59 protein-coding genes and 1 tRNA gene (1 of these 60 cut by a window edge) are annotated in these 54,553 nt (G+C 66.1%); 27 read left to right on the top strand and 33 right to left on the bottom strand.

From position 1 onward, the window contains the following. The 12 genes from C4S70_RS07610 to C4S70_RS07565 form a co-directional block, all read right to left on the bottom strand. On the bottom strand, positions 1-302 hold the 5' portion of the coding sequence (locus C4S70_RS07610; RefSeq protein ID WP_104007517.1) for a molybdenum cofactor biosynthesis protein MoaE. The gene continues 142 nt to the left of window position 1, outside the view; 302 of the gene's 444 nt are visible here — the first part of the coding sequence; it begins with the start codon at positions 300-302; its stop codon lies off the left edge, out of view. A gap of 4 nt (positions 303-306) precedes the next feature. Continuing rightward, positions 307-552 carry a molybdopterin converting factor subunit 1 gene (moaD, locus tag C4S70_RS07605; protein ID WP_104007516.1) on the bottom strand — a complete coding sequence of 82 codons (246 nt, stop codon included), beginning with the start codon at positions 550-552 and terminating at the stop codon, positions 307-309. Next, positions 552-1,223 carry a CDP-diacylglycerol--glycerol-3-phosphate 3-phosphatidyltransferase gene (gene pgsA, locus C4S70_RS07600; protein WP_104007515.1) on the bottom strand — a complete coding sequence of 224 codons (672 nt, stop codon included), beginning with the start codon at positions 1,221-1,223 and terminating at the stop codon, positions 552-554. The genes moaD and pgsA overlap by 1 nt, the downstream gene beginning before the upstream one ends. 171 nt (positions 1,224-1,394) lie before the next feature. After that, on the bottom strand, positions 1,395-3,272 hold the full coding sequence (uvrC, locus tag C4S70_RS07595; RefSeq protein WP_104007514.1) for an excinuclease ABC subunit UvrC: 1,878 nt from the start codon (positions 3,270-3,272) through the stop codon (positions 1,395-1,397). After that, positions 3,269-3,562, bottom strand: a complete 294-nt coding sequence (locus tag C4S70_RS18480) for a hypothetical protein (protein ID WP_146064188.1) — start codon at positions 3,560-3,562, stop codon at positions 3,269-3,271. The genes uvrC and C4S70_RS18480 overlap by 4 nt, the downstream gene beginning before the upstream one ends. Further along, positions 3,563-4,345, bottom strand: a complete 783-nt coding sequence (locus C4S70_RS07590) for an SDR family oxidoreductase (RefSeq protein ID WP_104007513.1) — start codon at positions 4,343-4,345, stop codon at positions 3,563-3,565. It abuts the gene before it with no gap. A 27-nt stretch (positions 4,346-4,372) separates the two neighbouring features. Then, entirely contained in the window at positions 4,373-5,320 is a 948-nt protein-coding gene (locus C4S70_RS07585) for a calcium/sodium antiporter (protein ID WP_104007512.1), read from the bottom strand. Continuing rightward, on the bottom strand, positions 5,317-5,490 hold the full coding sequence (locus C4S70_RS18810) for a hypothetical protein (RefSeq protein ID WP_200822740.1): 174 nt from the start codon (positions 5,488-5,490) through the stop codon (positions 5,317-5,319). The genes C4S70_RS07585 and C4S70_RS18810 overlap by 4 nt, the downstream gene beginning before the upstream one ends. Position 5,491: 1 nt before the next feature. Beyond that, positions 5,492-6,289 (bottom strand): S49 family peptidase, encoded by a 798-nt coding sequence (locus C4S70_RS07580; protein WP_104007511.1) that lies wholly within the window; start codon positions 6,287-6,289, stop codon positions 5,492-5,494. 135 nt (positions 6,290-6,424) lie between these two features. Then, positions 6,425-7,795: a glutamate--cysteine ligase gene (locus tag C4S70_RS07575; protein WP_104007510.1), complete on the bottom strand. Its 1,371-nt coding sequence runs from the start codon at positions 7,793-7,795 to the stop codon at positions 6,425-6,427. 57 nt (positions 7,796-7,852) lie between these two features. Continuing rightward, complete coding sequence (locus tag C4S70_RS07570; protein WP_104007509.1) at positions 7,853-8,380, bottom strand: hypothetical protein; 528 nt, start codon at positions 8,378-8,380, stop codon at positions 7,853-7,855. Beyond that, the gene (locus C4S70_RS07565; protein WP_104007508.1) at positions 8,377-9,099 is read right to left on the bottom strand and encodes a 16S rRNA (uracil(1498)-N(3))-methyltransferase; all 723 of its coding nucleotides are present in this window, start codon (positions 9,097-9,099) and stop codon (positions 8,377-8,379) included. The genes C4S70_RS07570 and C4S70_RS07565 overlap by 4 nt, the downstream gene beginning before the upstream one ends. Positions 9,100-9,111: 12 nt before the next feature. On the opposite strand from C4S70_RS07565, the gene ubiA reads away from it, so the two are divergent. From ubiA to C4S70_RS07550, 3 genes are all read left to right on the top strand, one after another. Next, positions 9,112-10,074 (top strand): 4-hydroxybenzoate octaprenyltransferase, encoded by a 963-nt coding sequence (ubiA, locus tag C4S70_RS07560; protein ID WP_104007507.1) that lies wholly within the window; start codon positions 9,112-9,114, stop codon positions 10,072-10,074. 65 nt (positions 10,075-10,139) lie between these two features. After that, positions 10,140-12,113: an OmpA family protein gene (locus C4S70_RS07555; protein WP_104007506.1), complete on the top strand. Its 1,974-nt coding sequence runs from the start codon at positions 10,140-10,142 to the stop codon at positions 12,111-12,113. Beyond that, complete coding sequence (locus C4S70_RS07550; protein ID WP_104007505.1) at positions 12,114-12,446, top strand: hypothetical protein; 333 nt, start codon at positions 12,114-12,116, stop codon at positions 12,444-12,446. Positions 12,447-12,452: 6 nt separating this feature from the next. Here C4S70_RS07550 and truB read toward each other — a convergent pair whose 3' ends face one another. The 3 genes from truB to rbfA form a co-directional block, all read right to left on the bottom strand. After that, a complete protein-coding gene (gene truB / locus C4S70_RS07545; RefSeq protein ID WP_104007504.1) occupies positions 12,453-13,358 on the bottom strand; it encodes a tRNA pseudouridine(55) synthase TruB in 906 nt (301 codons plus the stop codon). Positions 13,359-13,427: 69 nt separating this feature from the next. Next, a complete protein-coding gene (locus C4S70_RS07540) occupies positions 13,428-14,165 on the bottom strand; it encodes a phosphodiester glycosidase family protein (protein ID WP_104007503.1) in 738 nt (245 codons plus the stop codon). Next, complete coding sequence (gene rbfA, locus C4S70_RS07535; protein WP_104007692.1) at positions 14,162-14,557, bottom strand: 30S ribosome-binding factor RbfA; 396 nt, start codon at positions 14,555-14,557, stop codon at positions 14,162-14,164. The genes C4S70_RS07540 and rbfA overlap by 4 nt, the downstream gene beginning before the upstream one ends. 88 nt (positions 14,558-14,645) lie before the next feature. Between rbfA and dapB the strand changes: the two genes are divergently transcribed. Then, complete coding sequence (dapB, locus tag C4S70_RS07530; RefSeq protein WP_104007691.1) at positions 14,646-15,455, top strand: 4-hydroxy-tetrahydrodipicolinate reductase; 810 nt, start codon at positions 14,646-14,648, stop codon at positions 15,453-15,455. A 70-nt stretch (positions 15,456-15,525) separates the two neighbouring features. Here the strand turns inward: dapB and C4S70_RS07525 are convergent, their stop codons facing one another. The 5 genes from C4S70_RS07525 to C4S70_RS07505 all read right to left on the bottom strand — a co-directional run bounded on the left by C4S70_RS07525 (position 15,526) and on the right by C4S70_RS07505 (position 19,121). Next, positions 15,526-15,723, bottom strand: a complete 198-nt coding sequence (locus C4S70_RS07525) for a Trm112 family protein (protein WP_104007502.1) — start codon at positions 15,721-15,723, stop codon at positions 15,526-15,528. Beyond that, positions 15,720-16,364, bottom strand: a complete 645-nt coding sequence (locus C4S70_RS07520) for an LON peptidase substrate-binding domain-containing protein (RefSeq protein WP_104007501.1) — start codon at positions 16,362-16,364, stop codon at positions 15,720-15,722. The genes C4S70_RS07525 and C4S70_RS07520 overlap by 4 nt, the downstream gene beginning before the upstream one ends. Before the next feature lie 27 nt (positions 16,365-16,391). Further along, on the bottom strand, positions 16,392-17,312 hold the full coding sequence (trxA, locus tag C4S70_RS07515) for a thioredoxin (protein WP_104007500.1): 921 nt from the start codon (positions 17,310-17,312) through the stop codon (positions 16,392-16,394). A gap of 81 nt (positions 17,313-17,393) precedes the next feature. Continuing rightward, positions 17,394-18,182: an exodeoxyribonuclease III gene (locus tag C4S70_RS07510; protein ID WP_104007499.1), complete on the bottom strand. Its 789-nt coding sequence runs from the start codon at positions 18,180-18,182 to the stop codon at positions 17,394-17,396. A gap of 252 nt (positions 18,183-18,434) precedes the next feature. Next, positions 18,435-19,121: a response regulator transcription factor gene (locus tag C4S70_RS07505; protein WP_104007498.1), complete on the bottom strand. Its 687-nt coding sequence runs from the start codon at positions 19,119-19,121 to the stop codon at positions 18,435-18,437. A gap of 160 nt (positions 19,122-19,281) precedes the next feature. Here C4S70_RS07505 and ribA point away from each other — a divergent pair, with 160 nt between their 5' ends. Continuing rightward, positions 19,282-20,373 (top strand): GTP cyclohydrolase II, encoded by a 1,092-nt coding sequence (ribA, locus tag C4S70_RS07500; protein ID WP_104007497.1) that lies wholly within the window; start codon positions 19,282-19,284, stop codon positions 20,371-20,373. Beyond that, entirely contained in the window at positions 20,370-20,936 is a 567-nt protein-coding gene (locus C4S70_RS07495) for a L,D-transpeptidase family protein (RefSeq protein ID WP_104007496.1), read from the top strand. The genes ribA and C4S70_RS07495 overlap by 4 nt, the downstream gene beginning before the upstream one ends. On the opposite strand, the gene C4S70_RS07490 is transcribed toward C4S70_RS07495, so the two are convergent. Together C4S70_RS07490 and C4S70_RS07485 are read right to left on the bottom strand one after the other, a co-directional pair. Beyond that, entirely contained in the window at positions 20,927-21,580 is a 654-nt protein-coding gene (locus tag C4S70_RS07490; protein ID WP_104007495.1) for a YggS family pyridoxal phosphate-dependent enzyme, read from the bottom strand. The two genes, C4S70_RS07495 and C4S70_RS07490, sit on opposite strands and share 10 nt — an antisense overlap. Before the next feature lie 110 nt (positions 21,581-21,690). Next, positions 21,691-22,683 carry a porin gene (locus C4S70_RS07485; RefSeq protein WP_104007690.1) on the bottom strand — a complete coding sequence of 331 codons (993 nt, stop codon included), beginning with the start codon at positions 22,681-22,683 and terminating at the stop codon, positions 21,691-21,693. Between the two features lie 325 nt (positions 22,684-23,008). Between C4S70_RS07485 and C4S70_RS07480 the strand changes: the two genes are divergently transcribed. The 5 genes from C4S70_RS07480 to C4S70_RS07460 all read left to right on the top strand — a co-directional run bounded on the left by C4S70_RS07480 (position 23,009) and on the right by C4S70_RS07460 (position 28,319). After that, complete coding sequence (locus C4S70_RS07480; RefSeq protein WP_104007494.1) at positions 23,009-23,509, top strand: DUF3576 domain-containing protein; 501 nt, start codon at positions 23,009-23,011, stop codon at positions 23,507-23,509. Positions 23,510-23,582: 73 nt separating this feature from the next. After that, positions 23,583-26,129 (top strand): leucine--tRNA ligase, encoded by a 2,547-nt coding sequence (gene leuS, locus C4S70_RS07475; RefSeq protein ID WP_104007493.1) that lies wholly within the window; start codon positions 23,583-23,585, stop codon positions 26,127-26,129. Continuing rightward, positions 26,116-26,604 carry an LPS assembly lipoprotein LptE gene (gene lptE, locus C4S70_RS07470; RefSeq protein ID WP_104007492.1) on the top strand — a complete coding sequence of 163 codons (489 nt, stop codon included), beginning with the start codon at positions 26,116-26,118 and terminating at the stop codon, positions 26,602-26,604. Before leuS ends, lptE begins: the two co-directional genes overlap by 14 nt. After that, complete coding sequence (gene holA / locus C4S70_RS07465; RefSeq protein WP_104007491.1) at positions 26,601-27,629, top strand: DNA polymerase III subunit delta; 1,029 nt, start codon at positions 26,601-26,603, stop codon at positions 27,627-27,629. The genes lptE and holA overlap by 4 nt, the downstream gene beginning before the upstream one ends. A 96-nt stretch (positions 27,630-27,725) precedes the next feature. Further along, positions 27,726-28,319, top strand: a complete 594-nt coding sequence (locus C4S70_RS07460; RefSeq protein WP_104007490.1) for a glutathione S-transferase family protein — start codon at positions 27,726-27,728, stop codon at positions 28,317-28,319. Between the two features lie 75 nt (positions 28,320-28,394). Here C4S70_RS07460 and C4S70_RS07455 read toward each other — a convergent pair whose 3' ends face one another. Further along, the gene (locus C4S70_RS07455; RefSeq protein ID WP_268807776.1) at positions 28,395-29,609 is read right to left on the bottom strand and encodes a TIGR03862 family flavoprotein; all 1,215 of its coding nucleotides are present in this window, start codon (positions 29,607-29,609) and stop codon (positions 28,395-28,397) included. A 33-nt stretch (positions 29,610-29,642) separates the two neighbouring features. Here C4S70_RS07455 and C4S70_RS07450 point away from each other — a divergent pair, with 33 nt between their 5' ends. After that, on the top strand, positions 29,643-29,936 hold the full coding sequence (locus C4S70_RS07450) for an HNH endonuclease family protein (protein ID WP_104007489.1): 294 nt from the start codon (positions 29,643-29,645) through the stop codon (positions 29,934-29,936). Between the two features lie 119 nt (positions 29,937-30,055). On the opposite strand, the gene C4S70_RS07445 is transcribed toward C4S70_RS07450, so the two are convergent. Together C4S70_RS07445 and C4S70_RS07440 are read right to left on the bottom strand one after the other, a co-directional pair. Next, complete coding sequence (locus C4S70_RS07445; RefSeq protein ID WP_104007488.1) at positions 30,056-30,664, bottom strand: enoyl-CoA hydratase/isomerase family protein; 609 nt, start codon at positions 30,662-30,664, stop codon at positions 30,056-30,058. Beyond that, complete coding sequence (locus tag C4S70_RS07440) at positions 30,661-31,422, bottom strand: SDR family oxidoreductase (protein ID WP_235003756.1); 762 nt, start codon at positions 31,420-31,422, stop codon at positions 30,661-30,663. The genes C4S70_RS07445 and C4S70_RS07440 overlap by 4 nt, the downstream gene beginning before the upstream one ends. A 134-nt stretch (positions 31,423-31,556) precedes the next feature. Here C4S70_RS07440 and C4S70_RS07435 point away from each other — a divergent pair, with 134 nt between their 5' ends. The 5 genes from C4S70_RS07435 to lpxK all read left to right on the top strand — a co-directional run bounded on the left by C4S70_RS07435 (position 31,557) and on the right by lpxK (position 37,742). Further along, a complete protein-coding gene (locus tag C4S70_RS07435; protein ID WP_104007487.1) occupies positions 31,557-33,083 on the top strand; it encodes a DUF2125 domain-containing protein in 1,527 nt (508 codons plus the stop codon). A 114-nt stretch (positions 33,084-33,197) separates the two neighbouring features. Next, the gene (locus tag C4S70_RS07430) at positions 33,198-34,544 is read left to right on the top strand and encodes a TldD/PmbA family protein (protein WP_104007486.1); all 1,347 of its coding nucleotides are present in this window, start codon (positions 33,198-33,200) and stop codon (positions 34,542-34,544) included. Next, complete coding sequence (locus C4S70_RS07425) at positions 34,531-35,340, top strand: inositol monophosphatase family protein (RefSeq protein WP_104007485.1); 810 nt, start codon at positions 34,531-34,533, stop codon at positions 35,338-35,340. The genes C4S70_RS07430 and C4S70_RS07425 overlap by 14 nt, the downstream gene beginning before the upstream one ends. 160 nt (positions 35,341-35,500) lie before the next feature. After that, entirely contained in the window at positions 35,501-36,730 is a 1,230-nt protein-coding gene (locus C4S70_RS07420; protein ID WP_104007484.1) for a 3-deoxy-D-manno-octulosonic acid transferase, read from the top strand. Further along, a complete protein-coding gene (lpxK, locus tag C4S70_RS07415; RefSeq protein WP_104007483.1) occupies positions 36,717-37,742 on the top strand; it encodes a tetraacyldisaccharide 4'-kinase in 1,026 nt (341 codons plus the stop codon). The genes C4S70_RS07420 and lpxK overlap by 14 nt, the downstream gene beginning before the upstream one ends. Here lpxK and C4S70_RS07410 read toward each other — a convergent pair. Both C4S70_RS07410 and C4S70_RS07405 read right to left on the bottom strand, forming a co-directional pair. Then, positions 37,717-38,388: a DsbA family protein gene (locus tag C4S70_RS07410; RefSeq protein ID WP_104007482.1), complete on the bottom strand. Its 672-nt coding sequence runs from the start codon at positions 38,386-38,388 to the stop codon at positions 37,717-37,719. The genes lpxK and C4S70_RS07410 overlap by 26 nt on opposite strands. 13 nt (positions 38,389-38,401) lie before the next feature. Next, complete coding sequence (locus C4S70_RS07405; RefSeq protein WP_104007481.1) at positions 38,402-38,908, bottom strand: DUF721 domain-containing protein; 507 nt, start codon at positions 38,906-38,908, stop codon at positions 38,402-38,404. An 83-nt stretch (positions 38,909-38,991) separates the two neighbouring features. On the opposite strand from C4S70_RS07405, the gene mutY reads away from it, so the two are divergent. Beyond that, positions 38,992-40,050, top strand: coding sequence for an A/G-specific adenine glycosylase (gene mutY, locus C4S70_RS07400; protein ID WP_235003755.1), 1,059 nt, complete (start codon positions 38,992-38,994; stop codon positions 40,048-40,050). A 67-nt stretch (positions 40,051-40,117) separates the two neighbouring features. Beyond that, positions 40,118-41,257 (top strand): alkane 1-monooxygenase, encoded by a 1,140-nt coding sequence (locus C4S70_RS07395; RefSeq protein WP_104007479.1) that lies wholly within the window; start codon positions 40,118-40,120, stop codon positions 41,255-41,257. Between the two features lie 102 nt (positions 41,258-41,359). Here the strand turns inward: C4S70_RS07395 and C4S70_RS07390 are convergent, their stop codons facing one another. From C4S70_RS07390 to C4S70_RS07375, 4 genes are all read right to left on the bottom strand, one after another. After that, a complete protein-coding gene (locus C4S70_RS07390; protein ID WP_104007478.1) occupies positions 41,360-42,745 on the bottom strand; it encodes an adenylate/guanylate cyclase domain-containing protein in 1,386 nt (461 codons plus the stop codon). Positions 42,746-42,936: 191 nt separating this feature from the next. After that, the gene (locus C4S70_RS07385) at positions 42,937-44,040 is read right to left on the bottom strand and encodes a site-specific DNA-methyltransferase (protein WP_104007477.1); all 1,104 of its coding nucleotides are present in this window, start codon (positions 44,038-44,040) and stop codon (positions 42,937-42,939) included. A gap of 93 nt (positions 44,041-44,133) precedes the next feature. Continuing rightward, a complete protein-coding gene (locus C4S70_RS07380) occupies positions 44,134-44,766 on the bottom strand; it encodes a ribonuclease HII (protein ID WP_104007476.1) in 633 nt (210 codons plus the stop codon). Between the two features lie 116 nt (positions 44,767-44,882). Next, positions 44,883-45,350 (bottom strand): hypothetical protein, encoded by a 468-nt coding sequence (locus C4S70_RS07375; protein ID WP_104007475.1) that lies wholly within the window; start codon positions 45,348-45,350, stop codon positions 44,883-44,885. Positions 45,351-45,521: 171 nt separating this feature from the next. Here C4S70_RS07375 and C4S70_RS07370 point away from each other — a divergent pair, with 171 nt between their 5' ends. Beyond that, positions 45,522-45,812: a hypothetical protein gene (locus C4S70_RS07370; protein ID WP_104007474.1), complete on the top strand. Its 291-nt coding sequence runs from the start codon at positions 45,522-45,524 to the stop codon at positions 45,810-45,812. Beyond that, positions 45,784-46,485: a winged helix-turn-helix domain-containing protein gene (locus C4S70_RS07365; RefSeq protein WP_104007473.1), complete on the top strand. Its 702-nt coding sequence runs from the start codon at positions 45,784-45,786 to the stop codon at positions 46,483-46,485. The genes C4S70_RS07370 and C4S70_RS07365 overlap by 29 nt, the downstream gene beginning before the upstream one ends. A 3-nt stretch (positions 46,486-46,488) precedes the next feature. On the opposite strand, the gene C4S70_RS07360 is transcribed toward C4S70_RS07365, so the two are convergent. Beyond that, complete coding sequence (locus tag C4S70_RS07360; RefSeq protein WP_235003754.1) at positions 46,489-46,779, bottom strand: hypothetical protein; 291 nt, start codon at positions 46,777-46,779, stop codon at positions 46,489-46,491. A 147-nt stretch (positions 46,780-46,926) separates the two neighbouring features. Between C4S70_RS07360 and C4S70_RS07355 the strand changes: the two genes are divergently transcribed. The 5 genes from C4S70_RS07355 (at position 46,927) to C4S70_RS07335 (ending at position 52,652) form a co-directional block, all read left to right on the top strand. Beyond that, entirely contained in the window at positions 46,927-48,495 is a 1,569-nt protein-coding gene (locus C4S70_RS07355; protein WP_104007471.1) for a DUF427 domain-containing protein, read from the top strand. 106 nt (positions 48,496-48,601) lie between these two features. Next, positions 48,602-49,300: a fumarylacetoacetate hydrolase family protein gene (locus tag C4S70_RS07350; RefSeq protein WP_104007687.1), complete on the top strand. Its 699-nt coding sequence runs from the start codon at positions 48,602-48,604 to the stop codon at positions 49,298-49,300. Positions 49,301-49,455: 155 nt separating this feature from the next. Further along, the gene (locus C4S70_RS07345; RefSeq protein ID WP_104007470.1) at positions 49,456-50,502 is read left to right on the top strand and encodes a TRAP transporter substrate-binding protein; all 1,047 of its coding nucleotides are present in this window, start codon (positions 49,456-49,458) and stop codon (positions 50,500-50,502) included. Between the two features lie 75 nt (positions 50,503-50,577). After that, the gene (locus C4S70_RS07340; RefSeq protein WP_104007469.1) at positions 50,578-51,159 is read left to right on the top strand and encodes a TRAP transporter small permease; all 582 of its coding nucleotides are present in this window, start codon (positions 50,578-50,580) and stop codon (positions 51,157-51,159) included. Next, complete coding sequence (locus tag C4S70_RS07335; protein ID WP_104007686.1) at positions 51,159-52,652, top strand: TRAP transporter large permease; 1,494 nt, start codon at positions 51,159-51,161, stop codon at positions 52,650-52,652. Before C4S70_RS07340 ends, C4S70_RS07335 begins: the two co-directional genes overlap by 1 nt. 180 nt (positions 52,653-52,832) lie before the next feature. On the opposite strand, the gene C4S70_RS07330 is transcribed toward C4S70_RS07335, so the two are convergent. Further along, the gene (locus C4S70_RS07330; protein WP_104007468.1) at positions 52,833-53,858 is read right to left on the bottom strand and encodes a LacI family DNA-binding transcriptional regulator; all 1,026 of its coding nucleotides are present in this window, start codon (positions 53,856-53,858) and stop codon (positions 52,833-52,835) included. A gap of 110 nt (positions 53,859-53,968) precedes the next feature. Here C4S70_RS07330 and C4S70_RS07325 point away from each other — a divergent pair. Then, positions 53,969-54,045: transfer RNA gene (locus C4S70_RS07325), tRNA-Arg, on the top strand. Positions 54,046-54,553: the final 508 nt, after the last annotated feature.

The raw sequence follows: 54,553 nt of genomic DNA, 5'->3' as shown, positions 1-54,553 counted from the left end.
CGGTGCGGCGCGGCGGTGGCAACCATCATGATCCGCTCGCCCGGCGCCAGACGCCCGTAACGGTGGATCACCAGCACATCGCCCAACGACCAGCGGTCGCGCGCCTTTTCGGCAACCCCGGCGATCGCCTTCTGGGTCATGCCCGGATAGTGCTCGATCTCCATCGCCTCCAGCCCGCCGGTGTCCAGATCCCGCACCACGCCGGTAAATGTGACGACGGCGCCCATGCCGGTCTGCCCCCGGGCAAAGGCCTCGGCTTCCGCGCCGAAATCGAACGGCTCCTGCTGCACCACGACGCGCATGTCCTCAGCCCCCGGTCATGGGCGGAAAGAACGCCACCTCGCGCACCCCCTCCAGAGGCGCATCGAAGTCCCGCAATTCCTGATCCAGCGCCACCCGCAATGCCGACAGGTCGGCAAAGGCCGCCTCGTACCGATCTTCCCGGGCGCGCAATTCCTCCACCAGTTCGCGCACCGTCGCCGCGCCGGTCTCGACCGTCTCGCGCGGCAGCCCGATCCGCTCGCGAACCCAAGCGAAGTAGAGAACCTCCATCAGTGCCCCTCCCTCAGATGCGGCAACGCCTTGCGGAAGTAATCCCACCCGGTCACCAGCGTCAACGCGGCGGCAAGCCACAGCAGCCACAGACCGACACGGCCGGACCAGACCATTCCGTCATATTGCCAGCGCAGCCCGTGCAGATCCTCGACCTGACCCGCCATGATCTGATTGAACAGGACCTCGTCCATCCCCCAGGTGGACATGACAAGGTGATGTTCGAAAATACCCTTGGAAAAAAGCACGGCAATCGCGATCATCTGCGCGGTCGTCTTCCACTTGGCCAAGGCCGTCACCTTCAGCGTCCCGGCCGTGTCCCCCAGATATTCGCGCAGACCCGAAACGAATACCTCTCGGAACATGATGAAGGTCGCCGGCAACACCAGCCACGGCGTCCACCCCTCGCCGGAATAGCCGACCAGCACCATCAGCGCGATCACCACCATCGCCTTGTCGGCAATCGGATCCAGCATCGCGCCCAGCTTGGTCTCCTGGCTCCACGCGCGCGCCAGATGCCCGTCGATCCAGTCGGTGACGGCTGCGCCGACGAACAGGATCAGCGCGAACCAGTCGGCCCAGGGCCGAGTGAAATACAGGAACATGATCGCCAGCCCCGGCGCCGCGATCAGGCGCAAAACGGTCAAGATATTGGGCAGGTTCCACTTCATGGGGCGGACCCTACATCGCTCGTTTCCAACATGAAAGCGGCTGAAACAAAAATACGCCGACCGCCCGCGCCACACCCATTTCCTGCTTCTTTCTGGTCCCAAATACCCAACGCGACGGGCGGCACGCCCGGCGCCGGCAGACGGCGTCGCGCCGCAGGCGCGTCCGCTGGATCATCCGCGGTCGTGAAAGAAGTCATGGATCGTCCGCGCCAGCGCATCCGAGATCCCCTCCACTGCGCGCAGATCCTCCACAGCGGCCCGGCTCACCGCCTTGGCCGAGCCGAAATGCGCCAGAAGCGCCCGCTTGCGCCTGGCTCCCACGCCCGGGATCTCGTCCAGCGGATTGGCCCCCATCGCCTTGCTGCGTCGCGCTCGGTGACTGCCGATGGCAAACCGGTGCGCCTCGTCTCGCAGCCGCTGCACGAAATACAGCACCGGATCGTTGTGGCGCAGGGCAAAGGGCGGCTCGCCGGGGCGGTGGAACTCCTCCTTGCCGGCATCGCGGTCGATGCCCTTGGCCACGCCCACCACCGGGATGTCCGCAACCCCGTGCTGCGCCATGATCTCGGCCACCGCGCCGACCTGCCCCGCGCCGCCGTCGATCAGCAGAAGATCCGGCCAAAGTCCCTTGTCGCGGTCCGGATCCTCCTTCATCAGCCGCGACAGCCGGCGGTTCAGAACCTCTTTCATCATCCCGAAATCGTCGCCAGGAGTCAGATCCTCGCCGCGAATGTTGAACTTGCGATAGCTGTTCTTCATGAACCCCTCGGGGCCCGCCACGATCATCGCGCCCACCGCATGGCTGCCCTGGATATGCGAGTTGTCATAGACCTCGATCCGCTGCGGCGGCGCCTCCAGCCCGAAGGCCTCGGCCAGCCCCTGCAGCAGTTTCGCCTGCGCCGCGCTTTCCGACATCCGCCGGGCCAGCGATTCGCGCGCATTTCGCAACGCCCCGGCAACCAGTTCGGCCTTTTCCCCGCGCTGCGGCACGATGATCTCGACCTTGTGGCCGGCCTTCTGCGACAGCGCATCGGCCATCAGATCCGCGTTCTCGATCGCATCCGACAGGATCACTTGCCGGGGCGGTTCCTTGCCCGCGTAGAACTGGCCCAGGAATGCCTCCATCACCTCGGCCGCCGACATGTCGGCATCCACCCGCGGATAGAAGTCCCGGTTGCCCCAGTTCTGATGCGCCCGGATGAAGAACACCTGCACGCAGGCCTGTCCCGCCTCCATGTGCAGGGCCACCACGTCCGCCTCGGCCACGCTGCGCGGGTTGATCCCCTGCACCCCCTGCACCTGGGTCAGCGCGCGGATCCGGTCGCGCAGGGCGGCTGCGCGTTCGAATTCCAGCGCCTCGGACGCCGCCTGCATCTGCGCGGCCAGCTCCTCCTGCACCTTTGTCGAGCGCCCCGAAAGGAACCGTTCCGCATCGCGCACGCTCTCGGCATAATCCGCTTCGGAAATCAGCCCGACGCAGGGCGCCGAGCACCGCTTGATCTGGTAGAGCAGGCAGGGCCGGGTGCGGCTTTCGAACACCGAATCCGAACAGTTGCGCAGCAGGAACGCCTTTTGAAGCTGGTTCAGCGTGCGGTTGACCGCGCCGGCGCTGGCGAAGGGGCCGAAATAGGCGCCCTTGCGCTTGCGCGCGCCGCGATGCTTCAGGATCTGCGGAAAGGGGTGGTCCTTGGTGACGAGAATGTTGGGGAAGCTTTTGTCGTCGCGCAGCAGGACGTTGTATTTCGGCTTGAGCTGCTTGATCAGGTTCTGTTCCAGCAGCAACGCCTCGGTCTCGGTCCGCGTGGTCAGAAACATCATCGACGCGGTGGCCGCGATCATGCGCTGGATGCGCGGCGAATGGCCCGTGGGACGGACATAGCTGGCCACCCGCGCGCGCAGATTCCGCGCCTTGCCGACATAGAGAACCCGCGCCTGAGCATCCAGCATCCGATAGACGCCGGGCGAACCATCCAGCGTCTTCAGATAGCGCTGGATGCAGGCGTGGCCCGTGACGGGCAGCTCGTTCGTCTGGTCCGGCTTGTCGGTCATGCGGGCGACATATGATTCTCTGCCTTCGGCTGCAATCTCGGGCGGATAATTTCAACCCCGAACAAATCCACGCAACCTGTGGACAAGTCTGCAGATATCTTTTCGACAACAGAAATTTTTATTTGAATCGCAGGGATTTCTTCGATTTGCACAAAAATTGTGCAGCAAATCAAGTTATTGATTTTACAAAATAATTTTTTCGACAGGCTACCAACATCATGAAAAACAAGGTTTTTTGTAACAGTTCCGTGACCTCGCCCGGGCCGGTGCAAAACTTGACGCTGCGCCACCTATTTTTCGACGCCCACGACGTCCGGCGTCGCCCAGGCCAGGTGCTGCCCTCCATCGACGCACAGAAGCTGCCCCGTCACCGCTGGCGCATCCAGAAAATAGCCCAGCGCGGCGGTTACATCGGACGGATGCGCCCCCCGCCCCGTGATGGTTCCGGAGCGCTGGGCGGCGAAATGCGCCTCGCTCTGGCGATGGCCGCGCAGGGTGGGGCCGGGGCCGATCGCATTGACCCGGATCGCGGGCGCAAGCGCCTGTGCGGCGGTGCGGGTCAGCGCCCACAGCCCCATCTTGGCGATGGTATAGCTCATGAACTCGGGCGTCAGCTTGCGCACCCGCTGGTCGATCATGTTGACCACCAGCCCCGAGGCCAGAGGCTCGCTGAATTCGTCCGACTCCGGCGCCAGCCCCTGAGCCGCCATCGCCTGGGTCAGCACGAAGGGCGCGCGCAGGTTGCTTTCCATATGCCTGTCCCAGGACTCCCGCGTTGCGGTTTGAATGTTGTCGTATTCGAAAACGGAGGCGTTGTTGACAAGACAGGTGATCGGCCCGCCCAGCGCCTCGGCCGCCGCCGGCAGCAGGGCCTGCGTCTGCTTCTCGTCCAGAAGGTCGGCCTGCAACGCCACGGCATGCTGGCCGATGTTGCGGATCGAGCGGACGGTTTCTTCGGCCCCCTTGGCGGAGGTCGCATAGTGCACGGCCACATCGAACCCGCGTCCCGCAAGGTATTCGGCCATCGCCCGGCCCAGGCGGGCGCCTGCTCCGGTCACAAGGCAGCGCTTCATGTCCCCTCCTGTCGAATGGCGACCGCGTCAGTGGAACACTGCAACAACATAGACGGCATAAAATCCGACGAAAACCACGCCCCAGCGCCGCGTGATGTCGCGGCAGCCAAACACGAAAGGCAACAAGGCCAGAGACGCACCCAGCATTACCCACAGGTCGTAGATCAGGAATTCACGTTCTACCGGGATCGGGCCAAAGAACGTGGCCACGCCGATGATGGCCAGCAGGTTGAACATGTTCGACCCGATCACGTTGCCCATCGCCACCTCGGTCTGGCGCCGCAGGGCCGCCATGACTGTCGTCGCCAGTTCCGGCAACGAGGTGCCGACCGCGACCAGTGTCAGGCCGATCACCGCCTCGCTCACGCCGAACTGACGGGCGATGATCGTGGCGTTGTCCACCAGCAGATGCGCGCCCAGCGGCAGACCGATCAGGCCCAGCAGCAAATAGACCCCGATCTGCCAATACGGCATGTCCGGATCGACCTCTTCGAGCTCTTCCAGCAGCGCCTCCTCGTTCGCCTTCCGGTGGGCGCTCGCGTCCCGATACATGGTCCACATCACCACCGTCAGGGCAGCCAGAAGGACCAAGCCGCTGTCCGGCGTGAACACGCCCCAGAACGCCAGCGCGATGAACAGGACGGATGCGACCAGCATCTGGACATAGGTCTTGCGGCTGTCGCACAGGCTGGTGTGCAGCCGCGACAGCACCGCCGGCACCCCCAGCACCAGCAGGATATTGGCGATGTTGGACCCGACCACGTTGCCCAGCGCGATACCGGGCGCGTCGCGTTGAACCGCCTTGATGCTGACCAGAAGCTCGGGCGCCGAGGTGCCGAAGGCCACCACCGTCAGGCTGACGATCAGCGCCGGCACACCCAGCCGCAGGCTGAGGTTGACCGCGCCGCGCACCAGAGAATCTCCCGACAGCAGCAGGATCACCAGCCCCAGACCGACAAGAATCCACGGCATCATGACTTGCGCCCTCCGTGGCCGCATTGGCACGGACCCTTGCCGATGCGGAACCGCCCGCATTTCGGACAGCGCGCCGCATCCAGCCGCTTCTGCCCCGGAAAGCGCAGCTTGCCGAACATGGCCAGCACGGCCATTCCCACCAGAAACAGGGCTACGATCTTGATGATCACGTCACAACCCGAAACGCGCGAAGGCCGCGCGCTCCTCTATCCCGGCCAGCACGTCCTGCGCCGCGCCGGACGCAAAGCGCGACCAGAACGGGCGGCGCAGGACATAGCGGCGAAACTGGACCTTGTCGCCGAATTTTTCCTGCATCTTCGGTTTCAGATGGGCCACCCCGTCGATCAGGCCCAGCTCGGCCGCGCGGCCGGCCAGCCAGATGTCGCCGGTGAACAGGTCGGTATCGGTGGCCAGCCTGTCGCCCCGCCGGCCCTTCACTTGCGCGATGAAATTCCGGTGCAGCTCTTCCAGGATCACCTGAAGCTTCTGCACGTCTTCCTTCTTCTCGGGTTGGAACGGATCCAGCATCGACTTGGACCTGCCCGCCGTGTGCACGCGCCGCTCGATCCCCTGCCGCGCCAGAAAGACATGCGCGCCGAAGCCCGACGAAATCACCCCGATCGAGCCGACGATCGAACTGGCATCGGCCCAGATCTCGTCCGCCGCGGTGGCCAGCCAGTATCCGCCCGAGGCCGCCACGTCCTCGACGAAGGCATGGACCGGCACGCCGGTTTCCTCGGACAGATGCCGGATCCGCGCCGCGATCAGCGAGGACTGCACAGGCGAGCCGCCGGGGGAGTTCAGTTCAAGCGCCACCGCCGCCGGCTTGCCCCTGCGAAAGGCGCGCTCCAGCACCGGCGCCAGCGCCGTGTCGGTCAGCGACGCGCGACCGGCCATGCCGATCGCGCCGGACAGGCGCACGATATTCACCAGAGGCGGGTTCTTGATGAACGGCAGGCGGATTTTCATGGGTCCGATGTAGATGCCCCCCCGGCGACAAACAAGGCGCGCGCCCGCAAAGCTTTCGCCACGGAACGCCGAAACGGGCGGCGGTGGGCAAAATTGCAACAGGGTGCGGCCCGGCCCGATGGCGCTGTCAGCGGATCAATAGCTGTATTCCTCGTAGATCCGGCTCAGATCGCCGTTCCATTCGCCGTGATACTTCTCCAACAGCTCGTCCGCCGGGGTCTTGCCGGTCTCCACGCTGTCCTCGAGCGCATGCAGGAAATGGCGTTCGTCCGCCACCATGCCGCCCAGACCGGGGCGCGCCCGCGCCTTGAGCCCCGCGCGCGAGATGTCCAGCGCCCTGGTCGCCAGTTCGGTCATGGTCATGCCGCCCACCTGCGCCTGCAACCCGTGGATCGAGGCCTGCACCCGCCAAGCCTCGCGCGTTTCGGCGTCCCAGTCCTTGACCAGATCCCACGCCGCGTCCAGAGAGGACTGGTCATACAGGATCCCGGTCCAGAAAGCCGGCAGCGCACAGATCCGCCGCCAGGGGCCGCCATCGGCGCCGCGCATCTCGATGAACTGCTTGATCCGCGCCTCGGGAAAGACCGTGGTCAGGTGGTCGGCCCAGTCCGACAGGGTCGGCGTCTCGCCCGGCAGCGCCGGCAGCTTGCCCTGCATGAAGTCGCGGAAGGACTGGCCCAGCGCGTCGATGTATTTCCCGTCGCGATAGACGAAATACATCGGCACATCGAGGGCGTAATCCACCCACCGTTCGAACCCGAACCCGTCCTCGAACACGAAAGGCAGCATCCCCGTCCGCGCCGGATCCAGATCGCGCCAGATCCGCGACCGCCAGCTCTTGTGGCCGTTGGGCTTGCCCTTCCAGAAGGGCGAATTGGCAAAAAGCGCCGTCGCCACCGGTTGCAGCGCCAGCCCGACGCGCAGTTTCTGCACCATGTCGGATTCGGACCCGAAGTCGAGGTTCACCTGAATGGTGCAGGTGCGATACATCATCGCCTTGCCCAGGGCACCGACTTTGTCCATGTAGGAGGTCATCAGCTTGTAGCGCCCCTTGGGCATGACCGGCATGTCCTCGTGCTTCCACTCCGGCGCGGCGCCCAGCCCGATGAAGCCCACGCCGATCATCTCGGAGATGTCCTTGACGTCGCGCAGGTGGTCGTTCACCTCGTCGCAGGTCTGGTGGATGGTTTCCAGCGGCGCGCCAGACAACTCCAGCTGCCCGCCGGGTTCGAGGCTGATATTCGCCCCGTCCTTTTCCAGCCCGATCAGATATTCGCCTTCGTAGATCGGGTGCCAGCCATGCAGGTCGCGCAGCCCTTCCAGCACCGCAAGGATCGACCTCTCGCCGGCATAGGGCAGCGGCTTGTGGGTGTCCTTGCAATAGCCGAATTTCTCGTGCTCGGTGCCGATGCGCCACTGAACCTTGGGCTTGCAGCCTTCGGCCAGGTATTCGGCCAGCTGTTCGTAGCGTTCGATCGGCCCGCCGCCGGACTGGGGAATGGACATGCCCGCGCTCCTGTCACCTCGTTCGTCGGGCAGTCCTGAGCCTTTATGCAGGCGCTGTCAATGCAGCCACTGCACCTGCGGGCGGCTGGGACGGCGCTCCCAGATCACGACCGGGTGAGGCCCCCGGCGGTTCAGTTCCGCCAGCATCCGTTCGGTCCTGAGCCCCGGCAGGGCGGCGAACACGTCGAACAGCGCCTCGGCGCCGGCCGCATTCACGGGGACTCGCAGCGGCGGGCGCCCGGCCTGTTGCAACACCCAGTGCGACGGTTTCGCGCCCGGATCCAGCGTGACGCGCTCGATCTCCGAAACCGCGACCACGCCGCCCGTGAACGGCCCGAAATAGGTGATCTGGCCTTCGTCCACCGTGACGTATCCCGGCCCGCCCCCGTCCATGCGGAACCGCGCGCGCTGGACGCCGATGACGGCCAGGGCGCCGGCAAGCGCGGTCGTCACCCAGCCCACCGCCGCCAGCAGCCCGTAGCCGCTGACCACCCACCACAGGCCCAGCGCCGCCAATCCCGCCGCCGCCAGAACCTCGCGCCAGCGCCACAGCGCCGCTTTCGCCTCTGGCCGGATAAAGCTCATCGCCAGTCCCCCAACGTCATCTGCCACACCGTCATCGCCGCCACTGCCGCCGTGTCGGCCCTCAAAATGCGCGGGCCGAGGCTGACCACATGGGCAAGGGGCAGCGCCTTGAGCCGCGCGCGTTCGCGGTCGGAAAAGCCGCCCTCGGGACCGATCAGGATCGCCCATTTATCGCCGCCCGCCGCGCCCAGCGCCCGGCCCGCGCCGACCTCGGCCTCGTCGCAGAACATCAGCTGCCGGTCGCCGGGCCAGTCGTCCAGCAGCCGATCCAGCCGCTGCAGCTCGGCCACCTCGGGCACATAGGTGCCACCGCATTGCTCCGCCGCCTCGATCGCATGGGCCTGCAGCCGGTCGCGGCGGATGCGGTCGGAATTGGTGAACTCGGTCTGCACCGGCAGGATCCGCGCCGCTCCCATCTCGGCCGCCTTTTCGACAATGAAATCGGTGCGGGCCTTCTTGATCGGCGCGAACAGCAGCCACAGGTCGGGCGGCATCTGCAGGGGCCGGGTCTGCCGCCGTACCGCCAACGTGCCGGCGCGCTTGCCGGCCTCGGCCACCTCGGCCAGCCATTCGCCTTCGCGCCCATTGAACACCAGCACACCGTCACCCGGCCCCAGCCGCATCACGCCAAACAGGTAATGCGCCTGATCCCGGTCCAACGGAACCGATTGCCCCTCGGCCAGAGGGTGGTCTAGATAGAGCCGAACCTTGGCAGTCATGAAAGCCTACATATGCAAGGCAAGGCCCCAGCACCAGATGGTCAGGTCGCGGACGCGGTGTCCGGCAACTGGGTGGATACCCGCGCCCCGGCCTTTGCCCGCCCCTATCTGCGGCTCAGCCGCGCCGATCGTCCGATCGGAACGTGGCTCTTGCTGATCCCCTGCTGGTGGGGGCTGGTGCTGTCGATGCTGTGGACACAGTCGGCCAGCTGGTCCGACGCATGGATCGCGGCGGCCTGCGCGGCGGGGGCATGGCTGATGCGGGGGGCGGGCTGCACCTGGAACGACATCACCGACCGCGAGTTCGACGCGCGGGTGGAACGCACCCGGTCGCGGCCGATCCCGTCGGGGCAGGTCAGCGTGAAACAGGCGGTGGCCTGGATGATCCTGCAGGCGCTGCTGGCCTTTGCGATCCTTCTGACCTTCAACCGCATGGCGATTTCGCTGGGCGTTCTGTCGCTGCTGCCGGTGGCGATCTATCCCTTTGCCAAGCGGTTCACCTGGTGGCCGCAGGTGTTTCTGGGGCTGGCGTTCAACTGGGGCGCGCTGCTGGCCTGGACGGCACATGCCGGCGCGCTGCACTGGCCGGCGGTGATCCTCTATGCCTCGGGCATCGCGTGGACGCTGTTCTATGACACGATCTATGCCCATCAGGACACCGAGGACGACGCGCTGATCGGTGTGAAATCCACCGCGCGGCTGTTCGGCACAGACACCGCGAAATGGCTGAAATATTTCCTGGTGGCGACGGTATCGCTGATGGCCTGGGCGATCATCGAGACGGTCAAGCCGTCGGGTTCGTTCCTGGCGCTGGTGGTGGCACTGGCCGGCCCTTGGGCGATGGGCTGGCACATGGCCTGGCAGCTGCGGGGGCTGGACATCAACGACAACGCCAAGCTGCTGCAGCTGTTCCGCGCGAACCGCGATACCGGCCTGATTCCGCTCATCTTCCTGGTGGCGGCGCTGCTGGCGTGATTGATCCCTCGCCCCACGCCCTGTAAGAGATGAGCCCAACTCACGCACAAAGACACCGCCGCCACATGCGCATTTCCTATATCCTTGCCGTCCTGTCGGCCTTTGTCCTGGCGGCGATCCTGTCGCTGATCGCGGCGCGATTTTCGGTTATGGCGGTCGAGGACGCGACCGAAATCGGCCTGCGCCATGCGTTTGACGAGTCCGGCCTGGAATGGGCCGAGGTCGAGGCCGACGGCCTGCGCGTCATCCTGGCCGGCACAGCCCCCACCGAGGCCGAACGCCTGCGCGCGCTGAGCGTTGCCGGCGGGGTGGTCGATGCCACCCGGATCGTAAACGAAATGGACGTGGTGCCCACCGCCGATCTCCTCCCGCCGCGGTTTTCGGTCGAAATCCTGCGCAACGATGCGGGCATCTCCATCATCGGTCTGATCCCGGCCCGCACCGACCGCGCGGCGCTGGTCGAACACCTGCACGACGTGGCCGGCCCGGACGGCGTGACCGACCTGCTGCAGACCGCAGACTATGACCCGCCCGAGGGGTGGGAGGATGCGCTGGCCTATGCGGTGGTCGCCCTTTCGAAACTGCCGCGCTCCAAGATCTCGGCCAGCGCCGCCGGAGTGACGGTCAACGCGATGACCGACAGCGCCGAAGAGCGCGACGCGCTGGTGCGAGAACTGAACCGCGCCGCGCCGCCGGGGCTGCGGCTGGCGCTGAACATTTCCGCCCCGCGCCCGATCATCACGCCGTTCACGCTGCGATTCGTGATCGACGAGGACGGCGCGCGGTTCGATGCCTGCGCTGCCGACGCCGAAGCAAGCCGCGAACGCATCATCGCCGCGGCGGAAAAGGCCGGGTTGAAGGACCGCGCCAATTGCACGGTGGCGATGGGCATGCCCGCGCCAAGCTGGGTGCCGGCGGCGGAAAAGGCCATCGCTGCGCTGGCGGAACTGGGCGGGGGAACGGTCACGCTCGTAGACACCGACATTTCGCTTGTGGCGAAACAGGGCACCGATCCGCAGCTTTTCGACAAGGTGGTCGGAGAACTTGAATCCCACCTGCCCGAAATCTTCGCCCTGAAGGCCACGCTGCCCGCGCCGGAACAGTCCGGCGACGCGCCCGCGCCCGAATTCACCGCGACGCTCAGCCCCGAAGGGCTGGTGCAGATCCGCGGACGCCTGAACGACGACCGGCTGCGAAAGCTGGTGGACGGCCTCGCCCGGGCGCGGTTCGGATCGGGGCATGTCCACATGGCCGCGCGAGTCACCCAGGATCTGCCCGCCGACTGGCCGGTGCGCGTTCTGGCCGGGGTCGAGGCGCTGTCGCTGTTGCGCAACGGCTACCTGTCGGTGCAGCCCGACAGGCTGACGCTGCACGGCGTGACCGAACATGAAGAGGCAACTGACGCGGTGGCGCGGCTCCTGGCCGACAAGCTGGGCGAAAACGCGGTGTTCGACCTCAGGATCACCTTCCAGCCCCCGCCCGAGCCCGAAGACACCACGCCCGATCCTGAAGCCTGCATCGCGGAACTGCAAGAGGCGCAGAACGATCAGAAGATCACCTTCGAGCCGGGTTCGGCCACGATGACCGCCGAATCGGTTCCGACAATGAACAAGATCGCCGACATTCTGGACAAGTGCGGCGAAATCCGGCTCGAGATTCAGGGCCATACCGACAGCCAGGGCCGCGAGGAAATGAACCAGCAGCTCAGCCAGGCCCGCGCGCAGTCGGTGCTGAACGAACTGCGGGCGCGGCGGGTGCTGACCTCGACCTACGTCGCCAAGGGCTATGGCGAATCCCGCCCGATCGCCGACAACAAGACCGAAGAAGGGCGCGAGGCGAACCGGCGGATCGAATTCCACCTGCTGCGGCCCGAATTGCCCGAAGCCCCCGCCGACGGCGACGCGCCGGGGGCGGATGAGGGCGCCGATGCGACCGAAGCCACGCACGCCGACACGGGCGCCGACACGGGCGCGGACACGGGCGCGGACACGGGCGCTGCGCAAAAGGCCCCCGCATCCGACACACAGGAGACCGAGTAAATGAACCGCACCGAGTTCATCCTGAGCACCGCCGCCATCCTGTTCGTCGCCTTTGCGGTGGGATGGTTTGCCAACTGGCTGGTGCATCGCTTTACCCGCGTGCAGCAGACCGACGTGGCCGATCTGGACCGGATGGCCCAGGAATTGCACGAGGCCGAAGAGGCGCGCGATCAGGCGATCACCTACCTGCAGCAGCGCGAATCGGAACTGACCAACCAGTTGACCCAGACCGAGGCGGAACTGCGCGCCGCGATGGAGGGGCTGCGCGACGCCCGGCAAGAGGCCGAGGAACTGCGCGCCCAACTGGCCCAGGCGCGCAGCGGCAACGCCTGATCGTCGCTAGGGCTTGAAAACGCGGGTGGGGTGCAGCTCGCCCCCCTTGTAGGTGCCGACCGCGACCGCGCGGCCCTGGAACGAGGCCCAAGCCTCTTCGCCATACTCCACGTCCGAAGCCAGCACCATGCCGGGATTGCCGTGCCGCAGCCGCGCCGCGCCCTCGGCGGTGCATTTCAGTTCCGGCAACTCGCCCAGGCCGTCCTCGAGCGGACGCAGATATGCGTCCAGCTCCGGCGTGCGGGCCAGCTCTTCCACCGTCTCGAGGCCGATCGCGTCCTCGACATCGAACGGCCCCGCCCAGATCCGTCGCAGCTCGGTCACATGGCCGTAGCACCCCAGAACCTCGCCCAGATCGCGCGCGATGGACCGGACATAACCGCCCTTGCCACAGGTCATCTCCAGCACCACATGGTCCGGGTCGGGGCGGTCCACCATCACCAGCTCCTCGACCCAAAGCGGCCGCGCGGCGATCTCGACATCCTCGCCGTCGCGGGCCAGCTTGTAGGCGCGCTGGCCGTCGATCTTGACCGCCGAAAACTTGGGCGGCACCTGCATGATGTCGCCGACGAACCGGCCAAGCGCCGCCTTGATCTCGTCATCGGCGGGGCGCTTGTCGCTTTCGGCGATCACTTCGCCTTCGGAATCGTCGGTGTTGGTGGCCTGCCCCAGCCGCACGGTGAAGACATAGGCCTTCATCGCATCGGTCACATAGGGCACGGTCTTGGTCGCCTCGCCCAGCGCCACGGCCAGCAGGCCGGTCGCCTCGGGGTCCAGCGTGCCGGCATGGCCGGCCTTCTTCGCCTCCAGCGCCCAGCGCACCTTGTTCACCACGGCGGTCGAGGTCATGCCCGCCGGCTTGTCGATGATCAGCCAGCCGGAAATGTCGCGTCCCTTGCGTTTGCGTGCCATGTCCTGTCCCAGTTCTGCGTGAGCCGCGCCGCCTACCCCAGCCCGGAGCGCCTGTCAATTCCCGCGCCGCTATTCGCGCGGTTCGACCACGCCCACGATCGGCCCCATCGCAAAGCCGACGTCATTGCGACCGATCCCCGGCGCGTAGAGCCGCGAGATCTTGCCGTCGAAATAGAGCGCGTTCGGAAGGCCCAGCCCGTCGCGGAACAGTCGTCCAAATTCGTGAAAGGTCACGGTGCCCTCGGAAATCGCGAACACCACGCGCCGCCCGTCCGCGCTGGTCCCGACGCCGTTCCGGATATGCCGCGAGGTCGAATCGGGCAGAAACCGCGGGTGCAGCTCGCCGTCGATCACCAGCATCGGCCCGGACTGCGTGGCATGGGTGCAGGCGGGCCTTTCGACAAGATAGCGTCGCGTCTCGATCACGTCGGCGCGGCCGGCGCGAATGCAGAACACGCCGTTTGGCAGCAGGCCGAAATTGCCGGGCCCGGCATTGGGAATGACCCGCATCTGCTCCTGCCCGTCCTCGACGTAATGTCCCACCGGCGAGCGGTCGTCATGATACATGCCCGCGTTCATGGCAAAGGCCAGCCGCAATCCCTGCCGACCCAGCGCCGCCTCGACCGCGCCGAAATGGCCGTAGATGCGCCCCTGGCCGTCCTTCAGGAACAGGCGCAGATCCTCCTGCGCCGCGTCAACCTCGCAAATCGTGTAGCGATTGCCGTCATGGTCGATGTCGCGGCACTCGACCGCCCCCGCCGGACCCGCCAGCGCCAAGGCCAGCAGTCCGGCCCACGCGCGGTTCATTTTTCCAGATCGCGGCGCACGTCGTCCTGTTCGAGCATCCGCCGCGCCTCCTCCAGCCGGTCAAAGGTTTCGTCCAGCTGGAACCGCAGTTCGGGCGAGAACTTCAACCCCAGCTTCTTGCCGATAATCCGCCGCAGTTCGCCCTTGTTGCGGGCCAGCAGTTTCAGCACGCCCTCCTGCCCCTGCCCGCCCAGCGGCAGAACAAAAGCCGTCGCCACGCGCAGGTCGGGAGATGTGCGAACCTCGCCCACGGTGATCGACAGCCGGTTCAGGTCGGGATCATGCACGTCGCCGCGCGCCAGAACCTCCGCCAGAGTGCGGCGGATCAGCTCGCCCACGCGCAACTGCCGCTGCGACGGACCGGGACCGTCATGGAACTTGTTCTTGGCCATGAGGTTCATCTACGCCTTCACCGGGGCTTTGCCAAGCGTGCCGCGATTGTTTAGTGAGCTTGGGCGGAACGTGCAAAGGAACCAGATCATGACACACAAGCCGGGTATCGTCGTCACCGGGGCCTCCGGACGCATGGGGCAGATGCTGATTCGAACCGTCATCGACAGCGGTCAGGCGCATCTCGTGGCCGCGCTCGAACGTCCAGGCCACGGCTGGATCGGCCGCGACCTGGGCGAGGCGATGGGCGGCGCACCCCTGGGCGTCACCGTCACCGACGACCCGCTCGAGGCCTTCGCCCGCGCCCAGGCGATCATCGACTTCACCGTTCCCGCGGCTTCGGTCGAGTTCGCCCAACTCGCCGCCCAGGCCCGCGCGGTGCATGTGATCGGCACGACCGGGTTCACCCAGGATCAGCTCGACCAGCTCAAGCCCGCCGCGCGCCATGCCACCATCATCCGTGCCGGCAACATGAGCCTCGGCGTGAACCTGCTGGTCCAACTGACCCGCCGGGTCGCCGCCGCGCTGGACGAGGATTTCGACATCGAGATCGTCGAAGCCCACCACAACCAGAAGGTCGATGCCCCCTCGGGCACTGCCCTGATGTTGGGCCAGGCCGCGGCCGAGGGGCGCGGGGTCAACCTCTCGGACGTGTCCGACCGGGGCCGCGACGGCATCACCGGACCGCGCCAGCGCGGACATATCGGCTTCAGCGCGATCCGGGGCGGCGACATCGTGGGCGAACATGACGTGATGTTTGCCGCCGCCGGCGAACGCATCATCCTGCGTCACGTCGCCACCGATCGCGCGATCTTCGCCCGCGGCGCGCTCAAGGCCGCGCTCTGGGGACAGGGCAAGCCCCCCGGCGAATACGACATGGCCGATGTTCTCGGGCTCTGAGCCCTTCATCTTGCCGCAAATACTCCGGGGGTGAGGCCCGCCAGGGCCGAGGGGGCAGCGCCCCCTCCCTTCACCCTTCCAGCTTCCGCGCCTCATCCGGCAGCATGATCGGAATCCCGTCCCGGATCGGATAGGCCAGCCCCGCCGCCTTCGACACCAGTTCCTGCCGCTCGGCATCATATTCCAGCGTCGCCTGCGTCAGCGGACAAACAAGCGCCTCCAGCATTCTCCGGTCAAAGGACGGCGCGGCAGGGTGCGTGTCGTTCATTGCAACGATTCCTCTTCGGGGCCGCCACCGCGAATCGAAAATTCCAGCAGCGTGACCAGGGTCTCGCGCCGCGTGGACAGGCACGGCGCTTCCAGCAGGGCCTGTTTCTCTTCCGGTTCGAAATCCAGCAGCATCGACAGCGAATTGATCAGCAATTCGTCCTCGGCATCGCGCAACGTGTCCCAGTCGGTATCCAAGAGCTTTGCCGAAAAGAACCGCTCCAGCAGATCCAGGAACCGGTTCCGGTCAAAGGACGGATCCGTTTCGCTTTCGCCCAGATCCCGCTCGAACCCGGCCCAGGCAACCCGATGGCGGCGATAGGGGGTGAAGCCTTCGATTTCCTCGCCCAGCCGGAACCGGCTCACGCCCGTCAGGGTGACCAGGAACCGGCCATCCTCGGTTTCGGAAAACTGGGTGACGCGGCCCGCGCAGCCGATCCGGTGCAGCTTTTCGCCCGACACCGCCGCGCTGCGCGGCTGCACCATGCCGATCAACCGTTCGCGTGTCTTCAGCACGTCCTCGAGCATCTGCAGATATCGCGGCTCGAAAAAGTGCAATGGCAATCGCGCCCGGGGGAGCAACAACGCCCCCGGCAGAGGAAACACCGGAAGCATGTCCGGCAGATCGGAGTGGTGCAACATGCCGATGATACTAGACCTGAATGGCGTTCAGGCAAATATCATCGAACTCAGCTTGCGCCGGCCGTTCAGAACGATGGGATCGTTCGGCTTGAGCGCCTCGAAGATCGTGAACAGCTGCTTCTTGGCCGCCTCGTCGTTCCACGTCCGGTCCCGCCGGAACAGCTCCAGCAGCTGATCCACGGCCTCCTGCGTCCGGCCATTGGCATAGAGCGCCTGTGCCAGGTCGAACCGGGCCTGGTGGTCGTCCGGGTTGGCCTCGACCCTGGCCTGAAGCTCGGCCACGGGGCCGGCATCGGCGGCCTGTTTGGCCAGTTCCAGTTGGGCGTGCGCCGCTTCCAGTTCCGCTGCATGGCTGATCTCGGCCGGAGCGCCGTTCAGGATCGCTTCGGCCTGGTCCAGATCGCCCATCGCGATATGGGCGCGCACCAGACCGCCATAGGCGGCGGGGTTGTTCGGCTCTTCGCCCAGGATCGCGGCAAAGGTCTGCGCGGCATCCACTGCGGCACCCTGTTCCAGCATCTCTTCGGCCGCGGCGATCGCCTCGGCCATCGCCTCGCCCGGTGCCGCGCCGCCGGCGGCCTTGATCACGCGGTCAATGAAGGCCTTGACCTCGGACGGCGGCAGCGCCCCCTGAAAGCCGTCGATCGGCTGGCCCTTGTGAAAGGCATAGACCGTGGGGATCGACTGAATGCGCAGCTGTGCCGCGATCATCTGGTTTTCGTCCACGTTGACCTTGACCATCCGGACGGCGCCCTTGGCGGCCTTGACGGCCTCTTCCAGCGCAGGGCCCAGCGTCTTGCACGGTCCGCACCAGGGTGCCCAGAAATCGACGATCACCGGCACCTCGTTCGAGGCGTCGATCACGTCGGCCATGAAGGTCGCTTCGCTGCTGTCCTTGATCAGATCACCGGCCGGCGCAGCACCGGCATTTCCCAGAATGTCCATCATCTCTTCGTCTCCAGCGAGGGGTTTGCCCCCTATATGACGCCTGCCTGCCCCGAAACCAAGGGGCGGCGGCCAACCCGACCGTCACAGATCGAAGGTCGCAAAGACCGGCGCGTGATCGGACGGTTTTTCCCAGCCCCGCGCCGCGCGCAGGATCCGGCTGCCGTGACCGGCATTGGCGATGTCGGGACTGGCCCAGACGTGATCCAGCCGCCGGCCCTTGTCGGCGGCATCCCAATCGCGCGCGCGATAGCTCCACCAGCTGTAAAGCTTGCCCTCGGGGATGTCGCGGCGGGTGATGTCCACCCAGCGCCCGGCCTCCTGCGTCTGCCCCAGGTGCTCGACCTCGATCGGCGTGTGGCTGACGACCTTCAAAAGCTGCTTGTGGCTCCAGACGTCGTCCTCCAGCGGCGCGATGTTCAGATCGCCCACCAGAATCGCCCGTTCTGGACGCTCGTCGCGGAACCAGTCGCGCATCTCGCTGAGGTAATCGAGCTTTTGCCCGAATTTCTCGTTCACCTCTCGGTCGGGCACGTCGCCGCCGGCAGGAACATAGAAATTGTGAATCGCCACCCCGTTTTCCAGCCGCGCGGCCACATGGCGGGCATGGCCCAGCCCGGCGAAATCCATGTCTCCCAGATCCTCGATCGGCAACCGGGACAGGATCGCCACGCCATTGTAGCCCTTTTGCCCGCGCGCCACCATGTATGGGTATCCCAGTGCCGCGAAGCCTTCTGTCGGGATCTTCTCGACCGGCGACTTGGTTTCCTGAAGACACAGGATATCGGGCGCCTCTTCCTGCAGCAGTTTCCTCACGATCGGCTCGCGCAGCCGCACCGAGTTGATGTTCCAGGTGGCGATGGTGAATGGCATGGATGCTCCGGTCCTTGTCTCCTGATCGCCGGCACCCTATCCCGGCAAACCGGCCTGTGCCACCGGCCGGCAAGGCATGATGACCAAAAAAAAGGCCGGGCACCAAGCCCGGCCAGGTCCAACAGGGAGGTTGCATGTCACGACCCGGACATGCGCGGGATGAGTTTACCGTAAAGGTGTTTTCGAATTGTTACTTTGATCTCGGTCAAGAAATTTCAACCCAGGACTTCGGTCCAACGCGATAACGCTACGTCACGCCACCAGACGATAGCCGCCCGATTCGGTCACAAGAAGGCGCGCATTTGACGGATCCGGTTCGATTTTCTGGCGCAACCTGTAGATATGAGTCTCCAGCGTGTGTGTCGTCACCCCGGCGTTGTAGCCCCAGACCTCGTGCAGCAGCACATCGCGCGGCACCACGCCTTCGGAGGACCGATACAGGAATTTCAGGATGTTGGTTTCCTTCTCGGTCAGGCGGATCTTGCGGTCGTCCTCGGTGATCAGCATCTTCATCGCCGGCTTGAACGTGTAGGGGCCAAGCTGGAACACCGCGTCCTCGGACTGTTCGTGCTGGCGCAGCTGGGCGCGGATGCGGGCCAGAAGGACGGGAAACTTGAACGGCTTGGTGACATAATCGTTGGCGCCCGCATCCAGACCCAGGATCGTGTCAGCGTCGGTGTCGTGCCCGGTCAGCATGATGATCGGCGACTTGACCCCCTGCTTGCGCATCACGCGGCACAGTTCGCGCCCGTCGGTATCGGGCAGGCCGACGTCAAGGATCACGAGGTCATAGATCGCCTCCTTTACCCGGTCCATCGCGGCGTGACCGCTGTCGGCCTCGAACACGTCGAATTCCTCGGTCATGATCAGTTGCTCGCTCAGCGCGTCGCGCAGATCGTCGTCATCGTCCACAAGCAGAATCTTCTTCGACTGCGGCATGGCTTCACCTCCTGTCACTATGAACCAGATTGGAAGTGCGGGGCGCAACGGCAAGATTTGCTGCAGTTTTTTCACGCCGACGTGTCCGCCGTGGAGGAAATGTTTCACTTTCCGACAATCAGCGCTTAGGTAAGGCGCGACAGACGACCGGAGCCGCCGCATGAGTCTTGCGCCACATATCGACGAAATCCTTGCCCGCGCCCGCGCCGATCTGCGCATGGGGCTGCCGGTGGTGCTGACCGGACAGGGTGGCGCGATCCTGGCCGCCAGCGCCGAAACGCTGCCGCCCGAGCGGCTTTCGGACCTGCGGGCGATGGGCGGGGCGCCGGTGGTGGCCATCACCGCGCGGCGCGCCGAAACGCTCAAGGCGCGCGCCTATGACGGCGACGTGGCGCGCGTGCTGATCCCCGATGACGCCGATTGCGGCTGGATCCGGTCCGTGGCCGACCCGGCCGACGACCTGAACGCACCGATGAAGGGGCCGCTTGCCAGCCAGCGGGACGGCGACGCCCGCCTGCACCGGATCGCGATCGCGCTGGCCAAATCCGCACGCCTGCTGCCGGCGGTGGTGGCCGTGCCGATCGAGGGCGCCGCCGCGCTGGCCGCATCCCACGGCCTGACCCTGATTGACGGCGACCGGGCCGAACCGCTTCTGGGCGAACGCAGCCCGCTGGCCGAGGTGGTCAGCGCCCGCCTGCCGATGGAGGTCAGCGAACAGGGCCGCCTGCACATCTTCCGCCCCGAGGACGGCGGCGAGGAACACTATGCGATCGAGATCGGCCGCCCCGACCGCACCCGCCCGGTTCTGGCCCGGCTGCACTCGGCCTGCTTCACCGGCGACCTGATGGGCAGTCTGAAATGCGACTGCGGCCCGCAGCTGCGCGCCGCCCTGCACCAGATGGGCGAAGAAGGCGCGGGCGTCCTGCTCTACCTCAACCAGGAAGGCCGCGGCATCGGACTGGCCAACAAGATGCGCGCCTATTCGCTTCAGGATCAGGGTTTCGATACGGTCGAAGCCAACCACCGGCTGGGTTTCGAGGATGACGAGCGCGACTTCCGCCTCGGTGCCGACATCCTGAAGGAGATGGGCTTCAGCGCGGTGCGGCTGCTGACCAACAACCCCGCCAAGATCGCCATGATGGAAAGAAACGGAATCGCCGTGACCGAACGCGTGCCGCTCAAGGTGGGCGAAACCGCGCACAACCGCGCCTACCTGGCGACCAAGGCGCGGAAATCGGGGCACCTGCTGTGACCCCGCATGACATGGTGCTGACCCCTTCGGGACTGCGCTATCGCGGGCGCCGCTTCCCCTGCGCGATCGGCCGCGGCGGCATCGCATCCGACAAACGCGAAGGCGACGGCGCCACGCCCGCCGGCCGCCACCACGTCACCGGCCTGCTCTACCGCCCCGACCGCTTGGTGCCGCCCGCGCCTTGGGCGCAACCCATCGGCCCGCGCGATCTTTGGTCCGACGACATGGCCGACCCGGCCTACAACACCCGCGTCCGCGCACCGCACCCGTTTGGCCACGAACGCCTGCGCCGCGCCGACCCGCTCTATGACCTGATCCTGCTGACCGACTGGAACGGACCCGATCCAGTGCCGGGCCGCGGCTCGGCCATCTTCCTGCACCAGTGGCGCCGCCCCCGCTACCCGACCGAAGGCTGCATCGCCTTCCGCCGCGACCACCTGCTCTGGATCGCCGCCCGCGCCACCCCCGGCACCCGCCTGATCGTGCCGCGCCTTGCTTCTTTCTGGTCCCAAATACCCGCGCCGCAGGCACGGCGCGCCAGCGCCGTTCCCGCTCAGCCGTAGTCGCGCTCTCCGAAGATCGCGGATCCTACCCGCACATGGGTCGCCCCCAGCGCGATCGCCTTTTCGAAATCCGCGCTCATCCCCATCGACAGCTCATTCAGCCCGTTCCGCGCCGCGATCTTCGCCAGCAGTGCGAAATGCAGCGACGGTTCTTCATCCACCGGCGGAATGCACATCAGCCCCCGCACCGGCAGATCCATCGCGCGGCACTCGGCCACGAAATCATCCGCCTCGTCCGGCGGCACGCCCGCCTTCTGCGGCTCTTCGCCGGTATTCACCTGGATGAACAGGCCGGGACACGCCCCCCGCTCCTGCGCCAGCCGCGCCAGCGTCCGGGCCAGCTTCGGCCGGTCCACCGAATGGATCGTGGAAAACAGCTCCACCGCCGCCCGCGCCTTGTTGGTCTGAAGCGGGCCGATCAGGTGCAGATCCACGCCCTCATAACGCTCCATCAGGGCCGGCCACTTGCCCTGCGCCTCCTGCACGCGGTTTTCGCCGAACACGCGGTGGCCCTGTTCCAGCACCGCCTCGATCCGATCCAGCGGCTGCACCTTACTGACCGCGATCAGCGTGACCGACCCCGGCGCACGCCCCGCGGCCCTCTCGGCCTTCGCAATCCGCGACTTGATCTCTTCCAGCGACATGTGGCGCCCCCTTCATGGTTCCGCCGCAGGAAAACACCAGATCCGCGCAAAAGAAAAGGGCGGACCCGAAGGCCCGCCCCCAATTCAAACCACCCGTGTGGTTCAGCCGATCAGAAGCTGAAGTACACGCCGGCCTGGAAGGTGTCGTTGTCGTTCGACGCCTTGCGGTAGCCGGTTTCGAACGACGCACCGCCACCCAGGTCATAGTGGTAGTGGATGCCGTAGGAGGTGCCTTCCTGGTTGTTCGAACCGGCAACACCGTCACGGTTGTCGTTACGGCCGTTGGCCACGTCAGCAGCCGAAACCGCGTCTTCGTCGGTCACCCAGACCAGGATGTTCGAGGCCGAACCGATGTCCATGTTGCCATAGAGGCCGAACTTGCCGATGCCGTCGTTGTCGGCATAGGCCAGACGAACGCCGAAGTTGCCGATGTTACCCGACACGCTGGCGACAACCTTGTCTTCCCAGGCGATGTCCGAGCTCTGGGCGCTAACGGCAACCCGCCAGTCGCCGAACTTGTAGGACACCATACCGGCGACACGGTCAACATTGGTCGGGCCGTTGTCGGTCGAATACGAAATGTGGCCGGTGAAGCCGCCCGTCGAATACAGAACCTCGACACCGTTCGCGCCGGCGCCGGCCGAGCTGTAGGCATCCCAGTTGAAGTATTCGCCGTTCACGTTGCTGACAAGCGACACGAAGCCGGCGCCGTCGATACCGGTGCCCGCGGTGCGGGTTTCAAGATACATGCCCGGCGTGTTTTCGATCGCGCCGATGATGTTGCCGACATAGACGCTGATGCCCTGATAGCCGACGAAGAAGCGCGCACCGTTGAACGTGGCACCGCCCGGGGTGTTGTCACGGCTTTCGGCCTGCGCACGGAAGCGAGCGCCGAAGGCAACGCCGCTGTCGGTTTCGGTCGACATGTCGAACTGCAGACGCAGACGGCTGGTGATGGTGGTCTTGGAGATGCCGTTCACGGCGCGGTCGTTGGCGTCGTTGTAGTCCAGACCGAAACGGCCGTAGCCGGAGATCTTCACGTCCGCAGCGGCCATGCCAGCGGTGGCAATCAGCGCGGTCGTTGCGAAGAGAACCTTTTTCATCGTTTTTCCCTCGGTTTCATTCATGACCCCAGACCGGGGAATCCGGTGTGGGTATGTGCAGGGGTTTCGCTCTTTCCCCCCCGTTTTGGCAAGGCTTGCCGAAGGTCGCGCGGCAAAGCGGTCGCGGATGTGTCAGCTTTGCCACAGTGTCGCCCCGGGGCCTGCCGGTCGGCACCGTGGCCCAAGCTTCTCGCCCCGCGCGGGGCGACTGTGGCGCCCTGCGGACAACAGCCCGCTCCTCGTATTGCCCGCCTCCTGCCACGAAAGCCTTGCCCCCCCTTCCCCGCTTGGGTAGGACAGGCCAAGGCAGCAGCGGGAATGCGACATGACGTTTCAAAGGGCCATCGGGGTAGCGATCGTTCTGGCCGCCGGCCTGGGCCTTGCCGGGTGCGGCGGGAACAACAGAACGACGACCAGCGCCGCGGCGCTGAGCGGGGACGAATTCAACGCCAGCCGCAGTAACGATGTCGGCACCTACACTCAGTCGTCAATCTGGGACGTGTTCGGCCCCGGCAAGACCGAACAGACCGTTCAGGTGAACCGGTATCTGTGGGCCGCCTCGCTGGACGTGCTCGGCTTTCTGCCCATCGAATCGGTCGATCCTTTCACCGGCGTGATCGTCACCGGCTACGGCACCCCGCCAGGCGGCGGGCGGTCCTATCGCGCCACGGTGCATATCAAGGATCCGGCGCTTTCGGCGCGGTCGCTGAAGCTGGCGATGCAGACCAGCGGCGGGCGGCCGGCGAACCCGGCCACGGTCCGCGCGGTCGAGGACGCGATCCTGTCGCGGGCACGGCAGTTGCGCATCGCCGACGACAACCTCTAGAAGTTTTCCGCGAACCGCTCTATCACGGCGCCGGGTTCCAGCCCGGCGTTTTCATGTCAGGGGACAGCATCAGATGTCGCGTTACACCGCCGCCGAGATCGAATCGAAATGGCAGCAGGCCTGGGACAAGGCCGGGATCTTCACCGCCCGCCGCACCGTGGACCGGCCCAAGTATTATGTGCTCGAGATGTTCCCCTATCCGTCGGGCCGCATCCACATGGGGCATGTGCGCAACTACACGATGGGCGACGTGGTGGCGCGCTACAAGCTGGCCAAGGGGTTCAACGTGCTGCACCCGATGGGCTGGGACGCCTTCGGCATGCCGGCGGAAAACGCCGCGATGGCCAGCGGAGGACACCCCAAGGACTGGACCTATCAGAACATCGCCGACATGCGCGCCCAGATGAAGCCGCTGGGGCTCAGCATCGACTGGAGCCGCGAATTCGCCACCTGCGATCCCGAATATTACGGCCAGCAGCAGCGGCTGTTCCTCGACATGCTGGATGCGGGGCTCGTCTATCGCAAGAACGCGGTGGTGAACTGGGATCCGGTGGACATGACCGTTCTGGCCAACGAACAGGTGATCGACGGCAAGGGCTGGCGGTCGGGCGCCGAGGTCGAGCGGCGCGAGCTGACGCAGTGGTTCTTCCGCATCTCGGACATGGCCGAGGAACTGCTGGAGGCGCTGGACGGGCTGGAGAACTGGCCGGCCAAGGTGCGCACCATGCAGGAAAACTGGATCGGCCGCAGCCAGGGGCTGGAATTCAGCTTTGAGCGCGTGGACGGGGGCGAGCCGATCACCGTCTATACCACGCGCCCCGACACGCTGATGGGGGCATCCTTCGTCGGCATCTCGCCCGATCATCCGCTGGCCAAGCAGCTGGAGGCCGAGAACCCCGAGGTGGCGGCCTTTGTCGCCGAATGCCGCAAGGGCGGCACCACCGAAGAGGCGATCGAAACGGCCGAGAAGCTGGGATACGACACAGGCATCCGGGTGCGGCATCCGCTGGATCCAAACTGGGAACTGCCGGTCTGGATCGCGAACTTCATCCTGATGGATTACGGCACCGGCGCGATCTTTGCCTGCCCGGCGCATGACCAGCGCGACCTCGATTTCTGCCGCAAGTATGATCTGCCGGTGATCGACACCTTCTTTGCGCTGGACGATCCCAAACCGGTCGAGGACGTGGCCTTTGTCCCGCCCAAGGAACAGAAGGTCCGCTGGGTCAATCACTTTACCGGTATCGACGTCGCCACCGGCGAAGAGGCGATTGCCGCCACGATCAAGCTGGCCGAGGAGCAGGGCTGGGGCCGCGGCGTGACCAAGTATCGCCTGCGCGACTGGGGCATCTCGCGGCAACGCTACTGGGGCTGCCCGATCCCGGTGGTGCATTGCGACGCCTGCGGCGTGGTGCCGGAAAAGCGGGAAAACCTGCCCGTGCGCCTGCCCGACGACGTGAGTTTCGACAAGCCCGGCAACCCGCTGGACCGGCACCCGACCTGGGCGCAGACGACCTGCCCCAGCTGCGGCAAGCCGGCGCGGCGGGAAACCGACACGATGGACACCTTCGTCGATTCGTCATGGTATTACGCGCGCTTCACCGCGCCCTGGGCCGAGACGCCGACCGACATGGCCGAGGCCGATTACTGGATGAACGTGGACCAGTATATCGGCGGCATCGAGCACGCGATCCTGCACCTGCTCTATTCCCGCTTCTTCGCCCGCGCGATGGTGCAGACCGGCCACCTGCCCGAGAAATGCAAGGAGCCTTTCGACGCGCTCTTCACCCAGGGCATGGTGACGCACGAGATCTACCAGACCCGCGACGAGAACGGTCGCCCTGTCTATCACCTGCCCGAAGAGGTGGACCGCGAGAAAGGCGTGCTCCGGGCCACGGGGGAAAAGGTCGAGATCATCCCCTCGGCCAAGATGTCCAAGTCAAAAAAGAACGTGGTGGACCCGGTGCATATCGTCTCGACCTACGGGGCGGACACGGCGCGGTGGTTCGTGCTGTCCGATAGCCCGCCGGAGCGTGACGTGGAATGGACCGCCGCCGGGGCCGAGGCCGCCGCCCGCCACCTGGCCCGCGTGTATCGCATCGCCGCCGAGGTGGCCGCGATGGCGGACGAAGGCGCAAGGCCCGGCGACGAGGCGCTGCTGCGAGACATGCATAAGTGCATCCACGACGTGACCATGGGGATCGAAAGCTTCGGCTTCAACGCGGCGATCGCGCGGCTCTATGCCTTTACCAACACGCTGGCGAAGTCCGAAGCCGGCAAGGACGCGAAGACGCAGGCCGTCAGGACGCTGGCGCAGCTGATGTCGCCGATGACCCCGCACCTGTCAGAGGAAATCTGGGCGATGATGGGCGGCGAGGGGCTGGTCGCCGTGGCGCCCTGGCCGGTGGCCGATGACGCGATGCGGATCGACGACACGATCACCCTGCCGATCCAGATCAACGGCAAGCGGCGCGCGGAAATCAGTGTGCCCAAGGACATGACCAAGGACGAGGTTGAAAAAGCGGCGCTGGCGGTGGACGCTGTGCAAAAGGCGCTGAACGGGGGAGCGCCGAAAAAGGTGATCGTCGTCCCCGGCCGGATCGTCAATGTCGTTGTGTGACCGAAGAACCGTTCTGATGTTGCTGCCGGCGGCGCTGGCGGGGTGCGGCTTTCAGCCCGTCTATGGTCCAGGCGGCACTGGCACGGCCCTTCGGGGCCGTATCCGGGTGGCCGCGCCGGACACCGAAGATGACTATCTTCTGGTGCGCGACCTGGAAACCCGGCTGGGTCGCGCGTCGGTGCCGGAATACCGGCTCAGCTATGACATCGAGACCTGGACGCAGGGGCAGGCGGTGACGTCCGCCAACGAAACCACCCGCTACAGCATCACCGGGCGGGCGAATTTTGCCCTGACCCGGATTGCCGACGAAAAGGTGGTGGCCTCGGGCGCGGTGCAGAATTTCACCAGCTATTCCGCCACCGGGACCACGGTTGAGACGCTGGCCAGCGAACGCGATGCGCGCCGGCGGCTGATGGCCATCCTGGCCGAGCAGATCGCGACCGAGATTCTGACAGGGGCGGATCTTTCGGCATGATCCTGAAAGGGCGCGAGGCCGAGGGCTATTTCGCCCGCCCGGATCCCGACAAGGCGGGCCTGCTGATCCACGGCGCCGATCCGGCCCGCGTGGCGATGAAGCGCCAGCAGGTTCTGGCCGCGCTTCTGGGCCCGAATGCCGAAGAAGAAATGCGCCTGACCCGCATGCAGGGCGCGGATCTGCGGTCCGATCCGGCGGCGCTGCTGGATGCGGTCAAGGCGGTGGGATTCTTTCCCGGCCCGCGCGCGGTGTTCGTGGAAGAGGCCGGCGACGGAAATGCCCCGGCGGTTCAGGCCGCGCTGGCCGAATGGGCGCCGGGGGATGCCCAGATCATCGTCACCGCCAAACAGCTGAAAAAGGGCTCCAAGCTTCTCAAGGCCTTTGCCGACAGCCGCAACGCCTATGCGGTGGGCATCTACGACGATCCCCCGACGCGGGCCGAGATCGAGCGGATCCTGGCCGAACGCGGCCTGCGGTCGGTGCCCGGCGACAGCATGGCGGCGCTGGCGGATCTGGCACAGGATCTGGGACCGGCGGATTTCGCGCAGCTGGTCGATAAGGTGATGCTCTACAAGTTCGGCGATGACTCTCCGCTGACGGTCGAGGAGATCGAGGCCTGCGCGCCGCTCTCCACCGAAGCTGTGCTGGATGACGTGCTGAACGCGGTGGCCGAGGGCCGCAGCGGCGAGCTCGGCCCTCTGATCCGGCGGCTTCAGGCGCAGGGCACCAATGCAACCGGGCTGTGCATAGGTGCGACCCGGCATTTCCGCACACTTTATGCTGTCGCCTCGGCCCCCGGCGGCGCGGCCGAGGGGATCGGGCGCCTTCGCCCGCCCGTGTTCGGCAAGCGGCGCGACCGGATCCTGCGGCAAGCACAGCAATGGGGCGCGCCCCGGCTGGAAACGGCGCTGACCGTGCTGACCGACACCGATCTTGCGCTGCGTTCGGCCGGGCGGACCGCACCCGACATGGCATTGGTGGAACGCGCCCTGATCCGGCTGGCGATGCTGGCCCGCGCTCGGTGAAAGAGGGTGAGCGCCGTCGGGTGACGCTGCGGCCGGCTTGACGTAGCCGGCACCGGTGGGAACGGTGCCCGCCAAAGACGCGAGAGGGAGGCGTTCATGTACAAGGTCTATGGCAAGGCATCGAACCGGGGCTTTCGGATCCTTTGGATGCTCGAGGAAATCGGCGAGCCCTACGAGTTGATCGAGGCCGGCCCGCACGATCCGGCGGTTCTGGCGGTGAACCCCTCGGGCAAGGTGCCGGTGCTGGAGACGGACGGGGCAGCGATTCCCGATTCGACCGCGATCCTGACCTTTCTTGCCGACCGGCACGGAAAGCTGACCTATCCTGCCGGCACGATCGAGCGCGCGCGGCAGGATGCGCTGACTCATTGCATCCTGGACGAGATCGAGAGCCTTCTGTGGATCGGCACGCGGCACAAGTTCACCCTTCCGGAAGAGCGGCGCGTGGCGGATTTGAACCCGAGTCTCAAGTGGGAATTCGATCGCAACATCAAGGGATTGGCCGAGCGGTTTCAGGGGCCGTTCCTGATGGGCGATGCAATGACGATCGCCGATATCGTTCTGACGCACAACCTTAACTGGGCCTTGGGCGCGAAGTTCCCGGTCGAAAGCGGGGCATTGCTGGATTACTCCAAGCGGATGCGGGGGCGCGAGGCCTTCCGGCGGGTCGCGGCAATGGCAAAAGGCTGAGAGTTTGAATGGCCCCTGCGGGGCCATGCCTGCGGCGCGGGTATTTGGGACCAGAAAGAAGCGGGGAGTCGGACCCTAGCCCGGAACCGTTTGCCCAAGCCGGGCTGCGGCTGCACGTCCGGCCCAGCGGCCCGTGGCCAGGCATGCCGTCAGGAGGAAGCCGCCGGTTGGGGCCTCCCAATCCAGCATTTCGCCCGCGCAAAAGACGCCGGGAAGCGCCCTGAGCATCAGCGAGTCGTCAAGCGCGGCGCGGGTGACACCTCCAGCGGTCGAGATCGCCTCGTCGATTGGACACAGGCCCTGGGTTGTCACGGGAAGGGCCTTGACCAGGGCGGCGAGCCGCGCGGGGTCGGTCGGCAAGGGGCGGGCGAACTCCATCAAGAGCGCCAACCGTACAGGATCGAACCGAAGCGTTTTTCGAATGAAGTTCGACCAGCTTGCCTTGCCGCGGGGGCGCGACAGACGGCCGATCACGCGATCCGGGGACAGGTCGGGCGCCAGGTCGACGGCCAACGGGTGGCCTTCGCGCACGCCGCGACAGACGGTATAGATCCCGCCTCCTTCGAGCCCGCGTTCCGTAATCACTGCCTCGCCGCGTGACGTGAACGGGCCGGCGGTAAAGCACACGCCCTTGAGGGGCGCACCACGAAATCGGCGGACGTGATCCGACCAGCCGATCAGCAGGCCGGCATTGGCGGCGGCAAAGGGCGCGACCTCCACACCCCTTTCGATCAGCCACGATGCCCATGCCCCATTTGATCCCAGCCTCGACCAGCTCGCGCCGCCCAGTGCCAGGACCACCGCGTCCGGTTTTACGGTCTGCGTCCCACCGGGTGTATCGAACCGCCAGCCGGGTCCACCCCCGCCGTTCCAGCACCACCGCGTGCGCAATTCGACCCCCAGACCGTCCAGTTCGGCCAACCAGACCCGCAGCAGCGGCGAGGCTTTCTTTACCTTGGGAAAGACCCGACCCGTCGAGCCGGTGAAGACATCCTGTCCCAGTTCGCGCGCCCAATCCTGAACCGCGCGCGGGCCGAACGCCTCTATCATCGGTCGCAGCCAGCCGGCTGCCTCCGCGTAGGCGCGCAGAAACGTCTCGACAGGCTCATCCTTGGTGAGATTCAGCGCCGACTTGCCCGCCATGAGCAGCTTGCGCGCCGGCGATGGCTTGGCCTCGGCGATGACGACGGACACGCCCGCCCGTGCCAGCTCTGCAGCCGCCATCAGACCGGCCGGCCCCGCCCCCACCACCAGCGCGAGCGGCTTGTCATGCCCGGCAGCCTGCGTCACCCTGTTCACACCCTTCCGTTACCCGTGGTTTCGATGACCGATCCAATCTGCCCGCTTTGCAACCGCCCGATCCCGCCCGAGGCCGGTCAGAGCCTGCACCACCTGATCCCCCGGCTCAAGGGCGGCAAGGGCGGGCCGGTGGTTCTCCTGCACGAGATCTGCCACAAGGAAATCCACGCCAGCCTGACCGAAGCCGAGCTGGCCCGGGACTATCACACCATCGAGGCGCTGCAAGCCCACCCGCGGCTGGCAAAGTTCATCGCCTGGGTTCGCAAGCGCCCGCCCACCTTTCGGTCACGGGTGCCAGGACCGCGCCGGAGGCGATAGGATGAAAGGGCCCATGCGACGTCCACCCCCTTCATCTTGCTGAAAATACTCCGGGGGAGCGCGAGGGGGCAGCGCCCCCTCGCATCGGTCGGATTGGCATGGCCAATCCGAAACACGGGTCACGAACAAAGCTCGCGGATACCTGCCGCGATCTCGGGCTTGGCCGCAACCGTAGCGGCAACGATCTCGCGCGCGGTGCCCATCAACGCCTCGGCCTCGACGATCCGGTCCACCAGCCCGAAATCATAGGCCTCCTGCGCGGTAATCTTCTGTCCTCCCATCAGGATCAGCTTGGTCCGCGCAGGGCCGATCAGTGCCGCCATGCGCCCTGGATCGGACGGTTGCGGCAGAAAGCCCAGCTTCATCACCGGATAGAATACCTTGGCCGAAGGCACCGCAATGCGCAGATCGCAGGCCAGCGCCATGCCGATCGCCCCGCCCGCCAGCGTGCCGTTCAACGCCGCGACCTTCAGCGCCGGCAGCGCGGCCAGCGCGCCCGACAGCCGCTCCCACACCGGCGACAGCGCCAGACCGGCCCGCGCCTCGTCCAGGTCCGCGCCGGCGCTGAACACCTTGCCGCGGCCGGTCAGGATCAGGGCCCCCGCCTCATGCGCGTTCTCGGCGATCTCGGCCAGTTCGGTCAGCATCGCCTCGGTCAGCGAATTGGCCTTGTCCGGGCGGTTGATGGTGACGACCCACAGCCCGCCCTCCCGTTCCAGTTCGATCATGCCAAGCCCACCCGTGCGCGAATCGCTTCGTCGCGCAGAGATATTTCCTGACCCACGAAATCATCCGCATCCGGCGAACACATCCAGACCAGCGCCCGCGCCGGCCATTCGGGGGGAACGTGATCTTCCCACGGAATGCGGCTGACCGGGTTGATGCCGGAGGCGGCGATCTCGCGCTGCATCTTCGTGGCCACAGTACCCGGCGAAAGGCCCATGGCGCGGATGCCGTTGTGGCGTTCTTCCAGATCCAGGCAGGCGGTCAGCATCGCCGCGCCCGCCTTTGAGGCGCAATAGTGGCTCCAGGCCTCGATCGGATGATGCGCCGCGCCCGAGCTCACGGTGATGATGGTGCCGCCCCCGGCCGCCTTCATCACCGGCAGCGCCGCGCGCATGCCGTAAAAGACCCCCTTGAGGTTGATGTCCACCGCCCGGCCCCAGCCGTCGGGATCGGCGGATGACAGATGCGAGATCGGCTCGATCACCCCGGCATTGTTGATCAGGACATCCAGCCCGCCAAAGCGGGCCGTGGTCTGTTTTACCGCCACCTCCACCTGGGAATGGTTGGCCACGTCCGTGGCGATGGCAAAAACGCGCTCGCCCAGCTCGGCGGCGAGGTCTTGCAGGCTGTCGGCACTGCGCGCCACCAGAGCCACGTTCGCGCCGGCCGCCGAAAAAGCACGCGCCGCTTCGGCGCCGATGCCGCGGCTCGCGCCGGTGATCAGCACCGTCTTTCCCGTCATGTCCCAGGTCTTGTTCATGTGATTGCCGCTCCTCGTCGTCATTCCGCCCTTGGTGGTAGACGGCACGGGCGGCAAGGTCCAGTCCGGTTCCCCTTGACGCGTCCCTCGCCACAACGGACGATGGCGCCGAATTCATTTGCAAGGGAACCCTCATGTCTCGTGATTTTCTTGTTCGCGGCTGTGCGGCGGTCAGTCTTTATGCCTTCACCTCTCAGTTTGCGTTTGCCGATGTGACCGCGCGGGACGTGTGGTTGGAGTGGAAAGGGTATCTGGAAAGCGTGGGCTACTCGATTTCCGGCACCGAGACGATGTCGGGCGGGGCGCTGACCATCAGCGATCTCGGCATCTCGATGCGGATTCCCGAAGACGCCGGCGCGATGTCGATCGACCTGGGTCAGCTGACCTTTGCCGAAAACGGCGATGGCACGGTGTCGGTCACCATGCCTGAATCCATTCCGATGCGGATCGACACGGTCGATGGCGGCGACAACGTGTCGATGCGATTCGACCTTACCCAGAGCGATGCCGCGCTTTTGGTTTCAGGCGCACCCGGTGACATGACCTATGACTATGGCGCCGGAGAGGTCGGCGTCCTTCTGGGCGAAATCGCGGTCAACGGGCAGAAACTGCCGCCCGAGGTCGGAAGAATGACCGTGACCCTAGGCGACGTTTCCAGCAAAACCCACCTCGAAACCGGGGACATGCGCGTCACCAGCCAGCAGATGACGGCACGAAAGGTGGTCTACGACATGGGCTTCCGGGATCCCGAATCCAGCGAGAACGCGACTCTGAGCGGCGCGCTGGATCAGGTCGAGTTCACGGGAACTGGTTCGGTTCCCGCCCAGATGAACCCCGACGATTTCCCATCCATGCTGGCCGCGGGCTTTGCCGTTCAGGGCAACTACCGCTATGCTGCGGGACAGTCCGCGATGAAGGTCGATGCCGATGGCGAGACCTTTGAATATTCGGGCCATTCGAAGGGTGGCGAAATCACCGTGGCGATGGATGCACGGCATCTGGCCTATGGCGTGAGGCAAACCGCTCCGGTGATGAACGTCACGGCCAGCGAACTGCCCTTTCCGGTGACATTGCAAGCCGCCGAATTGGGCTTTTCCGTCGACATGCCGGTGGCGAAGTCCGACGAACCGCAGCCCTTTGGTCTGGGCCTGACGGTGGCCGACTTCGTGATGCCCGAACAGCTGTGGAGCAGCTTCGACCCGGCGGGCATCCTGCCGCGCGACCCCGCGACCGTCGCCATCGACCTGACCGGCAAGGCGCGGATCCTGCATGACCTGATGGACCCCGCCACTGCGGCGATGCTTGAACAGACCGGAATGCCGCCGGGCGAGCTGCACGCGCTGACGATCAACGATCTGCGGTTGTCGGCCGCGGGCGCCGCCGTGACCGGCAAGGGCGACTTCACCTTCGACAATTCAGACCTGCAATCCTTTGGCGGCGTCCCGCGCCCCGAAGGCACGGTCAAGCTGCAGATCATCGGCGCGAACGGCCTGATCGACCGGCTGATCCAGATGGGGCTGGTCAGCGAAGACGAAGCGATGGGCTTTCGCATGATGCTGGGCATGCTGGCCGTGCCGGGCGACGGGCCGGACACGTTGAATTCGACCATCGAGGTCAACGAACAGGGCCAGGTGCTGGCCAACGGACAGCGCATCAAGTGATCCGGGCCATGCCGGCGAACGCGGCCGCCCGGTGGCGGCCCTCTTTGTTTGCCGTGCCCCTTGCGGGCTGTTGATGCCAAGGCTACCTCGGAGGCGACGAAAGGACAGCAGCCCATGACCACGACACCACAAGAGCTTTGCCATGCCCTTCTGGATGCCGCCCGCCGCGCCGGGGCCGAGGCGGCGGATGCGCTGGTGACATCTGGCAGTTCCCTGTCGGTTCAGGTGCGCAAGGGCGCACTGGAACATGCCGAACGGTCCGAGGCGACCGATCTGGGCCTGCGCGTTCTGATCGGCCGACGGCAGGCGATCGTGTCCACCTCGGACACCCGGCCCGAAACCCTGGCGGCGATGGCCGAACGCGCCGTCGCCATGGCCCGCGAGGCGCCCGAAGACCCTTATGCCGGGCTGGCCGATCCCGACCAGCTGGCGCGCAACACCGATGCCGCAGCGCTGGAACTGGCCGATCCCGCGCCAGAACCCGCGCCGCAGGATCTGCAACGGGACGCGCTGGCGGCCGAGGCTGCGGCGTTGGCCGTGGAGGGCGTCACGCAGGTGTCGGACGCCGATGCGGGCTATGGCCGTCATTCGGTGCATCTGGCGGCGACGAACGGGTTTTCCGGCGGCTATGACCGCACTGTGCGCTGGATTTCCTGCGTGGCGATCGCCGGCGAAGGCACCGGCATGGAGCGCGACCATGACAGCGACAGCCGAACTTGGCAGTCGGACCTGCGCCCGCCGGAAGAGATCGGCGCCACCGCCGGCCGGCGCGCTGCCCGGCGTCTGAACCCGCGCACGCCTCCCACCGGCGCCTTTCCCGTCCTGTTCGACGAACGCATTGCGGGCTCGCTGATCGGGCATCTTCTGGCCGCGGCGAACGGGGCGGCGGTGGCGCGTGGGTCGTCCTGGCTTCTGGACCGGCTGGGGCAGCCGGTTCTGCCGGGCGGGCTGTCGGTGATCGAGGATCCGCACCGGCCGCGCATCGGCGCCTCGCGCCCCTTCGACGCCGAGGGCCTGCCCACCCGACGCCGCGCCATCGTGGACAACGGCGTGCTGACCGGCTGGACTCTGGATCTGGCCAGTGCCCGCAAGCTGGGGATGGAGCCCACCGGCAATGCCGCGCGCGGCGTGTCTTCGCCGCCTGCGCCCGCGAACTGGAACATCGAACTGACCCAGGGCACGGCCAGCCGCGACGACCTGATCCGCGACATGGGCACCGGCCTGCTGGTGACCTCGCTGATCGGCAGCACGATCAACCCCACCACCGGCGACTATTCGCGCGGCGCCTCCGGGTTCTGGGTCGAAAACGGCGAAATCGTCTGGCCGGTCAACGAATGCACCATTGCCGGCAACCTGCGCGACATGCTGCGCCGGATCATCCCCGCAAACGACGCCCGTCCGTGGCTGACCCGCGTGGTGCCGTCGCTTCTGGTCGAAGGATTGACCCTTGCCGGCGACTGACGACCTGACCCTGCTGACCGAGGCCGCCCGCGAAGCCGGACGCATTGCCACCGCGTTCAGCGGGCCGGCGGCGCAGCGATGGGAAAAGCCCGCCGGCGCCGGCCCCGTGACCGAGGCCGATCTGGCGGTGAACGAGATGCTCGAGGACCGGTTGCGCCGCGCCCGACCCGATTATGGCTGGCTGTCAGAAGAATCCGAAGACACCGCCGACCGCCTGACTCGGGACCGCGTGTTCATCATCGATCCGCTGGACGGCACGCGCAGCTTTGTCGAAGGCTCCAGCAGCTGGGCCCATTCGCTGGCCGTGGTCGAAGACGGCGAACCGGTCGCCGCGGTGATCTACCTGCCCGCGCGCGACAAACTGTATGCCGCGCGCAAGGGCGGCGGGGCCTCTCTGAACGGCACGCCGATTCGCGCCTCGGACAAGGCCGCGCTGGAACAGGCCGACATCCTTGCCGCGCGGCCCAACCTTCAGTCCCTGCACTGGCGGAACGGCCATGTTCCCCATTTCTCGCGGTCCTACCGGCCGTCGCTGGCCTATCGCCTGGCGCTGGTGGCGCAGGGGCGCTTCGACGGGATGCTGACCCTGCGGCCCAGCTGGGAATGGGACATTGCCGCCGGCGACCTGATCCTGCGCGAAGCGGGCGCGATCTGCACCGACCGCTCCGGCGCCCCCCTGCGCTTCAACAACCCGCATCCCAAGGTCAACGGCTTGGTCGCGGCGGGTGCCGCGCTGCACCGCCAGCTGATCGAGGCGCTCGACCCCCAGAGTCCAGGCATCCCCGGACAGCCGTGACCCTTGCGCGCCCTGCACCGACCCCGCGCCAGTTGCCTCCGACCCGCGCCGTTCCTACCATCGGCGGGAAAGGCATGGTGATGGAACACAGTTCAGGTCATGAACCGCACCCGGCCGCCTGGGCGCGGCAAGGCCCTGCAAGCAACGCGGGACACGGGGGATGAGCCGTTCGCTCAGCCTTGCCGCCTATCGCGCGCTGTCCCGCCGCAAGTTCCGCGCCTCGCATATCGGGGACATCGAACGACCGGATGGTGAGCTGCTGTGGATGCACGCCACCAGCCAGGACCGGCTGCATGTGCTGTGCAACCTCGCCGCCCGGATCAAGTCGCAGCGCCCCGAGCTGAAGGTTCTGGCGACGGTGGACCAGAGGCGGACGGATTCCTTTTCGCCCAATGGCTGCGATTTGCTGCAGGTTCTCGGCCCGGACCACCCCGACCAGGCACGCCAGTTTCTCGATCACTGGCGGCCGGACATGTGTCTCTGGGCCGGTGGCGACCTGATGCCCAACCTGATCACACAGGCTCGAAGCCGCACCATCCCGATGGTTCTGGTGGACCTGGCCGAGGACGAGGTGCCGGCGCGCCGCAGCCGGTGGATGCCCGACCTCGGCCGGCTGACCCTTGGCTGCTTTCACCAGATCCTGGTCCGCGACGAGGCCGCGGCCGAAGTCCTGCGCAGGGCCGGTTTTTCGTCCGCGCGCGTGCGTGTCGCGGGGCGGCTGCGCACCACGGCGACCCCTCCGCCCTGCAGCGACGATCTGCTGGACGAGCTGTCCGGGGATATTGGCGGGCGCCCGGTCTGGTTTTCGGTCGGAACGCAGCCGGCCGAAGTCGATCTGGTGCTCGAGGCACACCGAAACGCGGTGCGGCTGATCCATCGTCTGCTGCTGGTGATCGACGTCGCCGATCCCGGCGATGCGGTCGGGTTGAAGGATCACATTGCCTCAAAGGGAATGCGCTGTGCCGACTGGGACGATGGCGATCCGATCGGCGAGGAAACGCAGGTCGTCGTGTCGGCCGATCCCGAGGCGCTGGGGCTGTGGTATCGGATCGCGCCGATTACCTTCGTCGCCAGCACCTTCGACCGCCGCCCCAGCGGGCGCAACCCGTTCGAGCCCGCCGCTCTCGGCTCGGCGGTCATTCACGGGCCGCATACGGGCAACTATCCCGATGCCTTTGCGCGGCTGGACGCCATCAGCGCGGCCCGCGAGGTGCGCAATGCCGATCAGCTCTCGGCCCAGGTGGTCGCGCTGTCGGCCCCGGATCAGGCGGCTCGGATCGCGCTTGACGCCTGGAAGGTCGCAACCGAGGGCGCCGAGCTGACCGACGCGCTGATCGATCTGGTTCAGGACATGCTGGACATGCGGGAGGATACCCATGCAGGCCCCTGACTTCTGGAACAGATCGCCCGACCGCCCTGGCTGGCGCGCGCGGCTGTTGTCGCCGCTGGGGGCGCTCTATGCGCGAGCAACGGCGCGGCGGGTTGCCCGCGGGACCGGCGAGGATCCCGGCGTGCCGGTGATCTGTGTGGGAAACCTGAATGCGGGCGGGACTGGCAAGACGCCCACGGTGATCTGGGCCGCCCAGCAGCTGCGCGAGGCGGGGCATGTGCCGCATGTGGTCACGCGCGGCCACGGCGGGCGGCTGAAAGGGCCGGTGCGGGTGTCCGAAACCGGGCACAGCGCGGACAAGGTCGGCGACGAGCCGCTGCTGATCGCCGCCTTCGCGCCCGTCTGGGTCGCCAAAGACCGCGCCGCCGGCGCGCGGGCGGCGGCGGAGGCTGGCGCAACCGTCATCCTGTTGGACGATGGGTTCCAGAACCCTGCCGTGCAAAAGGACTTTTCCCTGATCGTGGTCGATGCCGGCATTGGCTTTGGCAATGGTCTGTGCCTGCCCGCCGGACCGCTGCGCGAACCCGTCGCGGCGGGGCTGGCACGGGCGGATGCGGTGCTGTCGCTGGGCGATGCAGAGGCGCAGGCGCGGTTCACCGCCACATGGGGCCGGGCGCTGAGCGTGCCGCATTTCACCGGCCGGCTGGAGCCGTTGCAGACCGGCATGGACTGGGCGGGCCTGCGGGCGCTGGCCTTTGCCGGGATCGGCCACCCCGAGAAGTTCTTTCGCACCCTGCGCGAGCTTGGCGCCAATCTTTTGCGGGCCGAGCCGCTGGACGATCACCAGCCGCTGACGCCGGCCCTGATGACCCGGCTCGAAGCCGAGGCCAAGCTGCTGGGGGCGCAGATGGTCACCACGGAAAAGGACGCCGTACGGTTGCCGGCGTCCTTTCGCAGCAAGGTCGTGACCCTGCCGGTCCGGTTGCATGTCGGCGACGGGGACCGCCTGCGCGACCTGATGCTGCGGGCCGCCCCGGTTCCCCCGGTCAGCCCTGAAGCTCGGCCTCGATGATGGCCTTGAGATCCTCCCACGGCTGGTTTTCCACCAGCTTTCCGTTGATGATGAAGGTGGGCGTGCCCTGAATGCCGTCGCGCTGAGCGTTTTCCTGATACCATGCCACGAGGGTCTGCGCCTTCTGTCCGTCGCTCAGACAGGCGTCCAGCTTGTCATCGGGGATGCCGGCCAGCCGCCCGATCTTGCGCAGCTTGCCGACGACCTCTTCGGGCGTTTCGCCGCGGGCCCAGTCGGACTGGCCCTTGTAGATCAGATCGGCAATGCCAAAGAACTTCTCGGGCTCGCAGCGCGCGATCATCGCCGCCCACAGGCCGTAACGGTCGAAATAGACATCGCGATAGATGAACCGCACTTTGCCGGTGTCGATATATTCGGCCTTGAGCTTCTTGAAGACGTCTTCGTGAAAGTTCCGGCAATGGGGGCAGGTGAATGAGGAATATTCGACGAAGGTCACCGGCGCGTCTTCGGCCCCCAGCGCCATTTCGACCACGGTGGACGTGTCGATCTCTCCCGCGTCCTGGGCATTCGCGGCACCAACGAACGGCGTGAGCGCGGACGTGTTCGCCGGCTCGCGCCCCATGAACAGGAAGGCCCCCACCGCCACCAGGGCCACGGCGAAGATCGCGGTCAGAATTCGGGTCATGTGAACCCCTTTCTCAGGTTTTCGACTTGGATAGAACGTTGCGGCCCAGGCGTTCAAGGGCGGCGCGCAGATCATCGCTCTTCACGCCATCCGCCGCCTGCGCCGCGCGGGACAGGATCGCCGGATCCGGTGCGGGCGGCGCGGCCTTCGGCCTGTGGGCAAAGGCCGCCTGTCCCTCGGCAAAGCCGGTGGGCGCGGTCTGGGTGATCCGTACCCCGCTGATCGCGTTGTAGCCATAGACGGCGTTCACGCGCTCGCGGATGCGGTCCTTTTGCATCTCGAGCATCGGCGCCTGCGCGCCGGTGGTCAGCACCGTCAGCGTCGCGCCGAACCCGCCCCGCCCGTATGAGATGTTGACCGGTCGGGCGATCGCGGCGATCTCGGGCCCGGCGATCTCTTCCCAATGGGTGAGGACACGGGACACGGCAAAGCCCCGGCTTTCGCCGGCGCGGCGAATCTGGTCGCTTAGAACGGAAGCGGTGCGCTTGAACCCGCGAGTTGTCGATTTTCGTCTCTGCATGGGTGGATTCCCTGCCTGCGGGCCCTATTCTAGTCGCCGCGCCGCCGGGCGCCAGCGAAACCGCGAAACCGGGACAATAAAGATTGCGTGACCTCCCCGACGCACCTGCCGTGACCGCCCGACTGCTGGCGTGGTATGACCGGCACGCACGCGACCTGCCCTGGCGCGTGGGACCGGCCGAGCGCGCCGCGGGGATCCGGCCCGATCCCTACCGCGTCTGGCTCAGCGAGATCATGCTGCAACAGACCACCGTGGCGGCGGTCCGGGACTATTTCCATCGCTTCACGCGGCTCTGGCCGACGGTCGGAGATCTGGCCGCCGCTCCGGATGACCGGGTGATGGGGGAATGGGCGGGGCTGGGCTATTACGCCCGCGCGCGCAACCTTCTGAAATGCGCCCGTATCGTGGCGCGCGATCTGGGCGGGCGGTTTCCGGACCACTACGAGGATCTCCTCGCCCTGCCCGGCATCGGCCCCTACACAGCCGCCGCGATAGCCGCGATCGCCTTCGACCGGCCGGAGACGGTGGTGGACGGCAATGTGGAACGGGTGGTGGCGCGGCTCTTCGATGTCCCGGAGCCCCTGCCCCGCGCCAAGCCCCGGCTGAAATCGCTCGCCGCGACGCTGACCCCGGATGACCGGCCCGGAGATCACGCCCAGGCGATGATGGATCTGGGCGCCACCCTCTGCACGCCCAAGTCGCCCGCCTGCGGAATCTGCCCGCTGCGTGATCCCTGCCGCGCCCGCGCCGCCGGGACCGCCGCCGACCTGCCGCGCCGCGCGCCGAAAGAGGCCAAGCCCGTGCGCCGCGGAATCGTCTATGTCGCGCAAAGAGCCGATGGCGCGCTGCTGCTGGAACGCCGCCCGGACAAGGGACTGCTGGGCGGGATGCTGGGCTGGCCGGGCTCGGACTGGTCCGACGCACCGCGGGACCGCCCGCCTTTTGCCGCCGACTGGAAGACCCTTCCGGGTGAGGTGCGCCATACCTTCACCCATTTTCACCTGATCCTGACGGTCAGGACCGCGCCGCTGCCGCAAGACACGCTCCCCGCCGGGACCATCCTGATCGCGGCGCGCGACTTTCGTCCCTCGGACCTGCCCACGGTGATGCGCAAGGCCTACGATCTGTGGCGCAGGCGCTGACCCCATTTTCATTCGCCCGAGGCTTGCGTAAACTGCCGGCCAGGGAATTGCATCGAGGACCACCGGAATGATCCGCGCCGAACAGCTCTCGGACTGGAAGATCGCCTTGCCCTACTGGATGTCCTTCCTTCTGGTGCCAATCATCTGGTTTTCTGCCACAAAGGGCGGCTGGTGGGTGCTTCTGACACCGGTCGTGACCTGGTATCTCTTCGCCGCGCTTGATGCGGTTGCGGGGCTGAACACCGAGAACGCCGACCCCGACGCGCCGGAAGAGGCGCTTTTCTGGTATCGCCTGCTGCCGATGCTGTGGGTTCCGGTGCAGTTCGTCACGCTTTTCGGGCTGATCTGGTATGCAACCCGCGCCGGCCACCTTTCGGCACTGGAAAACATCGGGCTGTTCTTCGGCGTCGGCGTCCTCACCGGGACCGTGGGCATCAACTACAGCCACGAACTCATGCACCAGAAAAGCCGCGAAGAGCGCTGGCTGGCCGACATCCTGCTGGCGATGGTGCTCTATTCGCATTTCCGATCCGAACACCTTCTGGTCCACCACCCCCATGTCGGCACCCCGCGCGACCCGGTCACCGCGCGCTACAATGAAGGCTTCCACCGCTTCTACCCGCGCGTACTGCGGCAATGCCTGGCCTCGGCCTTCCGGGCGGAGAAGGAACGGCTCGCCCGCAAGGGGCTGCCGTGGACGCACCCGTCCAACCCGTTCTTCCGCTATTGGGCGCTGCAGGGCGCGATGCTGTTGCTGGCGCTGGCGCTCGGCGGCTGGGCCGGGCTGGGGCTGTTCCTGCTGCAGGCGGGGGTGGCGGTCTGGCAACTGGAGCTGGTGAACTATGTCGAACATTACGGCCTGACCCGGAAACACCTGGGCGAAGGCCGATACGAACCCGTCCGGCCGCATCATTCCTGGAACGCCGCGCACCGGACCTCGAACTGGCTGCTCATCAACCTGCAGCGCCATTCCGACCACCACTACAAGCCCGACCGGCGCTTTCCCCTGCTGCAGAACTACACCGAGGCGCAGGCGCCGCAGCTGCCCTATGGCTACCCGGTCATGACCATCGCCGCGATGATCCCCTCGCTCTGGCGCAAGGTGATGAACCCGCGCGTGCGCAAGTGGCGCGAGATGTATTACCCCGAGATCACCGACTGGCGGCCCTACAACAAGATGCAAACGCCGATGCCGGGCCGCGGCTGAGACGCGAACCTCCCGCTTCTTCATCTTGCCCAAAATACTCCGGGGGAGGCGCCCGCAGGGCGACGGGGGCAGAGCCCCCATGCACCGCCGGATCCCAGGCTGTCAGGCGTGGGTCCAGATCGTGATCCGCTTTTCGATGCCGCGAATCTGCTGATCGGGCAGGCGCACAAGGCCCTCGAGGATATCCAGCCTGTCCCCGGATTCCCGAATCACCTGCGCGCGCAGATCGTCGCTGATGACCAGTCGCACCTTGTAGTTCCGCGTCAGCGCCTCCAGCCGGCTGGCAATATTGACCGTGCTGCCGATCACCGCGAATTCCAGCCGATTGCCGCCGATGTCTCCCAGAACGGCCGGTCCATAGTGAACCCCGATCCCGGCAAGGATCTCCTCTTCGCCCCGCCGGCGGCGTTCGCGGTTCCAGTGGTCCATCGCCCGCACCATCGCCCGCGCGCAGGCCAGCGCATTGGTGGCATCGTGGTCCCCCGCAACCGGCGTGCCAAAGGTCGCCATCAGCCCGTCGCCCAGATACTTGTCCAGGGTGCCGCCGTGGCGGAACACCTCGGCCTCCATCCGGGCGTGGAAACCGCGCAGGGTCTGGATCACCTCCTGCGGGTCGCGGCCCGAGGCAAAGCGCGTGAAATCGACGATATCCGCGAACAGCACCGCGACGTCCTGTCGCCGCACCTGCTTCAGCGGCTCGTCATTGTTCGACAGCTCCTCCACCACGTTGGGCGAAAAATAGCGCGACAGGTTCGCCCGCTCCCGTTCCAGCGCCGCGTTGGTCATCAGCAGCGTGTTGAACCGGCGCACCGACACGCCCAGCGTCACCGCCACCAGTATGAAGACCAGCATCTCCTGAATGCGCAACTCGATCCAAAAACTGTTGGGGTCGAGCATCTCGGCCATGAAGGGATAGTCGGCCAGCGCCCATGCCACCGCCTCGCTGAGACCGGGAAACGGTGTCGAAAACCACCAGGCGGCCAGCAGGCCCAGCGCCCAGATTGCCGCCGTCAGGTTGCCCATCATGATCACCGTCCGCCAGGAATAGGCCAGCGTCGCCCCCGACAGCAGCACGAAGAAATAGATGAAGTTTTCGAACCGGTATTGCATCGCAACCGGCATGTCGGCGGTGCTGAAAGGGTTGGGCGCGACCATGCCCACGGTCATGATTACCAGGTCCAGCAGGATCAGCGCCAGTTCCAGCCGCGACCGGCCGACACGGGCGACACGCAGCATGAACCAGCCGTTCAGCGCAACAAGCGCAAGAATGAAATGATAGTAGAGAACGCTCCACTCCGGATAGGCCACGACCAGAAACACCGCGATCAGCGCCATCGCGATCCAGCGCGCCCGCACCGCCAGAACCATTCCTTCGCGCTTGTGCCGTTCAAGCGCGGCTTCGGTATACTTGTTCTGAACGGTTGCTTTCGTTTCGAACCGGTCGGCAAGCCGGAATCCGCTGCGCGGCGTGATCGGGGTATCCGTCATATTCCAATATCCTTATATGACTGAAAGGCAGATATACCGCTCCGGCGCGGAATGCACCCCCTGACGGTCAGAAAATAGGATTTGCGCGAAAAGGAAAAAGGCCCCGCCGGACATGGCGGGGCAGGTGTGGTGCCCGGCGGCTGGCCTTGGGCACCGGCGGTATTTCGTCGGAAAATGCGATGGAGCGCGCGTCAGTTGCGCATCTCGGCGCGGATCTGCTGGCGCAGCACGTCGATCGGCACGAACTTGCCGTCGCGGTTGAAGCACCAGTAGGTCCAGCCGTTGCAGCTGGGCGCGCCTTCCAGATGTGCGCCGACCTGATGGATCGAGCCCTTGATGTCGTCACCCACCAGCGTGCCGTCGGCGCGGACCTTGGCCTTGTGCCGGCCGTTCATGCTCAGCAGCTCTTCGCCGGGGCGCAGCATCCCGCGTTCCACCAGCTGGCCGAAGGGCACGCGCGGCTCGGCGCGCTTGGACTGGCTGACCTGCAGCGCCTCGCGGTCGAACTTGCGGATCCTGGCGATGCGTTTCTCGGCGACCTTGCGATAGGCTTCCTCGCGCTCGATCCCGATCCATTCGCGGCCCAGCATCTTGGCCACGGCGCCGGTGGTGCCGGTGCCGAAGAACGGATCCAGCACCACGTCGCCGGGATTGGTGGACCCCACCAGGATGCGATGCAGCAGCGCCTCGGGCTTTTGCGTCGGGTGCGCCTTGTCGCCGTTTTCGTCCTTGAGCCGTTCATGCCCGGTGCAGATCGGCAGCACCCAGTCGCTGCGCATCTGGACACCTTCGTTGAGCGCCTTCAGCGCCTCGTAGTTGAAGGTATATTTCGCGCCCTCTTCCTTGCTGGCCCAGATCATCGTCTCATGCGCGTTGGTGAACCGCTTGCCGCGGAAATTCGGCATCGGGTTCGACTTTCGCCAGATCACGTCGTTGAGGATCCAGAACCCCGCATCCTGAAGCGCCGCGCCGACACGGAAGATGTTGTGATAGCTGCCGATCACCCAGATCGCCCCGTTCGGCTTCAGCAGACGTCGCGCCGCACGCAGCCATTCGCGGGTGAACTTGTCATAGGCGGCAAAGGACGAAAACTGGTCCCATTCGTCATCCACTGCATCCACCCTGGAATTGTCGGGGCGGTGCAGCTGACCCTTGAGCTGCAGGTTGTAGGGCGGATCGGCGAAGATGAGATCGACGGACGCCTCGGGCAGACTGTTCATCACCTCGATGCAGTCACCCGCAAGAATAGTGTTCAGGGGGAGCGCAGCCGGCCCCCGTGTAACGGTCTTGGTCATTTCTCTGCCTCTTCGTCCCGGCGCGTTTTCGCGCTCGTGTCATTGAGGACAAAAATGATTCAAAGCCGAATCGTCGTCAATTTCTTTTTTGAATCAGTCACTTACTGTTTTTTCTTGATACAAGATATTGTGGACCGGTTTGAAAGAACGCCTATGATGTGGGGTGACCCCAAGATTTTGAAGCGCCGCGCGATGGGCCTTGGACGGGTATCCGGCGTTGGTTTCCCAGCCATAGCCCGGGAACTGTTGCGCCAAGTCCACCATGATCCGGTCACGCCATACTTTCGCCACGATTGACGCCGCCGCGATCGACAGCGACCGGGCGTCGCCCTTGACCACGGCGCGGGCGGGCAGCGTCAGGCCGCGCGGGATCATGTTGCCGTCGATCAGCAGGAAATCGGGCTGCGGCGACAGTGCCGCGACGGCGCGTTCCATCGCCAGATGGCTGGCGCGCAGGATGTTGAGCGTGTCGATCTCCTCGACGCTGGCATGGGCGACGGCGACGGTGGCGCGCGCCTCGATTTCGGCGGCCAGCGCCGCGCGCGCCCGAGCCGTGAGTTTCTTGGAATCGTTCAGCCCGGCGGGGATGTCGTCGGGGTTCAGGATCACGGCGGCGGCGCTCACCGGACCGGCAAGCGGACCGCGCCCCACCTCGTCCACGCCGGCGATGCGCAGATACCCCTGGGCGCGGGCCTCTTGTTCCAGGTTGTAATCGGGGGTGTTCATGGGGTCTTGCTGCCCGATGCATCCCGACCGTGCAAGCACAAACCCGCCAGCGCAAAACGGGGGCCGCGCGGACCCCCGTCTGGCCGGATCGCTCCGGCCGGCCTTTTGCCGACTGCTCAGTTGCGGCTCAGCCTGTAGCCTTCGTTCAGCAGGCAGTTGACGCCATAGCCCTGACGCAACCCGCGCCGGGTCCAGTCCTGCCGGTAGCATTTGGACGGCAGCGAGCGGGTGTGGTCATAGTTGCGCTCCAGACAGCGCCGACCCAGCCGCAGCCGGGTATCGCCGCGCGGACCGACCTGGCGCAGGCACTGGCGCGGCAAAGTATAGCGATGAAACCGGGGCGGCAGCGGGCGCGGCTTCCAGCGCGGCTGAACCGTGGCGCGCGGCGGGGCGTTGCGCGACACCGCGATCCGGACGCGTTTGCGCTTGTTGTGATCGTTGATGGCAAGGCCGATGATGGCCAGCGCGGTCAGCCCGGCAAACAGCCTGGCCGTATCGGAATCCGCGCGGGCCGGCGTCCCCGCCGAAATTCCGGTCACGGCGATGGCGGCCGAAACGATGAAGGCAATGAACTTGCGGTGCATGGGGGGACTCCTTTTCCCGGTGTTTCGGTTCGGACGGCTGCGTCCGATGACGGGTTCAGCCTCGCCCCCCTGCCGGAAGACAGGCAATAACGGCCCCCTGTTATCCGATATCAGGCCGCCCAAACCCCTGCGGTTATTGAATAACGCCCCCGCAAGGCGCAGGATGACGGCATGAGACAGATCATCCGCACCCTTGCCGCCGCCGCCCTGATCGCGGCCGCGGGCCAAGCCCCCGCCGCCGGCTGCTATGCCGACTACAAGGCCAAGCGCGACAACCCGCTGCGCCTGCATTACGGCGTGATCGAGCTGCACGGCGAATGCACGCCCGCCAACGCCCGGGCCGAAGCCGCCGCCCGGTTGAGGGCGCAGGGCTGGACGCTGCTGAGCATCATTTCGGTCTTTGGCCCCGAGGGGCTTGAGGAAAGGAAGGCTAATGCCGGACCCTACTATCTCCGTTACTGAGGCGCGGCAGTCGGGCAGCCGCATCGTCGCCTTCGGCATCGCCGCCATCGTGGCGATCCTTGGCGCGGCGGGGGCGCTTCTGCTGCTGACCCTGCCGGACGCCAACGCCTTCAACGCGCGGGTAGAGCGGCTCTTCGTGGAAAACGACCTCACCACGCAGGCCGAGATCAAGCTCCTGGAGATCCTCGCCCAGTCCGGCACCGCCTTTGCCGACACGCTGGCGAGCTACCGGATGGTGATCTTCGTGCTGCTGGTCTTTGCCGCCGCCATGATGATCGCGGCGCTGGTGTTTCTGGTGATGCTGGTGACGCTCAACCGCCGCATGGGCGAAATCGAACGGTCGGGCATTCAGGTGACGTCGCTGCTCATCAGTCGCGAGGAAAACACGGTCTATCTCAACAACCTCGAATTCAAGCTGACGGCGGCGGCGATGGAGACGCTGTCCGTGCTGGCCGAGGCGCGGATGGACGACGACGTGCTTTCGGGCGCCGAGATCGAGGCGATGGTGTCGGGCCGCGACCCGGCCGACTGCGACGAGGCAGCCGGCGCCACCCGGATCAAGCGGCTGAGGGATACGCTGGGCAACCAGATGGTCAGCGCGCTGCTGGTCAAGAACATCGCCAGGCGCGGCTACATGCTGGCGATCGAAAAGGATGTCATCCGCATGGTCTGACCGTCAGTAATTCGGCGCCGATTGCGGCAGCGTTCCCAATCCCGGCACCGGCTGCGCGCATTGGCACCGGGCGCGGTTTTCATACAGGATCTCGTCATGCAGCGGCGGGCAGTAGCCCAGCGCGACCGCCTGTCCCTGCGCGTTCACCCAGTGACTGTTGGACACGACCGGAATCCCGCAGGCGCGGGCGCAGATGCAGTCCTGGCTGGGCGGCGGGACGGACGTCTCCTCTTCCTGGCAGGCAGAGATCAGGGCGGTGACGGCAAAAAGGGCGATCAGGCGAAGGAACGGCATGGCGGCAGTCTGGCCCGTGCCAGATGGGTTTTCCACGAAAATCGTCACCGTCCGTAACATTCGGGTCAACAATCCGCAGCCCCGGTTGGAAATCTCGTGCCGCCACCCCAGTTTGCGGTGCAGATACCGAAACGCGGATTGGACCCGATGAACCTTCACGCCCCGACCGACGCCTATTCCATCGACATCCAGCCCCTGCCCGGACAGGTGGTCGCCCGGCGCGGCGACATCGTGCTGGCCGCGTCCACGCGGGCCAGGGTGATGTATGAAACCCGTCTCCCGCCGACCGTCTATTTCCCGCCCGAGGACGTGCGGGTCGAACTGAGCGAGCCGACCGAATTGCAGACCTTCTGCCCGTTCAAGGGCACGGCCAGCTATCGCGACGTGATCCTGCCCGATGGCGCGCGGCTGAAGAACGCGGTCTGGAGCTATGAGGACGCCCTGCCAGAGGCGGCCGGGATCCGGGGTCATTTGGGCTTCATGCCCGGCGTCTGCACCAACATCGACACCGGGGATGCGACGATTGGGGGGACCACGACCGGCAACATCTCCGGGCCATTGGCGGACTGGCTTCTGGCCGACGCGGCGCGGATCGGGACGCCCGAGGATTTTACCCGCACCTTCGCCCACAAGCTGCGCGAACAGGGCGTGCCGGTGACGCGGCTGGGGGTGATGATCTGGTCGCTGCATCCCCAGATCATCGGCAAGAACTTCGTCTGGACCGCCGAGGATGACGAGGTATCCACCTTTGCCCCCACCTACGAGATGCACGACAACCCGGCCTTTCTGAAAAGCCCGCTGCGCTATGTCTCCGAGGGCCTTGGTGGTGTTCGGCAGAAGATCGACGCCGATTACCGGCACAACAGCTTTCCCATCATCGAAGATCTGCGCAAGAAGGGCGCAACCGACTATGTCGCCATGCCGCTGACCTTTTCCGACGGCCAGCGCAACGTGCTGACGCTCAGCACCGACGCGCCGGGCGGGTTCACCACCGCCGATCTCGGGCTGGTGTTCGAATGCGCCCCGGCGGTCAGCCGGTTCTACGAAGTCTTCACCCTGCGCGAAAACGCCCGCACCCTGCTGGAGACCTATGTGGGCAAGCGCACGGGCGAAAGGGTGCTCGAGGGCCGCATCCGCCGCGGCGAGGGCGACGAGATCGACGCCGCGATCATGTTCTGCGACCTGCGCAGTTCCACCGCGCTGCAAGAGCAGCTGGGGCGGGATGCCTATATCAACCACCTCAACGAGTTCTTCGAAGTCACCTCGGACATCGTGCGCGACAATGACGGCGAGGTGCTCAAGTTCATCGGTGACGCGGTTCTGGCCGTGTTTCCCGCCGACCATGACGCCGACGGCGCGCGGGCGCGGGCGCTGCAATCGGCCGAGGCCATCGCCGAACGGTTGGCCGGCGCGGGGGCGGACCCCTGCACCCATCCCTGCGACTGCGCCATCGGTCTGGCCTATGGCCGGGTGACCTATGGCAATGTGGGGTCGCGCGACCGGCTGGATTTCACCGTGATCGGACAGGCCGCCAATATCGCGGCCCGGCTTTCTGACCATGCAAAGAAGGCCGGCACCCGGATCGTGGCGACCCGCAACGTCCTGGGCGACAGCCCCGAGGGCCGGCCCCTGGACGATCTGGCGCTGCGCAATGTCTCGCGCAGGGTCGAAGCCTATGCGCTGGGCGCGAACGCCCCCGTAGAGCCCGCAACCTGAGGGAGCTTTTGCGGGCTGCGATCATCCGGCGTTTTCCTCGGCGCGGCCTGGGGGTATGTCGGTTGCGACCGCCGGCATGTCCGGCCAGCACGAGGACCTACGCCCCATGACTACCACCCTGTTCGGCCTGCCCCCCGTCCCCGCCATCCCGGTGGAGGGCGAAACCGCCGCCTACCCGATCGGGCGGATCTTCTGCGTCGGGCGCAACTACGCCGCGCACGCCGCCGAGATGGGCGGCGAGGTGGACCGCGAGGCGCCGTGGTATTTCACCAAGACCCCGGCCAACGCGGTGCTCAGCGGCGCGGTGCTGCCCTATCCGCCGGGCACTTCGAACCATCACCACGAGATGGAACTGGCGCTGGCCATCGGCGCGCCGGTGTTTCGCGCCGGCCGGGAACAGGCGATGGCTGCGATCTACGCCTATGGCTGCGCGCTTGACATGACGCGGCGCGATCTCCAGCAGGTCGCCAAGGACAACCGCCGGCCGTGGTCGCTGGCCAAGGATCTGGAGGGCGGCGCGGTGCTGGCGCCGATGAAACGGGCCGCGGATTTCGGGGCGGTGACGAACCAGCGCATCCATCTTGAGGTGAACGGAGAGACCCGGCAGGACGCGACGCTCGCCGAAATGGTCTGGACCGTGGACGAGATCGTCAGCCACCTGTCGCACTACTACCACCTGCGCCCCGGCGACGTGATCCTGACCGGCACGCCGGCGGGCGTGGGGCCGGTGCGTCCCGGAGACGTGATCACCGGCGGAATCGACGGCCTGGCTCCGGTTCGTCTCAGCCTGACAGATCCCGAGTGAAAAGCGACGCTTTGCGCCCCCAAAGTGCCGTTTGACGGGGTTGCGATCTGCCGCCGTCATAGCCAAAACGAAACGACAAAGCGGCGAAAGTTTTTGCAGCCCAAAGCCGCGCGCGGGCTATGCTCGCCACCAACGGACCAACCGGAGGACCGAACATGACCACTCGCAGAACTCTTCTGGGGATCGCCGGGGCGGCCGCGCTGGCGGCGCTCGCCACGGGGCTGAGCGCGACCTCGGCGCGCGCGCAGGAGGTGACGCTCAAGCTGCACCAGTTCCTGCCGGCGCAGGCCAACGTGCCGAAACTGATCCTCTATCCCTGGGCGGATCGAGTCGAACAGGCGTCCGGCGGGCGCATCAAGATCGAACGCTATCCGTCGATGCAGCTGGGCGGCAAGCCGCCGGAACTGATGGATCAGGCGATCGACGGCGTGGCCGATATCGTCTGGACCGTGGTCGGCTACACGCCCGGCCGCTTCCCCCGGACCGAGGTCTTCGAACTGCCCTTCATGATGACCAACGCCGGCGCGGTCAGCCGCGCCTATTGGGAGATGTTCGAAGAGCACATGAAGGACACCGAGTTCAAGGACGTGCATGTCCTTGGCACCTGGGTGCACGGGCCCGGCATCTTCCACACGGCCGAGCCGGTCGAGACACCCGCCGATCTGCAGGGGATGAAGATCCGCGGCGGGTCGCGGTCGGTGAACGCGCTCTTGACCAAGCTGGGCGCGACCCCTGTCGGCATGCCGGTGCCCGCCGTGCCCGAGGCGCTGTCCAAGGGCGTGATCGACGGCACCACCATACCGTGGGAGGTGACCGGCGCGCTGAAGGTGCCGGAGCTTGTCCAAAACCACACCGAATTCACCGGCAAGGCGCTTTATACGCTGACCTTCGTGTTGGCTATGAACAAGGAAAAATACGAAAGCCTGCCGGATGATCTGAAAAAGGTGATCGACGACAATTCGGGGCTGGAATTCTCGGTTTTCGCCGGCACCACGCAGCAGGCGGCCGATGCCCCGGCGCGCGAGGCGGCGCTGGATCTGGGCAACACCATCATCACCATCGACGAGGCCGGCACCGAGGAATGGCGCAAGCTGGCCGCGCCGATCTATGACGAATGGGTTGCCGACATGAAGGAACGCGGCATCGACGGGCAGGCGCTGATCAACGAAGCCCGGGCGCTGATCGACAAATATACCGCGTAATGGGCCGAGTGGCCTGACGAGCCGCGGCGGCAAACGCCGCCGCGGCCTTTGCCATCGCGGGGGACGGGCGAGGACATGTATCGTTTCATGATGCGTCTGGCGCGGTTCATGGCGGCGCTGGGTGGCGCGGTTCTGACCTTTCTGATCCTGCTGACCTGCGTCTCGATCGCCGGGCGGCTGCTGAACGGAATCCTGCACAGCGACGCGGTGCAATCGGTCGCGCCCGGTTTCGCCAATTGGGCCATCGGGATTGGCATCGGCCCCGTGAACGGCGACTTCGAACTGGTCGAGGCCGGCGTGGCCTTTGCCATCTTCGCCTTCCTGCCGCTGTGCCAGATCACCGCCGGGCACGCCTCGGTCGATGTTTTTGCCAGCATGTTTCCCAAGGGCGTGAACCGCTTTCTGCGCATGGTGACCGAAATCGTCTTTGCCGCCGTTCTGGTGCTGATCGCGGTGCAGCTGGCGCAGGGAATGCTGGCCAAGATGAAGCACGGCGAAACCTCGTTCCTGCTGCAATTCCCGGTCTGGTGGGCCTATGGCGCCAGCCTGCTTGCGGCAACCGTCGCCGCGCTGGTCGGCCTCTACATGGCCGCGATCCGCACCTATGAATTCTTCACCCGCCGCATCGTCATCTGGGACGGCGTGGAGGCCGAATGATGACCCCCATCGAAATCGGTATCGCTTCGTTTCCTGCCCTTCTGATCCTGATCTTCCTCCGGGTCCCGATCGGCCTTGCGATGTTCGTCGTGGGGCTCACGGGCCTTGTCTGGGTCACCGGTGGCTGGCAGGTGGCGCTGGGCCGGCTCAAGCATGAAACCTATACGACGTTCTCCTCGTATTCCCTGTCCATCGTGCCGATGTTCCTGCTGATGGGACATTTCGCGACGCTGGGCGGCATGTCGAACGCGCTGTTCAAGGCGGCCGAGGGTTTCCTTGGCCACCGTCGGGGCGGGGTGGCGATGGCCGCGATCGGCGCCTGCGCAGGCTTCGGTGCGATCTGCGGGTCGTCGCTCGCCACGGCAGCCACGATGGGCCGCGTCGCCCTGCCCGAGCTCAAGAACTACGGCTATTCCGGCGGCTTTTCCTCGGCCACGCTGGCGGCGGGCGGGACGCTCGGCATCCTGATCCCGCCTTCGGTGGTGCTGGTGATCTACGCCATCCTGACCGAACAGAACATCGCCAAGCTGTTCCTCGCCGCCTTCATCCCCGGCATTCTGGCCGCGGTGGGCTATGTCATCGCGATCTCCGTCTACGTCCGGCTCTACCCCGACGCCGCGGGCACCCGGCCTGCGGTTCCCTTGCGCGACCGCTTTGCCGCTCTGGCGCGGGTGTGGCCGGTGCTTCTGGTCTTCGGCCTCGTCGTCGGCGGCATCTACCTGGGCTGGTTCACCCCCACCGAAGGCGCCGCCGTCGGCGCGCTGGGCACCGGCGTCATCGCCTTCGCCAATGGCGGGCTGAACCGGGAAACCCTGATCGACAGTTTCATGGTGACGGCGCGCTCCACCGCCATGATCTTCTTCATCGTGCTGGGGGCAGGGTTCTACAACGGCTTTCTCGCGCTGACCCAAGTGCCGCAGGAACTGTCGAATTACGTCGTTTCCCAAGGCTTCAGCCCGTGGGTCGTTCTGACCCTGATCCTGGTGTTCTACCTGATCTTCGGCTGCCTGATGGACAGCCTCAGCATGATCCTGCTGACCATTCCGATCTTCTTCCCCGTCATTTCGGCGATGGATTTCGGGCTGGTGTCGCTGCCTGCCATGCAGGCCGAGGCGGCGATGGAGGTGCTGAACAAGGGCATCCCCGAGGGCCTGGGTCAGGACATGCTCGCCTCCATCCAGCAGGCGATCGCGGACGGTGCGGAACTCACCCGCGAACAGATGAAGGAACTGGGCATCCGGGTCACCGAAGGCATGGCGCGCCGGGTCGAGGCCGAGCACCTGGCGATCTGGTTCGGCATCCTCGTGCTGATCGTGGTCGAAGTCGGTCTCATCACGCCGCCTGTCGGCATGAACCTGTTCGTCATCAACGCGATGGACCGCAAGACCAAAATGGTTGAGGTCTACAAGGCAGTGATGTTCTTCGTCGCTTCCGACATCATCCGGGTGGCGATCCTCGTGGCGTTCCCCGCGATCACGCTGTTCCTTCTTTAAACTCGGTCAAGACACGGCACGAAATTGCGCCGCCGGCTCCCGTCCGGAACAACCCGACATCGCGCTTCTTTCTGGTCGCAAATACCCCGGGGGAGTCGCGCGCAGCGCGACGGGGGCAGCGCCCCCGACCCGGTCGGATCGCGCCAGCGATCCGAAACCCAAAGCCTGCGTTCCTTCCGTTCAGCCCCGCTTGAGCGTGTCGCCGAAACTGATCGTCGGCGTCAGGATCACCTGGGTTTCCACCTCGCGCGGCGGTTCCTCCAATCGCGCCGTGATGATCTCCGCCGCCTTGCGCCCGATCTCCAGCCGGCAGGCATCCATGGTCGCCAGCCGTTTCGGCAAACCCTGCAGCAACTCCACCCCGTTGAAGCCCGCCAGCCCGATCTGACCCGGCACGTCAATGCCCTTCTCCAGCAGGTAAAGCAGGCCGCCCGCGCCGATCATGTCGTTGGAGTAATACAGAAAATCCAGCTTCGGCGAGCGCTCGAGAATGGCCCTGGTCATCTCGCGCCCCTTGGCCAGCGCCGATCCGCCCGAATAGAACTCGCGATCCTCGATCTCCACCCCTTCCTTGGCCAACGCCTCGGTAAAGCCCTCGAACCGCTTCCGCGCCCGGTGATCCAGCGGCATCTTGGTACCCAGGAACCCGATCCGCCGATACCCCGCCTTCAGGATCGCTTTCGCCATCTCGCGCCCGGCCCTCCGATGCGAGATCCCCACCATCGCATCGACCGGCGTGCCGTCGGTATCCATGATCTCGACCACCGGAATGCCGGCCGCGTTGAGCATCGCACGCGCGGCATCGGAATGCTCCAGCCCGGCGATAATCACGCCTGACGGCCGCCACGACAGCATTTCATACAGAACCTTCTCTTCCTTCTCGGGCAGATAGTCGGTGACGCCCACGACCGCCTGCAGTTCAGTATCTTCCAGCACCTCGTTGATGCCGGTCAGAACCTCGGGAAACACCATGTTCTTGAGCGACGGAATGATCACCGCCACCAGGTTCACCCGGTTGGACGCAAGCGCGCCGGCGATCTTGTTGGGCACATAACCCAGCTCCTTGGCGGCGGCCAGCACCCGCTCGCGGGTGCGTTCCGACACATCACCACGATTGCGCAGGACACGACTGACGGTCATCTCCGAGACGCCGGAGGCCTCGGACACATCGCGCAGGGTAAGGGGGCGTTTCGGTTGGTCGGTCAAGGCTTTGTCCTGGTTCCGTTCAACGGGATGCTACCGCAATCACACAAGGCGGTTCAACCATGCGCAAAGGCGGTGACAAGCGCGGGGAAGACGGGTAAGAGAGGCGCAACGGCCCCGTGGCTCAACTGGATAGAGCAGCCCCCTCCTAAGGGGCAGGTTGCAGGTTCGAGTCCTGCCGGGGTCGCCAACACCCTCATGACTTTTTCAAAGCAAGCCGGATCTTTCGCTCAAGAACCCAGCTGCGGGCGCAAACAGGTTGGCCCGCCAAGGTAGCGGCGCCGGGACTTCCGCCGGCTGCACGAACGCTTCACGCATTCGGTGCCCCGGCCAATGGCGACAAGGATGTGAAGCGACCTCGACGACAGGCCTCTTGTCCAACACGGTGCAGCCGGCACAGTCTCGGGGCAGGGAACATACCGCCGCGATACCTCCTCCCGGCGGACGCAATTCTCCCAAGAACCGAGCGGTCGCGTGAAACATTGAAAGGGCCTCGCTCCCCGGCACGCGAAAGCGCCACCACGGTCACCGCGCCGCCGATTCCGAAATCAGATCGAAACGCGGCCCTTGTCGCGCGATGATTTGCGCTGCTCCTCCAACCGGCGGACCGCCGGGCCGCGTTCATACCACGGCTTGGTGGCGTTGACGATCTTCACCACGCTCAGCATCACCGGCACCTCGATCAGCACGCCCACAAC

Source organism: Jhaorihella thermophila (assembly GCF_900108275.1).
Lineage (GTDB): Bacteria > Pseudomonadota > Alphaproteobacteria > Rhodobacterales > Rhodobacteraceae > Jhaorihella > Jhaorihella thermophila.
The sequence above is the reverse complement of the archived record's forward strand: the minus strand, read 5'-3'. Positions and strand labels throughout refer to the sequence as shown.

Excerpts from the sequence above, each read along its gene's own strand:
- moaD (WP_104007516.1), bottom strand. The coding sequence starts at position 552 with ATGGAGGTTCTCTACTTCGCTTGGGTTCGCGAGCGGATCGGGCTGCCG.
- pgsA (WP_104007515.1), bottom strand. The coding sequence starts at position 1,223 with ATGAAGTGGAACCTGCCCAATATCTTGACCGTTTTGCGCCTGATCGCG.
- uvrC (WP_104007514.1), bottom strand. The coding sequence starts at position 3,272 with ATGACCGACAAGCCGGACCAGACGAACGAGCTGCCCGTCACGGGCCAC.
- C4S70_RS07590 (WP_104007513.1), bottom strand. The coding sequence starts at position 4,345 with ATGAAGCGCTGCCTTGTGACCGGAGCAGGCGCCCGCCTGGGCCGGGCG.
- C4S70_RS07585 (WP_104007512.1), bottom strand. The coding sequence starts at position 5,320 with ATGATGCCGTGGATTCTTGTCGGTCTGGGGCTGGTGATCCTGCTGCTG.
- C4S70_RS07580 (WP_104007511.1), bottom strand. The coding sequence starts at position 6,289 with ATGAAAATCCGCCTGCCGTTCATCAAGAACCCGCCTCTGGTGAATATC.
- C4S70_RS07575 (WP_104007510.1), bottom strand. The coding sequence starts at position 7,795 with ATGTCCATTCCCCAGTCCGGCGGCGGGCCGATCGAACGCTACGAACAG.
- C4S70_RS07570 (WP_104007509.1), bottom strand. The coding sequence starts at position 8,380 with ATGAGCTTTATCCGGCCAGAGGCGAAAGCGGCGCTGTGGCGCTGGCGC.
- C4S70_RS07565 (WP_104007508.1), bottom strand. The coding sequence starts at position 9,099 with ATGACTGCCAAGGTTCGGCTCTATCTAGACCACCCTCTGGCCGAGGGG.
- ubiA (WP_104007507.1), top strand. The coding sequence starts at position 9,112 with ATGCAAGGCAAGGCCCCAGCACCAGATGGTCAGGTCGCGGACGCGGTG.
- C4S70_RS07555 (WP_104007506.1), top strand. The coding sequence starts at position 10,140 with ATGCGCATTTCCTATATCCTTGCCGTCCTGTCGGCCTTTGTCCTGGCG.
- C4S70_RS07550 (WP_104007505.1), top strand. The coding sequence starts at position 12,114 with ATGAACCGCACCGAGTTCATCCTGAGCACCGCCGCCATCCTGTTCGTC.
- truB (WP_104007504.1), bottom strand. The coding sequence starts at position 13,358 with ATGGCACGCAAACGCAAGGGACGCGACATTTCCGGCTGGCTGATCATC.
- C4S70_RS07540 (WP_104007503.1), bottom strand. The coding sequence starts at position 14,165 with ATGAACCGCGCGTGGGCCGGACTGCTGGCCTTGGCGCTGGCGGGTCCG.
- rbfA (WP_104007692.1), bottom strand. The coding sequence starts at position 14,557 with ATGGCCAAGAACAAGTTCCATGACGGTCCCGGTCCGTCGCAGCGGCAG.
- dapB (WP_104007691.1), top strand. The coding sequence starts at position 14,646 with ATGACACACAAGCCGGGTATCGTCGTCACCGGGGCCTCCGGACGCATG.
- C4S70_RS07525 (WP_104007502.1), bottom strand. The coding sequence starts at position 15,723 with ATGAACGACACGCACCCTGCCGCGCCGTCCTTTGACCGGAGAATGCTG.
- C4S70_RS07520 (WP_104007501.1), bottom strand. The coding sequence starts at position 16,364 with ATGTTGCACCACTCCGATCTGCCGGACATGCTTCCGGTGTTTCCTCTG.
- trxA (WP_104007500.1), bottom strand. The coding sequence starts at position 17,312 with ATGATGGACATTCTGGGAAATGCCGGTGCTGCGCCGGCCGGTGATCTG.
- C4S70_RS07510 (WP_104007499.1), bottom strand. The coding sequence starts at position 18,182 with ATGCCATTCACCATCGCCACCTGGAACATCAACTCGGTGCGGCTGCGC.
- C4S70_RS07505 (WP_104007498.1), bottom strand. The coding sequence starts at position 19,121 with ATGCCGCAGTCGAAGAAGATTCTGCTTGTGGACGATGACGACGATCTG.
- ribA (WP_104007497.1), top strand. The coding sequence starts at position 19,282 with ATGAGTCTTGCGCCACATATCGACGAAATCCTTGCCCGCGCCCGCGCC.
- C4S70_RS07490 (WP_104007495.1), bottom strand. The coding sequence starts at position 21,580 with ATGTCGCTGGAAGAGATCAAGTCGCGGATTGCGAAGGCCGAGAGGGCC.
- C4S70_RS07485 (WP_104007690.1), bottom strand. The coding sequence starts at position 22,683 with ATGAAAAAGGTTCTCTTCGCAACGACCGCGCTGATTGCCACCGCTGGC.
- C4S70_RS07480 (WP_104007494.1), top strand. The coding sequence starts at position 23,009 with ATGACGTTTCAAAGGGCCATCGGGGTAGCGATCGTTCTGGCCGCCGGC.
- leuS (WP_104007493.1), top strand. The coding sequence starts at position 23,583 with ATGTCGCGTTACACCGCCGCCGAGATCGAATCGAAATGGCAGCAGGCC.
- lptE (WP_104007492.1), top strand. The coding sequence starts at position 26,116 with ATGTCGTTGTGTGACCGAAGAACCGTTCTGATGTTGCTGCCGGCGGCG.
- holA (WP_104007491.1), top strand. The coding sequence starts at position 26,601 with ATGATCCTGAAAGGGCGCGAGGCCGAGGGCTATTTCGCCCGCCCGGAT.
- C4S70_RS07460 (WP_104007490.1), top strand. The coding sequence starts at position 27,726 with ATGTACAAGGTCTATGGCAAGGCATCGAACCGGGGCTTTCGGATCCTT.
- C4S70_RS07450 (WP_104007489.1), top strand. The coding sequence starts at position 29,643 with ATGACCGATCCAATCTGCCCGCTTTGCAACCGCCCGATCCCGCCCGAG.
- C4S70_RS07445 (WP_104007488.1), bottom strand. The coding sequence starts at position 30,664 with ATGATCGAACTGGAACGGGAGGGCGGGCTGTGGGTCGTCACCATCAAC.
- C4S70_RS07440 (WP_235003756.1), bottom strand. The coding sequence starts at position 31,422 with ATGAACAAGACCTGGGACATGACGGGAAAGACGGTGCTGATCACCGGC.
- C4S70_RS07435 (WP_104007487.1), top strand. The coding sequence starts at position 31,557 with ATGTCTCGTGATTTTCTTGTTCGCGGCTGTGCGGCGGTCAGTCTTTAT.
- C4S70_RS07430 (WP_104007486.1), top strand. The coding sequence starts at position 33,198 with ATGACCACGACACCACAAGAGCTTTGCCATGCCCTTCTGGATGCCGCC.
- C4S70_RS07420 (WP_104007484.1), top strand. The coding sequence starts at position 35,501 with ATGAGCCGTTCGCTCAGCCTTGCCGCCTATCGCGCGCTGTCCCGCCGC.
- lpxK (WP_104007483.1), top strand. The coding sequence starts at position 36,717 with ATGCAGGCCCCTGACTTCTGGAACAGATCGCCCGACCGCCCTGGCTGG.
- C4S70_RS07410 (WP_104007482.1), bottom strand. The coding sequence starts at position 38,388 with ATGACCCGAATTCTGACCGCGATCTTCGCCGTGGCCCTGGTGGCGGTG.
- C4S70_RS07405 (WP_104007481.1), bottom strand. The coding sequence starts at position 38,908 with ATGCAGAGACGAAAATCGACAACTCGCGGGTTCAAGCGCACCGCTTCC.
- C4S70_RS07395 (WP_104007479.1), top strand. The coding sequence starts at position 40,118 with ATGATCCGCGCCGAACAGCTCTCGGACTGGAAGATCGCCTTGCCCTAC.
- C4S70_RS07390 (WP_104007478.1), bottom strand. The coding sequence starts at position 42,745 with ATGACGGATACCCCGATCACGCCGCGCAGCGGATTCCGGCTTGCCGAC.
- C4S70_RS07385 (WP_104007477.1), bottom strand. The coding sequence starts at position 44,040 with ATGACCAAGACCGTTACACGGGGGCCGGCTGCGCTCCCCCTGAACACT.
- C4S70_RS07380 (WP_104007476.1), bottom strand. The coding sequence starts at position 44,766 with ATGAACACCCCCGATTACAACCTGGAACAAGAGGCCCGCGCCCAGGGG.
- C4S70_RS07375 (WP_104007475.1), bottom strand. The coding sequence starts at position 45,350 with ATGCACCGCAAGTTCATTGCCTTCATCGTTTCGGCCGCCATCGCCGTG.
- C4S70_RS07370 (WP_104007474.1), top strand. The coding sequence starts at position 45,522 with ATGAGACAGATCATCCGCACCCTTGCCGCCGCCGCCCTGATCGCGGCC.
- C4S70_RS07365 (WP_104007473.1), top strand. The coding sequence starts at position 45,784 with ATGCCGGACCCTACTATCTCCGTTACTGAGGCGCGGCAGTCGGGCAGC.
- C4S70_RS07360 (WP_235003754.1), bottom strand. The coding sequence starts at position 46,779 with ATGCCGTTCCTTCGCCTGATCGCCCTTTTTGCCGTCACCGCCCTGATC.
- C4S70_RS07355 (WP_104007471.1), top strand. The coding sequence starts at position 46,927 with ATGAACCTTCACGCCCCGACCGACGCCTATTCCATCGACATCCAGCCC.
- C4S70_RS07350 (WP_104007687.1), top strand. The coding sequence starts at position 48,602 with ATGACTACCACCCTGTTCGGCCTGCCCCCCGTCCCCGCCATCCCGGTG.
- C4S70_RS07345 (WP_104007470.1), top strand. The coding sequence starts at position 49,456 with ATGACCACTCGCAGAACTCTTCTGGGGATCGCCGGGGCGGCCGCGCTG.
- C4S70_RS07340 (WP_104007469.1), top strand. The coding sequence starts at position 50,578 with ATGTATCGTTTCATGATGCGTCTGGCGCGGTTCATGGCGGCGCTGGGT.
- C4S70_RS07335 (WP_104007686.1), top strand. The coding sequence starts at position 51,159 with ATGACCCCCATCGAAATCGGTATCGCTTCGTTTCCTGCCCTTCTGATC.